Source organism: Pseudomonas sp. CFII68, assembly GCF_000416195.1.
Taxonomy (GTDB): Bacteria; Pseudomonadota; Gammaproteobacteria; order Pseudomonadales; family Pseudomonadaceae; genus Aquipseudomonas; species Aquipseudomonas kilonensis.
The window spans coordinates 1-57407 of sequence record NZ_ATLN01000041.1 but is presented as its reverse complement, the minus strand read 5'-3'; the positions used below and the strand labels follow the sequence as shown (position 1 = coordinate 57407).

Below are 57407 nucleotides of genomic sequence, written 5' to 3'. Positions count from 1 at the left end.
CTATTGTCTGCCGCGTCGTTGCGGCGAGGAAAGGTGAAGCGGATGAGTCTGAAAAATACGCTACTGGCGGTCGTAGCAGTCATTGCCTTCTCGGCGTTCTCCACAGCGTTTGCGGGCAAAGAAAATTCCGTGGTCGGGACATGGCGCATGGTCAGTGCAACCGTTGAGAGCCAGGGCAGTAGATCGGATGCTTATGGCCCCGATCCTCATGGTTGGCTCGTCTTCACGCCAGAGCTGACGTTTGTCGAAGTACTCACGGATCCACGCGTGCCGGCGTTTCGATCCAACGTTCGTGGCGAAGGCACCGATGAGGAAAACCGGGCAGCGATGGCGGGGAGCATCGGTTTTTTCGGGCGATATACCGTCGACCCGAACGGTGAGTTCACAGGCAACACTGTCGAAGGGGCTACGTTCCCGAACTGGGTGGGCGCTGTGCGCACCCGGGACGACCTGCAGTTGAAGGTCGATGGCAACCGGATGGTAGAAGATTTTCGCCGCCCGGATGGGGCGAAGGTTCACATCGTTTTTGAGCGTGTCAGGTAATTTCGAAGCGTCTTCCCGAAAAAAATCCGATGCCTGTCATGGCATCGGATTTTGCGTCACGCTCGGGCCGTGGAACTGACCCGCCACATTGTCGGCTGCTAGGCCTGGTGTGCTTCGGCCAACTCATCGATCAAGTGCCGCTGAAACGCCGCAAGCGCCTCCTTCGGTTGCTGTAGTTGTATAAATTCCAACATGGGATCGGTGACTGCTGTCCTGACGCCCGCCAGTTCTTCGATGGTCGCCAGCCCGCAAAACGGCACATACGCTTCGGAATACCCACCTTCGTGGACCAGAACGAGACGGCCCTGGCACAGGCGTTCGGCGGCTTTGCGCACCAGGCTGGTCATTTGCCGGAACGAGTCGCTGTGCAACAGCATGCGAGCCAGCGGATCGACGGCGTTGGCGTCGTAACCGCAGGCGACAATGATCAACTCGGGCTCGAAGCGCTCCAGCGCTGGGATCACGATGCGTTCCATCGTATGCAGATAAGCCTCATGACCGCAGCCGGGTGACAACGGAATATTGATGTTCGCGCCCAACCCCGCGCCGCGGCCACGCTCAGCTTCACCGCTGTAACCTGGCGGGAAACAGCCGTCCTGGTGCAGTGAGATGGTCAGCACATCAGCACGCTCTTCGAAGATGGATTGCGTGCCGTTGCCGTGGTGTACGTCCCAGTCGATCACCGCGATGTTGCCCAGGCCATGGCGGGCTTTTGCGGCTTCAATGGCGATGGCAATGTTGGCCAGGAAGCAAAAGCCCATGGCGCTGTCGGCGAGGCAGTGATGGCCCGGCGGGCGCGACAGTGCGTACGCGTTATCGACTTCCCCGACGAGCACGGCATCGACCGCGGCGATGGCCAACCCGGCAGAAAGCGTGGCTATTTCATAACTTCCAGGCCCGATGGGCGCGTGCGGCCCCAACTCACCGCCCCCGGCGTCGCTCATCGCCTTGAAGCGTTGCAGGTAACCGGGTGTATGAACCCGCAGCAGATCTTCATCGGTCGCCGCGTTGGCGCTGCGTACCTGCAAATGGCGGGTCAGGCCGGAAACGTCCAGCAGGCTCTTCAGACGGCGTTTGGTTTCCGGCGACTCAGCGTGGCCCGCAGCGGCAGGTGGTTGCACCCATCCTCCCACCGGCAAGGTCAAGGCATGCAACCCGGCGCTGTGCCAGAGGCTGAGTTCGTCGAAGAAAAATGCACTTTTTCGGCTCATCGTCTTTCCATTTTCTTTAGGGTAATAAGGCCATTCATGCGTTTGGGCGGCTGCCGAGCATCAACGCCAGGGACAGCAGGGTGATGCACGTCCCGCCGATCAGCAGCGAGTGGAAACCGCCGCTGGCTTCGATCAGCCGGCCCGCCACTGTCGGGCCGATAGCCAGGCCACCGCCGATCACCAGGTTGGAGGCGTTCATCAGTTTTCCGGAGCGGTCGAGGTCGGCCAGGCAGGCGAGGATCAACGGCAGAATGAAAGTCCAGGTGAACTTGAACAGCAGCGCTGCCACGGCAAAACGCATTATTTCGGGTTGCCCCCGCAGCAACAGCACTGAGCCGGCCATCAGTGCGTAGCCCAGCAGCAACAGCAGCAAGCGTGGCAGTCGGTCGCCGATCAGTGAGGCACAACCCGCTCCGACAATACCCATCACCGTGGCGAGCGCCAGAACCTTGCCACTGGACTCGGCGGAGATACCTGCCTGGGTGGCGATGGAGCCGATAAAGGTCCACACACCGCCCAGGCAAATGTAGAAGCTCAAGACCCCCAGAATGCCCAGTGCGGCTTTCCACAGCGAGGCGATGGCGACGTGCTCGGCGGTTGTTTCAGCCGATGGGCTGCCTTGCGGAAAATAGCGGGCCAGTGGCAAAAAGACCGTCATCAACCCGGCGAGGATCACGTAGCACGCCGATAGCCCGAAGTGTTCGAAGAGCCGAGGCAGGATGCTCAAACCGATCGCCCCGACGACCAGTTGCCCCAGCACCCATAACCCATAGACGCGGCCGGGATTGGCTGTTGACGCGGCGCTGGACAGGCAGATGATCATCAACGAACCGCCCGCCAGGGCACTGCAAAAGCGCAATGCCAGGAGTATCGAGTAGTCAGCCGCAAGCACTGATAAAAGGTTTGCTGCAATGAATACAACACCCGCCAGCAATGCGGCGCGGCGCCAGTCGCTACGTTTCAGCCACCACAGGGCGGGCAAGGTGGCCAGGCTCATGGCGCCAAGTTCGGTGGAGAACAGATCGCCGATCTGTGACGGGCTCAACTGCCATTGAGTCGCCAGTTGCGCGGCGATGGCCGGTGCGGTCATGAGAATGGTCGGGGTGATGGCGGCGAACAGCACGATGGCTGCCAGCAGCGCCCGTTGAGATGATGCGCGCACACGCTCATCCACCAGCGATTGGGTCTGGGTGTTCATGGGGAAGCTCCGGTGAATGAATTCAGAACACATGGACCAGACGCAGCAGTGCGTCAGTGCCGTGGTAGCCGTTATCGGTGGCAACGTTCTGCGAAAGGCCGAACATCACCTGGTTCTGTTTATCCAGCCAGTGGCCGACTTCGAAGCCCACTTGGGTGTAGCGCTTGTGGGTGTCATCGATGCGCTGGTCGTTGATCCGCAGTTCGCCGCCGTCGGCGTGGATCAGCCGCAAAGCACCGTAGGTGCTTTGCGTAAAGTCGTAGGAGGCGAAGGCTTGCAGGCGATACAACGGGTCCTGTTTCAGATCGCTGCCAAAGTAGTCGTCGTTCTTGCCGTAGAGCTGGGCTTCAAGGTTGGCTTCCAACACCCATTTTTCGCCGATGCCCTGGGTGTAGTTGTAAACGAAGGTGGCCCCCCAGCGATTGGCACCGGGCGATACATCTGGATTGTCGTTGTGGTACTCGCCAATCGGCAGCGTAATCAGCGTCAGCAATCCGCTGTAAGTGCGTGAAGCAGGGTCATTGATCAAGAACAGGGTGCCGCCGACCTGAGGGTCGCCAAAGCCGCTTTCCCCGGTGTGTTGGCTGGCACCCGGCAGGCGCGCGTTGATGTCGGCGAAGGGCACGATGAACTGTGGCGTACATAGCGTGCCGCAGATGTCGGTGAAAAATACCTGGCGGTAAGCCATGGCGTTGACCTTCAGGTCGGCCTTGCCGGTGCTGTCGGCCGGGCCGTGGAAGTCGTCAGCGCGGCTTGCCGGCAGATAGAGCAGGCCCAGGTTGGTGCCTGAAGGCGCGCCGATAAAATCCCGGGCGTTGAGGTCGGCGGCACTGGCGTGCAGGCTCGACAAACCGCCGATCAGGGCCAGCGCTGTATTGCGAGTGAACGTGTTGGTCATGGGCATTGCATCTCTTCTTTAAGTTGTTGTGCGGCGAATGGCTCGCCCGTAGGTGGCAGAGGGGCAAAAAAAGGGCAAAGGTGTCCCGTGGCCGTCAAAACGACAGCGAAAAAGTCAGCGCGAGTCAGCGGTGCGGATCAGTCAGGTGGGGCATGCAGCAGATGGGCGATACGGGCTTTGTCCTTGACCCCGAGCTTGCTGTAGATAGCGCGGATGTGGTGGCGCACAGTATTGGGGGACATGCCCAGGTCGCGGGCGACTTCCTTGTAGGTCTTGCCTTCGCCGAAGCCTTGGGCCACGGCGTTTTCCCGTGGGCTCAGTTGCATCAGCACCGTGCGGCTGCGGGCGGCCAGCAGGAACAGATCGCCGACCGTCGAGGCCTCGACCTGCAAGTGCTTGCCTTCATACCCGTCGGCGTCCATCGCCACCGGCAGGCAAGGACCGCTCCAGTCCGGCCATTCGCTCAACAGCAAGTCGACGAAGCCGCGCTCTGCACAGTGCAGGGTGCCGCGTCGGTCGCACACGGCTAGAGCGAGATTGCGTGGGTGAGTGAGGGCCTCGCGCATGGCCACCAGCGTGCGAATCTGATTGGCGGACACTGCCGCCACCAGGTGCAGCATGAGGTTGTTCAACAGCAGGCAGTCCTGCTCGGTAAAGCGTGCCGCGTCGGTCGCGCGATAGAGCGCGAGGTGATCGCTGAGATGGGTTTGCGGGTCGATGTACACCACGCACAGCAATTCGCCAATGGCGTAGGTCTCACCGAGCCAATTGAGCCCAGGGCCGCTGGCAGGGTTACGCATGTCGACAATGACGGCTTGCCCGGGAACATCGTGAGCCCTGGTGACGGTCACATCGATATGACGAATCGACTGCCAGTCCGACAGGTAACTACGGGGCAGTTTGTGGAGATAGGAGCTGTGTTCTTCGGGTAACCCGTCAATCAATGCTCCGCGGCCCCACCAGGCGCTGTCGAAGGGCAGCAGTTGGCTGATGCAGCTCAGTGCTGCTTCGTGGAAATGCTCGATGTCTTTGTCCTGCGCCAGGCGCTGAAGCTCCAGTGTCATTGCGCTGAAGGCCTCGAGGAGGCGGGCGTGACCATGATCATGACGGCTCATTCGTATGTACCTCTGTGCGACATTCTTATTGTTTTCGTCACGAAGTCATTGAGGGCCGGAACGTCGTTTTGACGTGGGGCAGGGCCTGGGGCGAGTATCGGCGGATTCAAGGAGGATCGCCATCCTACAGATGCATGATGATAGCGCCCGGAGGGAGCTCTTCCGCCTGTGGACGGCAGGTGTGAAAATCCGCAAGTCCAAACGGTGGCCGGTGTCAGGGGAGGAGGACGCCGCGTTCAGCCAGCCTGTTCAAGGGCGAGGAAATGAGGACAGGCTACTAGATGATAGCCTTTTGCTTTTAAGCGGATCCCGCTAGAATTCGTCCCCCTCTCTGTGAGCGGCATTAGTCAAATTACGCAAGGAAGTCGATATGCAATTTGCAAAAGCCATAGGCCTCGCCTTGGCCTTGAGCCTGAGTGGATGCGCCAGTTTCACCAAAGATGAAGTTGCCCCCGTGAATCTGCCTTCAATGGCCAGCTACTCGAACAAGCCGAACGTCTATGTCGATTTCGATTTCTATCAGGGCGACCCCGACAATGCCAAGGCCACCGAGGTGCCGCAGGCTCGCGACATGCTCAAGCCCGACCTGAAGCGAACCTTCGATGAATCAGGACTTTTTGGGCGCGTGGTCTTTGACGAATTCCAGAAGCAACCAGGCGATTACAGTCTTCGATTGAAGGTCTACAACCATGCGCCAGGCGGTGGGCAAATGGTCCTGGCGTTCATCAGTGGCTTCACGTTCACGATCATTCCTGCGTTGGCGACCGACCAGTACACCATGAGCCTGGAAACCCTGGACGAGCAGGGCCAGCCGTTGGGCAAGACCAGCAATCATGATGCGGTCAACACCTGGATGGGCATCTGGTTCCTGCCCCTGGCAGGCAATACGCCCAAGGCGGCCATCACCGACACCTTCAACCGCCAGGTCAATGCGCTGTTGAAGAACTGGGTCGACAACAACCGCATAAAATACTCCGCTGTCGACACCCGCATTCCACGGGGCTGACACCGATAGAAAAAGAGCCGCAATCGCGGCTCTTTTTTTTGATCACTTCAACGCTTGAGTGAACTGCGGGTCGTTGTACAAGCTCTTGAGCAGATCTTGCAACATCGGGTTGTAGTTGTTCGCGGCCGCCGGAATGGCGATCGGACCGAAGAAACTGCTGTCCCAATCACGCTGCACGTCTTTAGTGGTTTCGTATAAAACCTGATCACCTTTACGCAGCGTGAAGCGCGCAGCCACTTCGCCATGGCCGCTGCTCATGCCTGCGGTGAGCTGGCTCTTGACCAACTGAACCTGCAACTGCCGGTCAGCACGAGGGTCCAACAGACCCGCCTGGCGGAGCTCATCGTTGATCGCGGCCTGGATGTGCAGTGGAACGCTGCCCTCGGGCGACGAAATCGGGTTCAGGCGCACCATCAGCGACCCTTGACCTGAATCCGCATTCACCTGCGTCTCGCGCAAGAGCTGCATGGGTGCATTTTTCTTGAGCTGCTGAACGTTCTGAAAATTGGGTTCATAGCGGGTCATGGTCACGCCACAGCCTTGTAGCAGCAGCGCGCAGAACGGTAGAGCCAAGTAGAGCTTCTTCACAGCAAATCCTTATGTGCTTTTTTAGAAGGCGTGATTATCGACAGATGGCTTTAAGCTATCAAGGATGAGTTGAGGTTTATGCTGCCCCCAAACATCTCAGCCGTATTGGCTGGCAGATCCAGCAGCGGTTCTAGGCTTTCTGGAACAGGTCAACTGGTAAGCAATTGCCAACCATATGAACCACGCGGGCATAACCATCAACGCAATACGGGTGTCAGGTCTCAATGCCAGCAGACAAAGAACAAAGCCCAGGAACACTAGGGAAAACCAGGCCATTGGCACGCCGCCAGGCATTTTGTAGGCCGATTTCGCATGCAGCTCAGGCCGCTTTTTGCGGTAGGCAATATACGACGCAAGGATCGTCGACCAAGTAAAAATCACCAGGATTGCCGATACAGTGGAAACAATGGTGAAGGCGGTCATCACTTCTGGAACGATGAAAAGCAACAACACACCCACGAGCATTAACAGCGTGGTGAAGGCCAGACTCAGCAGAGGCACGCTATTGCTCGACAGACGTCGGAAAATCCCCGGGGCGTTGTCCTGGTTGGCCAGTCCGAACAGCATGCGACTAGACGAAAATACACCACTGTTGGCCGAGGAAGCGGCAGACGTCAGCACCACAAAGTTGACGATACCGGCTGCCGCGGGAAAACCTGCAACCAGGAACAGCTCGACGAAAGGGCTCTTGTTGGGCGAAACCTGTTGCCACGAAGTCACTGCAATAATGCAGGCCAGTGCCAGCACATAAAACAGGATGATTCGCAGCGGAATCGAGTTGATGGCTTTCGGTAGGGTCTTCTCGGGGTTGCGGGTTTCGGCGGCGGCGGTGCCGATCAGTTCGGTGCCGGCAAATGAGAAGATCGCCATCTGGAAACCGGCAAAGAAACCGAACAGGCCGTTGGGGAAGGCCGCTTGTTTATCCAGCAGGTGGTTCAGCGAAGCAGTAACACCGCTGGGTGAGACAAAGGAGCTGGCAATCAGCACCATGCTGACGCCAATCAGGGTGATGACGGCAATGATCTTGATGATCGCGAACCAGAACTCCACTTCACCAAAAAGCCTGACCGTCAGCACATTCAAGGCGAACAGGGTCATCAGCATACCGATGGCCGGTATCCAGGCGGGTACATCGGGGAACCAATACTGAAAAAATCCGCCGACCACGACAGCATCGCCTATCACCGCCACGCTCCAGCTCAGCCAATACGACCAGCCAAGAAAGAATGCCGCGCGCGGGCCGAGGTAGGCACCGGCAAAATCCGCGAAAGTCTTGAAGTTCAAGTTGGAGAGCAGCATTTCGCCCATGGCACGCATGACGAAATAAACGAACAGACCGATGATCATGTAGATGAGGATGATCGACGTGCCCGAGAGGGCGATGATCTTCCCGGAACCCATGAACAAACCGGTACCGATGGCGCCTCCCATGGCCATTAACTGAATGTGACGATTGCTGAGGGTGCGCTGCAGCGCAGGCTGTTCAATCAGCCCTGATGGAGTCGATTTCATTACAAAACCTCTTGATTTTATGTTTTTGAGTTTTGGCAGAAAAGTGGTGTCTTGCGTATTTGTTAGAGATGCAACGGCTACTGACGGTGGTTGTTTTTGCAGAGCGAGATTTGCCGCGTACCCACAGTGGTGCGTAGCCCCTTGGCACTTTGCTCAGGGGCATCACTTATGGTTTTTTCAACTCACTGTGCGCAGGCGTGAGGGGATGATTGCTGGCTGCTGATCCAGGATCTGGTAGAGGTCTTTTATGTTGGCAGGCCTCGGCACCAAGTGGATGTGCTCACCGATTGCATGCTCCTGCGCCAGGTCTAGCACGTAGCGCAATGACGAAAAGTCTTCGAGGGCAAAGCCCACCGAATCGAACACGGTGACCTGCGCGTCGTTCTCGCGGCCCTTGATTTCGCCCTGAACAATCCGGAAAAACTCGACGACGGGAAAGTCGGCTTCCAATTGCTGGATGTCACCTTCAATCCGGGTCTGAGGTTCAAATTCAACGATGACCCGAGCATTGCGCAAGATATCGGCGTGCAGCTCGGTTTTCCCCGGACAGTCACCCCCTACGGCATTGATATGCATGCCGGGTTCGATCATCTCGGGCGTCAGGATCGTTGCGTAGGCTTTATCTGCAGTGACCGTGGTGACGATGTCTGCGCCCTTGACCGCTTCTTGCACAGAGCCGGCCAGGGTCACCTCAAGATCCGGGAACGCGGCCAGGTTGCGCTTCAACTTAAGCGAGGCGTCACGATCGATATCGAATATGCGCAGTTCCTTGATCGATAGCATTTCGTGGAAGGCGAGGGCCTGAAATTCGCTTTGGGCGCCATTGCCGATGATTGCCATGATGCGGGCATCCGGGCGCGCCAAGGACTTCGCGACCAAGGCGGAGGTCGCCGCAGTGCGCACAGCGGTGGTCAGCGTCAGTTCACTGAGCAGGGTTGGATAGCCGCTGTGGACATCGGCCAGGACACCGAAGGCCATGACCGTCAGCAAGTTGCTTTGACCGTTGTCCGGATGGCCATTGACGTATTTGAACGAGTACTGCTGGCCATCGTCGGTCGGCATCAACTCGATCACACCCTTGGCCGAATGATTGGCGGTGCGAGGCGACTTATCAAACTGCGCCCAACGTGAATAATCAGCTTCGATGTAATCCGCCATTTCGCGGATTGCGCGACGGATGCCCACCGTGGCGAACAGGCGTGCGGCATGATCGACGTCTATGAAAAGAGTCATGTTTTTATTCTCCGGTTCAGTAGTAATAACGTTGCGGGGCAGGGGACGGCTCAGCTGCGTTTGCTCTCGAAACCATGCAGCACATTGACCGCATTGATTCCGATTTCATCGACCATGTAGCCGCCTTCCATTACGAACAGAGTGGGGCAGCCCACACCCGCTATCAGCTCGCCGATGCCGATGAAATCTTCGCTTTCCAGCAGGAAGTGGCTGATGGGGTCGTCCTTGAACGTGTCGACGCCGAGCGAAATAACCAGCACTTCAGGGGCGAATTGCTGGAGTTTCCTGCAGGCGTGGAGCAGGGCATTGCGATAGCTTTCCCAGGTGGTATTTTTCGGCAACGGGTAGTTGAGGTTGTAACCTTCGCCATGGCCGGCGCCGACTTCGTGACTGAAACCTGAGTAGTACGGATAAGACACCGCAGGTTCGCCGTGCAGCGACACGAACATGACGTCACTGCGTTCGTAGAAGATGTTCTGGGTGCCGTTGCCATGATGGAAGTCGACGTCGAGTACTGCGACACGTTTCGCGCCTTGAGTGATGGCCTGTTGTGCGGCAATGGCGGCGTTATTGAGATAGCAATAACCCCCCATGTATTCACGCGCTGCGTGATGGCCGGGCGGACGGCACAGGGCGAAGGCACTGTCGTGGCCTTCATCGATCAGCGCCAGGCCGGTGAGGGCGATGTCTGCGCTGGTCTTTACGGCGTGCCATGTGGTCGCGGTAATCGGAGAACCGGCATCCATGGCGAAGAAGCCGAGCCTTCCGTCGATGAACGTCGGGACTTGATCGTTGGACAAATCGCGCACTGGCCATACCAGCGGCAAGGCATCGTGGGTACGCCCGGTCGCACACCATTCTGACCATGCGCTTTCAAGAAAGCTGACGTAGCGCTCGCTGTGCGCATTGACGTAACACGACCGGTCAAATGCCCGTGGTTCGACGATCTGGCCAAGGCCTACCTGCTTGACTCGATCATGTACGGTATCGGCCCGGCTGGGCTGTTCGAACGACGGCTTGAGCACGCCGTCCTTCAATTCGGTGCCGTGGTGCAAACGGTGGGAATCACTGAAAACTGTAAACATTCTGCGCATCCGTTAATGTGAGCCTGTGCAAATATTCTGTTCTGGACTGGATGCGCTTTCTTTGCTTTATATTCGTGGCTTGTTAGATTTTTCGGGCGTTTTTACTCAGGATTGGCGAAATGCAGAAAAAATCATCCAAACGCATCAGCCTCGACGAGACGGACCTGGCGATACTCACATTGCTGCAAGAGGATGCGAGCATTTCCAACGCCGAGCTCAGTGAACGCCTGTCGTTAAGCCTCACGCCTTGCTGGCGCCGGCGTAAGAGAATGGAGGAAGCGGGCGTGATCAAGGGCTATCAGGCCAACCTTGATCGACGCATGCTGGGGCTGGATATCATGGCGTTCGTGCACATCCGTTTTTCCACCCACGCCGATCACGCTCCCGACGCCTTCGAGGCGGTGATTGCGCAACTGCCTGAAGTGCTGTCCTGTCACAAGATCACCGGGGATGCCGATTACGTGCTGCAAGTGTTGGCAGAGGATCTTGATAGCTACAGTGACTTTATCGAGCAGGTGCTCAGGCGCCAGGTGGGCATTGCATCCATTCAGTCGAGCCTGGCGTTGCGCGAGGTCAAGACCAGTAGCCGTATTGCGATACCCAAATCGAGCAAGGAGTGAGTGGGGTGACGATTTTCTTCTGCACAACTTTTACACTTAACGGCTCCCCACCCTCGAAGGAACGTTCCCGGTGAATGTCAACGACGCCAGTTTCGAAGAACTGCTCAACGCTTTACATGACGGCGTCTACATCACTGATGGCGACGGCAAGACGCTGAAAGTCAATCAAGCCTATGAGCGCCTGAGCGGACTCAGTGGTGGCGATCTCATCGGTCGACCTATGCAGGAGCTGGTGAAGGAGGGCGTTATCTCGCAATCGGCCACGCTGCGGGTATTGCAGGGAGGTCGGCCTGTGTCGGTGATGCAGAGCCTGAGCCAGGGCAAGAAATTGCTCGTCAGCGCCACGCCGATTCTCGACGCTGAAAACCGGATTTCATATGTTGTCAGTACCGTACGCGACATGACAGAACTGCTGCGCATGAAACACGAGCGCGATGAGTTGCAACAGCTTAAGCAACTGCGCAGCAGCACCGCCAAACTTCATGCTGGCCAACGAGACAAACTCCTGAGTTCTCCGCTTATGGCCGATCAGGAGGTTTCCGGCCGTGTCTTCTCGCTGGCCCGGCAGGTAGCCAGCAGTTCGGTGAAGGTTTTGCTCCAGGGCGAAACCGGCGTCGGGAAGACCCTCGTAGCGCAATTCATCCACAACGCCAGCCCGCGTGCCAGTGAGCCATTTCTCGCCCTCAACTGCGGTGCGCTGCCCGAGAATCTGATCGAAGCCGAGTTGTTTGGCTATGCACCCGGTGCGTTCACAGGTGCAGGTCCCAAAGGCAAGCGTGGCCTGCTGGAGCTGGCGCATCACGGAACATTGTTTCTCGATGAAATTGGTGATTTGCCGCTGCCGGTGCAGGTCAAGTTACTCAAGGTCATCGAAGAAAATCGCTTCATTCCGGTCGGGGGCCTGGAGCTGAAGGAGGTCGATGTACGCATCATCAGCGCCACCCACCACGACCTCAAAAAGCTGGTGGCAGAAGGTCGTTTTCGGGCTGATCTGTATTACCGGCTCAACGTGGTGCCGATCAACATTCCGGCACTGCGCGAGCGCCGGGAGGAGATTGCTCCGCTGCTGCATTACTACCTGGACAGATTCAATGTCCGTTATGAACGCCAGGTGCAATGGGGGCTCGAAGCCCTTGATCTGATGTGCGACTACGACTGGCCTGGCAACATCCGTGAGCTGATCAACATAGTCGAGCGCCTGGTGGTGACCAATCAGACAGGGACTATTGAGGCGCTTGATATGCCTGAGGAGATCCTTAACCTCAATCCACTGAATACCAATGACACCGGCTTGCCGCTGCGCAAGGTATTGGAAAACGCCGAGCGCAATGCGATTCGTGCCGCGCTGCGTGCGCACAAGACCACGCGCCTTGCAGCCAAGGCCTTGGGCGTGAGTCAGGCGACCGTGGTGCAGAAAATGAAACGCTGGGAACATTCTGATTAGGATTCTAATCAGCCCCGATTAAATCGATCAGAAAACTAATCGGGACTGACCGGTAAAAAACCTCCTTCTTTCGTGTGAATCGCGTAAAGGCCCACGCCACGGGGCTTTGCGGGTATTGGCACGTCTTTCGCTAACTCGTATGGCACGTCTTCCAATAAAACAACATCAACTGGACGAGCCCGATGAACATCTCTGCTTTCAAAATCGCGAACAAATTGATCACTGGACAAGGCGCTATCGAGCAGCTTTCAGCTGAACTGACTCGCCTGGATGTCCAAAACCCGCTGATCGTCACCGACGTCATTCTGTTGAAGTCCGGCACTGTTGATCTGGCGCTGGCGCAACTGGGCGGTCGCCGTTACGGCATCTTCGATCAAGTCAAACCTGAGCCGGAAATTGCCATCGTCGAGGACTGCACCCGCGCTTATCGCGAGGGCAGCCACGACGGCTTGATTGCTGTGGGCGGTGGTAGTGCTATCGATATCGCCAAGGGCGTCGCGGCGTATGCCGGTCATGGAGGTACGCTGACCGAACTGTTTGGTGTCGACCTAGTGAAACGTAAAGGCCCTGCGTTGATTGCTATCCCAACGACCGCTGGCACGGGTTCGGAGGTTACCAACGTAGCGATTTTTTCTGACAAGCAAGCGCAATTGAAGAAAGGTATTGTCAGCGACTACCTACTACCCGACGTGGCGCTGGTTTGCCCGACCATGACACTGACCTGCCCACGCAGTGTGACGGCAGCCAGTGGTGTCGACGCGCTGGTGCATGCGGTCGAGTCCTATCTTTCGCTCAACGCTTCGCTAATCACGGATGCCATCGCGTTGGGCGCTATCAAACTGATTGCCAAGGCGCTGCCGAAGGCTTATGCCAATCCATCCAACCTGCAAGCTCGGGAGGACATGGCCACTGGCAGCCTGATGGCCGGCATGGCATTTGGCAACGCAGGGGTAGGCGCAGTGCATGCGCTCGCATACCCCTTGGGCGGGCGTTTCAATATTGCCCACGGTGTCAGCAACGCCTTGCTGCTGCCGTACGTGATGGCATGGAACAAGACCGCCTGTGTCGAGCGTTTCCGTGATATCGCCGAAGCCATGGGCGTGCGTGTCGCGCACCTGAGCGACAAGGATGCCGCGGATCAGGCTGTCAAAGCCATGGCAGATCTATGCGCCACTGTGGATATTCCATCCGGTATGCGCAGTTTCAACGTGCCTGAAGATGCCATCCCGGCAATGGCCGAGGAGGCCAGCCAGATCGACCGCTTGATGCGCAACAACCCGCGCAAGCTGACAGCCGCTGATGTCGAGAAAATCTATCGCGCCGCCTATTGATCCCGATAAGCCACGACTCCCGTCCTGCGGGTCCGTGCGCCCGCCATTACAAGACCAATAAAACAGGTGAACTCAATGTCCGACACTACTGTGCAGCGGAGCGAAAGCCCGTACATCCCGCTGGGTCCTTTCAAAGTTCGGTTGCCGTTTATTCACTACAAGATAGAAATCCCGGACTACCTCCAAGGCTTGCTGATGTGTGCCGTGGATCTGGCCGCCATTCCGCTGATGACCGAATTGCTCGGCATGCCATTTGAGGTCGCGCTTGCCGTCGTGATGCTCAACGGCTTGCTTTACCTCGCGCACCATTTGCTCGGTGACCCGACCGTGCCTGGCTGGATCACCCCGGCGGTGCCGCTGTTGATGGCTTACTGCGCTCAGTTCCCAATGGGCCCGGAGCGTGTCCATGCCCTGATTGCTTTCCAATTGATGCTGGGGATCTTTTCAATTGCCCTGGGGGCGACTGGAATGGCGAAGAAGGTGGTGGAATATGTGCCCTCGGCGATCAAATCCGGGATTATCGTCGGTGCCGGCTTGAGTGCGGTGATCGCGGTGTTCCAGGTTGGCGGCAAATTCAATGTGCTGCCCTGGACCATTTCCATTGCGGTCGGCATTGCCTTCTATTTGATCTTCTCCCAGCACTTCAACGAGCTCAAGCAGCGCAACCGCTTCTGGTGGAACTTCGCCAAGCTCGGCATTTTGCCGATCATTCTTTTGGCAGTGGTGATTGCACCGTTGTTTGGTGAAGCGTCGTGGCCAACTATTCAGTGGGGCATCAGCAAACCGGATTTTTCCGGTCTGTGGAGCAACTACACCGTGTTCGGTCTGGGCATGCCGCCGCTCTCCATGTTCATCTCCGCTCTGCCGACCATGTTGGCGGCGTACATCATTGTTTTCGGCGATGTGCTCAGTGCGAAATCGCTCCTCGATGAAGCTGAAACCGTGCGCACGGATGAAGTCGTCGACTACAACGCCGATCGTGCTCACCTGATCTTCGGCGCGCGAAACGCATTCATGAGCATCTTTGGCCCGGATGTCGCCATGTGCGGCCCAAAATGGGCGGCGATGCTGGTGGTGGTGATCGAACGTTTCAAAGGTGGGCCGAAGGCGATGAAATCGATCATCGGCGGTGTCGGGTCGTTCCGTTGGGGGACCAACACCGGTCTGCTGTTGTTGCCCGTAGTGACTCTGGTGCAGCCGATTCTCGGTGTTGCTCTGTCGCTGACCTTGCTGATCCAGGGTTATGTGAGTGTGCGTCTGGGCATCCTTGAAGCGCGTAGCCAGCGCGACCTGGGTATCGCCGGCGTGATCGGCGCGGTACTGGCAATCAAAGGTGCTAGCTGGGCATTCGGAATTGGCGTTGTGTTGTGCTTGCTGATCTACGGCAAAAACTTCTTCAAGGGCGAGGTGGATGGGACATTTGCCAAGGACTTGAAGATAACGCCTACCAAACCAGCCAAAGCTGCTGGGGCGGCCACGGCTATTAATAAGCAGGGAGTAGAAGAGGTTATGGCTGATTGATCGGTCTAATCGCTCAATAGCGTGATTGCCCGTCTAAAGACGCTTGGTCATTGAGCGCGCCATTTTATTCGATATTTTGTATGTCCTGACTGATACGGATACAAGGCACATTTGTTGTGCGCCTTAATCACCACTGCAACTAAGAAAAGGAAAAATCATGAATACTGCAGTTCCTACAATGGAAGATTTATTGAAGAATACTCCTTCTAACTGGGGCAGATGGGGAGCGGAAGACGAAGTAGGCTCTCTGAATTACCTGACGGCGCAAGAAGTCATGCGTGGGGTTGCACACATTAAGACGGGAAGCGTATTTACCTTACAACGAATGATCGGTAATCCTGCAGGCGACCCAGTTTGGCCAGGCCGTACCCCAGCAGAACGTACGATGGTTCTCGATGAATCAAGTTGGGACAATGATCATGGTCCTTGTTATCCCGGGGGCCTGCACTACGCGGATGACAAGATCGACGCGTTCCTGCAAGGGTCCACGCAATATGATGCGCTTGGCCACCTCTGGTACGGCGGAAAAATATGGAACGGGTACGATGCGCGAACAACTGTGGGCGGCCTCGACAAGGCCAGTGTTGCACCTATCGGCGAACGAGGAGTAGTCGGGCGTGGAGTGTTACTGGATATGGCTCGGCATCGTGGTAAGCGCATGCTGGATAAAGGTGAGACATTCACTCATATAGATCTTGAGGCATGCGCAGAGGCTCAGGGCCATACCATCGAGCCGCACGACATTCTGATTATCAGGACTAATTTTCTTCAAGCGTTCTATGAACAGGGCGAGGCGTTTTATGACGGTTTCTGCGAACCAGGCCTTACGTATTCGGAGGAGCTTGTTGAATGGTTCCATAATAAGGAAATTCCAAATCTTGTCACCGACACCATCGCCAATGAAGTAACGACAGACCCAGTATCAGGAGTGGCGCTGCCTTTGCACTGTGCTTTGATGCGTAATCTCGGTATCGCCTTTACAGAGATTTGCGATTTGGAGAAGCTGGCTGAAAGTTGCGCCAAAGATAGGCAGTATACTTTTCTTTATGTGGCCGCACCGCTTAAAGTGCATCGCGCTACCGGATCACCGGTTAACCCAGTAGTAATCAAATAGTCATTTATGCAGGGGCAGGTTTACTCCTGCCTCAGCATAAATTAAGCACACTGCTTTAAGCCGTTTGCATCAAAGGATGCTCAGCGTAGGCGGGGAGGAGGGTAACTCCGACGAGGCACAACAATGGTTGTTGAGAGTGGCTGTTGCCTTTACGCCAAGCATTAGCCACTGGCGAAATAAACGGCTCATGGGGGCATGAAACCAAGCTGATTTCCCCGCAGTTCGGCCGCCCTTACGTCAAGGGCAACCAGCTTGGTTTCCTCTTGAAGTTCGGGGTCAGGCTACCACCTCTATCCGGCGAGCATTGTCGCCTAAGGAAACTCTGAAAAAGACTTCCATCTCTGGTGAAATACCCATTTCTACCGTTCGATTCGTGTCAGCTGGGTATACGGCGCAGGCTTCGCGCCCATTGGGGTTTGCTCAGAAACTGCTAGGATTGCGCCAGGATCAATTGATTTTCACAAGGAGTGTTTGTTGTGCATCTTCCAGATATGAATCTGCTGGTGGCCCTGGATGCGCTGCTGGACGAGGGCAGTGTGGTCGGTGCCGCCCGGCGCATGAGCTTGAGTCCCGCGGCCATGAGCCGGACCTTGACCCGGATACGTAGCGCAGTCGGTGACCCGATTCTGGTGCGCGCCGGGCGTGGCCTGGTGCCGACACCCAAGGCGCTGGCATTACGGGTTCAGGTGCGCAGCTTGGTCGAGCAAGCGGCGCAGGTGTTCCTTTCGGGTGACGAGGTCGATCTCACGACGCTGGAACGCTGCTACAACTTGCGGGCGAATGATGTATTTGTCGCAGCCTTTGGTGCGCAGTTGCTGGAAATCATGCGCAAAAAGGCCCCACGTACCGTGTTGCGCTTCGTGCCGGAAGGCGAGGGTGAGGATGACGCGTTGCGCGAAGGGCGGATCGATCTTTATATCAGTGCGACGCGCAATCTTGGGCCGGAAATCAAAGTCCAGAGCCTGTTCACCACGACCTTTGTCGGCCTGGCCCGGGTGGATCACCCAATCTTTCAGGAAGAAATCACGCCCAAACGTTTCGCCTCCTATGCGCAGGTCAGCGTGTCGCGACGCGGGCGTGCAACCGGGCCGATCGATACCGCTTTGGCCGGGATGGGCTTGCAGCGGCGTGTCGCGTTGATCACCCCGAGCTTTCACTCGGCGATGTTCGCCTTGCCCGACTCCGACCTGTTGCTGCCGCTGCCGGAGCATGTGTTGTGGAGCGTCTCGCGGCTGGGGTTGCCGTTGCGTTCGTTCCGTATCCCTATGGCGCTGGAGACGGTGGTGATCATGCAGGCCTGGCATCCACGCTTTGATAACGACTCGGCCCATCGCTGGCTGCGCCAGACGCTGAAAGAGAGCTGCGCCCAGTACTCCTCGCCACGGGTTTGAAGCAACCAAGCAGCTGCCGAAGGGCAATTTGGAGCTGGAGAGTTTCTGTGCACTGATACGTGCGTTGGGTGCAACTTAAAGCTTCCCATATGTCAGTTTTCGGAACTATTGCGTCTTCATAAACTATCCAGGTAAATCCTTTACTTGGAGTCATGACGCAATGTGCCTTGTGTTGTTTTCTATCTTTCGGGGCGCTGGCCGACGGGTGACCCCGTGAGTTCGCTTGCAGCCTCTACTGTTATGGCCCCGGCGCCGGAGGTGGCGAAACCCGCACCGGCCGCTGCGCCAGTGTTTGGCCTGCGTATTGTGATCGGGCTGGTCGGGGTGCTGATTGCCGTATTGGTGGCCGGTCTCAACGAGATGGTCGCCAAAGTGGCCATGCCTGACATTCGTGGCGCGCTGTATATCGGCGCGGATGAAGGTACCTGGTTGATCGCTACTTACGCTGCCACCTCAGTCTCGGCCATGGCGTTTGCGCCCTGGTGTTCAGTCACCTTCTCCCTGCGTCGCTTCACGCTCAGCGCGATCGGTGCGTTTACCCTGCTTGGGATTCTCTGCCCGTTCGCTCCGAACCTCGAAAGCCTGATGGTGTTACGAACTTTGCAGGGGCTGGCAGGGGGCAGTCTGCCGCCGATGCTGATGACCGTCGCGCTGCGTTTCCTCCCGCCCGGCGTCAAGCTTTACGGGCTGGCAAGTTACGCGTTGACTGCCACCTTCGGCCCGAGCCTGGGGACTCCGTTAGCCGCGTTGTGGACCGAATACGTCGGTTGGCAATGGGCGTTCTGGCAGATTGTCCCACCCTGCTTGTTGGCGATGGTCGCGGTTGCATATGGCTTGCCGCAGGACCCTATGCGCTTTGAGCGTTTCAAACAGTTTGACTGGCGTGGTCTGTTGCTCGGTTTCCCGGCGATTTGTGCGCTGGTGATTGGTCTGTCCCAGGGCAATCGTCTGGACTGGTTCGAGTCCACGCTGATTTGCTGGCTGCTTGGTGGCGGTATGGTGCTGTTGGTGTTGTTCTTCATTAATGAATGGTCGCACCCGCTACCGTTCTTCAAATTGCAGATGCTGACCAACCTGAACCTGTCGCACGCGTTGCTAACCCTCGGCGGGGTACTGATCGTATTGCTGGCGGTGATCATCATCCCTTCCAGCTACTTGGCTCAGGTGCAGGGTTATCGCCCGGTACAAACTGCGCCCGTATTGCTGATGGTGGCCTTGCCGCAGTTGCTGGCGTTACCGCTGGTGGCGGCCTTGTGCAACATCCGTCGGGTCGACTGCCGATGGGTTCTGGCTATCGGTCTTGGATTGCTGGCGCTGGCCTGTGCTGGCGGCACGCAAATCACTTCCGAGTGGATTCGTGACAACTTCTACATCTTGCAGCTGTTCCAGGTGTTTGGTCAGCCGATGGCGGTGATCCCGTTGCTGATGCTCGCTACCGGTGGCCTGGCGCCGCAAGACGGCCCGTTCGCTTCCGCCTGGTTCAACACCGTCAAAGGTTTTTCGGCAGTCCTTGCTACCGGCGTGCTGGATGTGCTGACCACGGCGCGGCTGCATTTCCACTCAACCATGCTGGTCGATCGCCTGGGCAACTCGCCTCTGGCAGACAGCGACGCTGAAGGGCTTGCCTATCGCATCCACGAACAGGCGGTCGTACTGACATCTTCGGACTTGTACTACTGCATGGCGTTGCTGGCACTGGCCTTGATTCTGTTGATCCCGTTGATGCCTTCCCGGATTTATCCACCTCGTGCGCTGGCATAGAGCTCCATTCAGAGAGAAAGTCGTTATGACTACGAGTAAAAACCAGAAAATAGCTTTGTACACGGTTGCCTTGGTTGCTCTTGGCGGGGTCATCTACCTGGCAGCGCCGCGCCTGTTTGGTTCCGGCTCGCTGCAAACCACTAACGATGCGTTTATCACGGCGGACTACACGTTGGTGGCGCCGAAGGTTTCGGGCTTTATTAGTCAGGTGCTGGTGGAGGACAACCAGCCGGTGAAGGCCGGTCAATTGCTGGTGGTAATCGATGATCGTGACTATCAGGCGGCGCTCCAGGCGGCCGAGGCACAGTCACTGGTTTCGCAGGCCCAGTTTCAAAACGCGCAAGCCACGCTGGAACGCCAGTCATCATTGATCGCTCAGGCGCAGGCCATGGTGGCTGCCGACAAAGCTGAGCAAGCATTCGCGGAGCACGAACTGACGCGTTACAACCATCTCGCAGGCCAGGGCGCCGGCACCGTGCAAAATGCTCAGCAGGCCCGCAGCCGGGTAGATCAAGCCAGCGCCCGCCTGGCCAACTCGACCGCTGCCTTGGCCGCTTCGCGCAAGCAGGTGGATATCCTCAAGGCCCAGCTCGACAGTGCCGACGGAGGCCATAAACATGCGTTGGCATCTTTGGAGCGGGCCCGTTTTGATCTGTCTTACACTCGTCTTGTGGCACCGATAGATGGTGTAGTCGGTGAACGTGCGGCGCGTGTCGGGGCCTATGTCAATCCCGGCGCGAAGATCATGGCGATTGTTCCTCTGGATCGGGCCTATGTGGTTGGCAACTTCCAGGAAACCCAGTTGACGCATGTGCAGCCAGGACAGCCCGTGAAGATCCGCGTCGACACCTTCAGTGGCGAGAGCCTCACCGGTCGGGTCGATAGTATTGCGCCGGCGACCGGGGTGACCTTTGCTTCGGTCAGACCGGACAATGCGACGGGCAACTTCACCAAAGTCGTGCAGCGGATACCGGTGAAGATTGCGCTGGATGCCGATCAACCGTTGGCGAACCGCCTGCGTGTGGGCATGTCGGTGGAAGCCAGTATCGAGACGCAGGACCCGCAGGGCAACGACGCACGTAAAGAGGTCACCCTTCGATGAGTCGGACTTTCCCTGTTCAGCCATTATTGTTGTCGAGCGTGTTGATGCTCTCGGCTTGCAGCGTTGGTCCGGACTTTCAGAAGCCTCAGGGGCCAGGCAACGCAAAGTGGTCCGTGCTGCAAGGCCAGGCTGCCGCCAGTCGCCCAGAGCCTTGGCCGGTGGAAGAACGCTGGTGGGACCTCTTTCACGACACGCAGTTGTCTGCCCTGGTTCGCCGTGTTGTCACCAGCAGCCTCGATATAAAAATCGCCAGTGCTCGTCTGCAGCAGAGTCGAGCGGCGCGGCAGACCATCGCCGCCGATCAATATCCGAGCCTTGATGCCGGTATCGGCTATGAGCGGGCACGCAATAGCAGCAAGGGTCTGAGCGATCCTTCGGACAAGGGCGTCAAGTCTGCCTTCAATCTTTGGGAGGGCGATTTCACCGCTGCCTGGGAGCTAGACTTGTGGGGTCGGGTCCAGCGCGAAGTGGAAGCGGCCGATGCATCGGTCGAGGTGGCTGAGAACGACCGGCGCATGGTCCTGCTGTCGATTCTTGCCGAGACCGCTCGCGATTACATTCAGCTGCGCGGCGTGCAGAGCACTCTAGCGGTCACTCGCGAGAACCTTGATGTTTCCCGGCACAGCCTAAAGCTGTCGCAGATGCGTTTGGCGGATGGCATCGCGACCAATCTGGATGTGGCTGAAGCCGCTGCGCAGGTCGCCGCCGTCGAAGCTCGCTTACCGTCGCTCGAACAGCGTCAGGCACAGTTGATCAATGCTTTGAGCCTGCTGTTGGCCGAGCCACCAAGAGCCTTGCAGGCCGAACTGGAACAACCGGCGCAAGTACCGCAAACCCCACAACACTTCGCAATTGGCTTGCCGTCGGAGCTAGCCGAGCGGCGCCCGGATGTTCGTCAGGCCGAAGCCCGTCTGCATGCCGCGACGGCTGGGATCGGAGTGGCCAAGGGTGATTTCTATCCGCGCATTCGTCTGTCCGGCAACGTTGGTTTCCAGTCGATGCAGCTATCGGATTTCGGATCCTGGGGCTCGCGCCAATTTGCTATCGGCCCACAGTTGAGCTTGCCGATTTTCGAGGGTGGACGTTTGCGTGGGATGGTCAAGTTGCGCGAGGCGCAGCAACAGGAAGCGGCGCTCGATTACCAACAGGTGGTATTGCGGGCCTGGCATGAAATTGATGATGTGCTGAGCGTGTACAACGCCAGCCAACTGCGACGTGACCGACTGGCCGAAGCGGTGCGGCAGAACCGGATTGCGCTGGAAACTGCGCAAAGCCAGTACGTCGAAGGGGCGGTGGATTTTCTCAACGTGCTGACGGTTCAGAGCGCCTTGTTGGCCAATCAGGAGCAACTGGTGGAAAGCTCGACCACGGTCTCGTTGGCCATGGTTGGGCTATATAAATCACTAGGTGGCGGCTGGCAGTCGATTTATCCGCTGGCAACGGCTGATGCCGGTACCACTGATTGAGGCGCCAGGCTTTTCGAATCAATTACGGCGGACCTTGAGTCCGCCTTTTATGTCGTTACATCATCCATCGGAGAAAGTAAGCATGAACATATCGTTGCATGGAAAGCGCGCGATCGTCAGTGGTTCCACGGCCGGTATTGGTCTGGCTATTGCTTTCGGTCTGGCCGAGGCGGGTGCTGAAGTGGTCATCAACGGGCGCAGCGAGGAGAGGGTGGGCAAGGCTATCGAGCACATCCTGAGGCGACTGCCGGGTGCTCGGCTGATCGGTCTTGCAGCCGATCTGGGAACAGTGGAAGGCGCGCAGGAACTGTTCTCCAAAGTCTTGAATGCCGACATCCTGGTGAACAACCTGGGGATCTTCGAGCCCAAGGGTTTCTTTGATATTACCGATGCCGACTGGCAGCGTTTTTTCGACGTCAACGTGATGAGCGCAGTGCGTCTGTCACGTCACTATGCGCCGGCCATGGCTGAACGTGGCTGGGGTCGGGTGTTGTTCCTGTCCAGTGAATCGGCGTTGCAGATTCCGGCTGAAATGGTCCATTACGGCACCACCAAGACTGCGCTGCTGGCAATCTCTCGTGGTCTGGCGGAAACGCTGGCCGGCACCGGTGTGACGGTCAACGCGGTACTGCCGGGGCCAACGCGTTCTGAAGGTGTCGGCGGTTTCTTCGCGCAGATGGCCGAAGAACAAGGCGTGCCGTCTGAGCAGCTGGAGAAGAGCTTCATCGCGCAACATCGCGCAAGCTCGCTGATCAAGCGTTTGGCGACGACCGAAGAAGTGGCGAATCTGGTGGTCTATCTGGCGTCGCTTCAAGCCAGCGCAACCACCGGTGCGGCGATGCGTGTCGATGGTGGCGTGGTTCGCTCCATCGCCTGATGCAGAGGGTGACCGTTGAAGGTCGCTGGAGGCAAGAGGGCATGGGCGGTGACCAGAGGCTGATGGATGCTGGTTTTCAAAAACCATGCTTTGGGATCAGGTTGGAATTGGGTAGAACCTGGCAGGCTCAGAGTCGAGCAGTGTGGTTTGTCCCGGAGCTGGTTGCTCATGGCACCTCCTAACAGCCTCAATTGTGAGGCCCGGAGGTCTCAAGGGAAGCGGGGCCTGAATAACGCAGTCGAAAATACAAATACGATCAGGCCGTGGGCGCTTGGGCGTTCTAACTGGCTCTTCGCTGGATCACTGCGCAGTGGTAAACGGGCGGCGGCGATCATGATCCTGAACCAGTCGGCACGCATGAGCGGGCATGATCCGTACGCGTACCTCAAGGATGTACTGACGCGGTTGCCGACGCAGAAGGCCAGTGAGATCGAACTGTTGCAGCCGCATCAGTGGATGCCGTGCTGACCTGCGTCCGTACGCTTACCAACAAAGGCCGCGCTAGGCTCATGAAAGCGAAGGATTTGCTGAGGGAAGGGGAGCTCAGCATCGAGAACATTGTCGAGGGGCTTGGGTTCAGTAATAGTGCTAGCCTGCGCTGTGCTTTTAGACGTTGGTTGGGGCATTCGCCGAAGACTCAGGAGTTAGTGGCACATACATGGATCGACCAAGACGCATCACACTGGTTCCGTAGGGAAATAGGAAGTAAGCATGACGCTGATAATTACAGTTGCATCACCACTGTTTGTTATCCAAGCTGGGGATCGTCTTTTAACGACTCAGGCTGATGGTAAGACTCAACAATTTGATGATAAGTCAAATAAGAATCTGATTTATGAAGCCAGTGATGGCATTTTAACGATTAGCTATTGTGGCGCTGCATTTATGCGGGGTAAGCCAACAGATGAGTGGATCGCAGAGCAGCTCGATACTCGTATAAGAATCCCAACGGACGGGTCTGATCCTTGGGCTATGCAACTGGGCGGCTTAGGTGAGCAAAAGCAACTTCACTTTGATGGAGTCATAAAACGGATCAAGGAGAAGTTGACTAGAATTTCTCAAGGCGAATTGTTGAGCTCAGGGTTGACGATTGTGATTGCCGGGTGGAAGCGCAAACGCGATAAGTGGAAGCGGGTGCTGATTGAAATTAGCCGGAGTCGTAGTTCTTTGAAACTTTCTAATCCTGTCGGTTTCAAAGAACGCCCTGGCATAAAGGGAAATTGCGGTATCGACATGGTTGGTTCTGGTTGCCGCCCTGAAACCGAAGCTTTTTTTGACGCCGAGTGGAAAGCAATCCACGAAAGACAAGGGCTTCCTGATCTCAGTGCTTATGAACAATATGTATCGGACGTAAGAGATGCAATGGTGGCCACTATTAAGTTTGCCTCTACTATTGAGAAAACAGTGGGGGCTAACGTACATACGGCAACCATATACGGGCCTGAATACCAGTCTCATATGTGCTGTGAAACTCATTTTTTCAGCGATATGCCCCATCCAGCAGTGATCGAAACCCCAACAAGAATTGTGTCTGTGGCTGATGCTGGTGTTACGGGATGGGTGCTGTTTCCCGATATAGTCAAAGCTCCGGCATATCTGGTTGGTACAGAGCATACTCAGGGGCGCTTTACCATATTGCGTTCTAACGGTTCACCTTCTCAGGCTGGTGTTCACCATTTTCAACAGACCGTTCCGAGGCGTAGGGCGTGAGGGGCCTGTATGACCGAGCACCTATTTGAACCCTCGACGTCGGCCAGAAGCGGACTTCTAAAATTTCAGCCAAAAAGACATGCGCTCAGGGAATGAATGCTGGAGGGCTGAAATTTGCTGAGTATGAGGCGAGAGGGCTCGCCAGATAGAGGTGTCTGATGACCAAACCTTCCGGCATACGTGCAGCCCTCGGACGCGAAATCACTTAAAGCATTGTGGTGACACGTAAACATCTCGTTTAACATAATATACATTATGTGTACTAACAGATATTCCCACGGCCCCCGTTGATGGCTGAATTTGAAGCCAGTCCCATCCTCTGAATACCGTACTGTGAAGTCGCCGATATTCTTCAACGCTCCCAAAACCCACACAACGTACTAAGGTTTAAATCGCCTGCTGAATCGGCGCGATTTCCTACGCGCAGCCACCGTGCGACAAACAAGGAAGGAACGAACAGTATGAGTGCCAGATCGGACCCTGGCGGTGACGGCATCGTCCTGACACTGGGAGCCACCGAAAGCGTCGACAGCGTGGCCTACGCTTACGGGCATGCACGCTCGACACTCTGGGATCACCCACGCAATGCCGATCTGCGCCATCAACACCCGGACGGAACGACGCTTGCGACGGGTGATTTATTGTTCGTGCCCCCGCGTACGACAGCGACCTTCGAACAGAACGCTACCGGGCGAAGGCACACTTTCCGCGTGCTGAACACGCCGGCCATGCTCAGGTTTCGTCCTTATGCACTCGCCGGCCAAGGCCTGGCGCGCCACTTCGAAGTATTGCGTGGCGACACGCTGCTGGGGCGTGGCACGGCCGAAGCGAACGGCGATATCGTCTGGCCGCTTGAGCCAACCGCCGATGACATCACCGTACGCGTAACCTTTGACGGCTTCTTGCGCGACTACCAATTGAGGCTTCGCGCGCTCGACCCGATCAGCACCCTCAAGGGCGTGCAACAACGCTTGCGTGGCCTCGGCTACTTCAACGGCGAATGCGATGGTCAGATGAATGACGCGACCCAGGTGGCCATCGGTGCGTTCAAGATGCAGGCCGGGTTGCCCGACGACGATGAGTTACTGAGCGATGCCGTACGCGCGACGCTCCACGGCTACCACGGAGAGGCCTCCCTATGATCCGGGTTCACAAAACGCCAACGGCCCCTCCCGCGCTGCAGCGCTCGCATGCGGAGATGCAAAAAGGCATCCAGCAGGCTGTCCAGGCTGGCGCCGTGGTGGTCCTCTGTACCAAAGGCACCAACACCGCCAAAACAAAAAGTGTCCCGAAAGGCGCGGTGAAGATCGTCATCGACGACGATCAGTACAAGCCGCCTCACGCCAAGGCGCTGCTGAAGGTAGACCAACATGGCAAATGTGCCTTTTGCGAGGCGCGCTTCATGAGTACCGCAGGCGGGGATGTCGAGCATTTTCGGCCGAAAAAACGCCACGACGGTTTCGTCCCCGTGGGCGCCCAGGCACTCGATAACCTCGGCTATTTTCAATACGTTTACGACTGGAGCAACCACTTGTGGTCATGCAAGGAGTGCAACGAGACCTACAAGAAGAACTACTTCGACGTGATACCGGACAACCTGACGGATCCGCCACCGAGCCTGGAAGACTTCGACACGGAGGACGAGTTCTGGCAAGCCATTGGCGAATGGGGTCGCTTGGTCCCACCGCAACACGACGCGTGGAACAACCCGAGCAACGTCGAAAAACCGGTATTGATCAATCCTGTCACCGAGAATCCGCGCGAACACATCAGCTTCGATTCAGAGACAGGAGAAGCCGTTCCCGCCCCTCTCGACGACCTTAACCAACAAATGCAGCCCACGAGCGACAGGGGTGGCAAGAACATTCTGGTCCTCGGCCTGAACCGCAAGGAGCTTGTGTTCGCCCGCATGCGGCACCTGGCGATGTTACGCGGCGTGTTCCTGGAGATGACCCGCAGCCTCGACCTGACGATCGAGTTCCTGAAATGGCAGCGTGGAGACGAGTGGTTCAAGACCCTGACGGTGCCGACATTGCGCTACCAGGTGAAGTACCACGCCGCTTACCCAGTGTCGGAGGATCAAACCCGCTCGGCCATCGAGTTTTTGTATTACTCGACGACGCCCCAGGCGCCGTTTTCGGCCTTGGCAATGGATGCCTTTGCCTGCTGGAGCCTGGAGCTGGCAAGGCACGTGATGCAGTCACGCGAGCACATCACCCAGCTGCAGGCCGCACAAAGCGGCAATGCCCCGGCCACCCGCAGCGTCCACGAACTTCCCCAGCTCGGTCTGCATGAGGTCATCCTGGCTACCTACCAGGCGGACATGGAGGCGCTGAAAGCGTTGCGCAACACCCTTGATGCGTATGCCCCATTATGGGATGCCGGCTTTGAGCAAACGCACATTGAATACGTCTGCCGTTACCGCCTGGCACAGGTCATGGCTCTGCACGCCCAATTTTACAAGGACCAAAAGGGCTTTTCCCGTTACGACCCGGTTTTTGTCGCTGCTTTTCTGAGCCACGAGCGCGATGTCCTTGATGTCTGGAATGCCCTGGAAACCTATGAGTGCGACAAGGATACATGGAGCGGCGCGATAGACACGATGAACCAAAACCTGACGAAATACGGGCCGGATCTCGCAGAAGACCTCACTGCCCATTGCAACCATATCGTCGCCAGACTCAACCAAGCGACACAAGCGTTCACCCAGAATCGAAACCTGAATCAGACAGCGCCCTGGTGCAGCGAAGTGGTCAAGATCGGTCAGGATGGTGAACTGCTTACCGCTGAGCTCGACCGTCGGTGCCAGGCCTGCGCAAACGAAGATATGAGCAACAGCACCAGCAGCATGCGCGTCACACTGACGGAAGTTGCCGAGGCCATCGACACGCTGAAAATGGGCAATACCCCCGAAACAGTGTTGCCATTTCCGCTGCCAACTCCACCGAAACCCTGGATCACGCCCAAGGCCACCGGGCTGCGCAAGCGCGCCGGCATGCCCCCAAATCTGGACGCCGCGTGGCAGCATATCCGTCTCAAGTCCAATTCATGAGCCCTTCCAGCGCTCCACCGCACGCCGATCCAATTCCGGAAACGTCACCTGACAGTCGCCCGGATCAAGCCCATCCACCCTCGCCCGTCCGAGCTCATCAAGCACACCGCTGTACTGGGTCCCGTTTGGCAGGGCAATGACATAGGACTCCCCTGCAACGGGTTGCCCCTGCATATCCACTAACTCGATCTCCACGAATGTCAGCGCCACCACCGGCTCAGGTCGACTGGCGGATTCGGATGAGGCTTTTACCGGCAGACGCTTGCGGGCTGCGGCGGACGCCGGCGCAACACCCTCTTCTACAGCGACCGAAGCCGGTAGGCGAACGGGCATCGGCCGCTGGTATGGATAAACGTAAGCACACAGCTCCCCGCTCCATAGTTTGCTGGCTACCTGGCGGCGAACTTCCTGATCGTCCAGCAGATGGACCAGAGACTCCTGGGCAGATAACAGCGCGCGCAAACGGTGTATCTGGTCAGTCCCGGCAAAATGTCGGTGAATAAAGCTGTCGGCCTGCCACGCTTCACGCATTTCGATCCTGGTCGCCCCGCTCCCCCCTTGCTGCATGGACGGACCGTCAGCAAGGCTGGATCGAGGCCCCAACTCGATGCGATCGGCGCCATCAAAAAAACATATCCGCATAGGCCGCCAGTCCTGGGCAGGAGGATGAAGGGGCAGTGTAGATGATTATCATGGAGCCCCTGCTACAGGCCACTGATAAGTCCGGTGCGAAAACTGCGACGCCAGTGACTCAATCCTGTAAATGACATCGCACACACTGCTGCTCATCCCCCAGCAAGGCCTGAGGCTTCTCGCAGCCAACGGTGCATAGATTGCACCGTTCGCGGAAGAAGCAGCCACTCGGTAGTTGGCGGTTCCCTGGTAATTCGGTAGGCGCCGCGACTTGCTCGTCGTGCAGTGGCACGCCCAGTCGTGGTACCGCCTCGAGCAACAACCGGGTATAGGGGTGACGTGGCTGATCGAGCACTTGAGCCGCGCTGCCCAGTTCAACGATTTGCCCCAGGTACATCACCGCCACCCGATTAGCCATATGACGCACCACTGATACGTTGTGAGAAATCAGGATGTAAGTCAGATTGCGGGCACTTTGCAGCTCTGCCAGCAGGTTGAGAATCTGCGCCTGAACCGAGATGTCCAGCGCTGACGTGGGCTCGTCCAGGACAATGATATCCGGGTCTGACGAAAGGGCTCGGGCGATGGCAATGCGCTGACGCTGCCCCCCGGAAAACTGGTGCGCGAAGCGGTCCAGGTACTCCGGGCGGATGCCGACTTGGGCCGCGACCCTGGCGGCCACATCGCGCATCTGCGCATGGCTGACATGACCTCGGGCGTATAACGGTTCGGTGATGATTCTCCAGATAGGCAGACGCGGATCAAGGGACGACTGTGGATCCTGGAAAACAATCTGAACGTTGCTGCGGCCTTCGCCGCTGCGATTGACCCAGTTCAGCTCCCCGCTGCTCGGCGGCACCAGGCCCATCAACAGCTGGGCCAAGGTGCTCTTGCCGCAACCTGACTCGCCGACAATACCCAGGGTCTCGCCTGCCCGCACCTGAAGATCAATCCCGTTCAAGGCGTGGGCATATCCACGCGGTCGCCCCAACCAGTCATTGCTCACGGGGAAACGAACATGAACATCGTCAAGTTGAAGAATCGTGGGAGCTTGGGTGATGGGTTGAAGGACGGCACTGTTCATCACGAAAGCTCCTTGACCGGCAACCAGCACGCGCTTTTACGTTGGTCATTACCGCTGATAGTGTTGAGATTCGGGCGTTTGCTACAAACCGGCATGGCGTATGTACACCGCTCCTGAAAAGTACAACCCACGGGCAAAGAGGCCAGGTTTGGCACTTGACCGGGAATGGTCAGCAGCGGCTGGCCCGGCTCGACCATTTCCGGCAGACCACTGAGCAAACCTTGCGTATAGGGATGTTGCGGATTTCCCATGACATCGGCCGTGCGGCCCTCCTCGACCACTGCCCCTGTGTACATGACGTAGACCCGGTCGCAGAACTGCGAAACCAATGCCATGTCATGGGTGATGAGCAAGATGGCCGTGCCCCGCTGCCTGGCTTTTTCTCGCAACAGCAACAGCACCTGGCGTTGCACGGTCACGTCGAGGGCCGTTGTCGGCTCGTCGGCGATCAGCAATTGAGGTTCGCAGGAGAACGCCAGCGCGATCATCACCCGCTGGCGCATGCCGCCAGACAGCTCGAAAGGATAGCTCTCCAATACCTGTTCCGGACTGGCGATGTGCATGTCGCGCAACAGTGCGATCGCCTTGAGACGGGCTTGGGCGGCGCTGATTTTCTGGTGATGGATGATCACATCGAGCATTTGCCTACCGATGCGCCGGGTCGGATTCAAGGCTGTCATCGGTTCCTGGAAAATCATCGCGGCATCGCGTCCACGAATCGTCAGTAACTCTTTTTCAGGCGCTGCCAGCATGTCGCGACCGAGCATGCTCAGGCTGCCGGCGGTGATGCGATAGCTGCGCTCGGGCAACAATCGCATGCTGAGCATGGCCGTGACCGACTTGCCGGATCCGGACTCGCCGACGACGCCGACGATTTCCCCGGGATTGACGTGCAGCGACACGCCGTTCAGGGCTTTGACGTTGTTTTTGTAAGCCGGGAATTCCAGGCTCAGGTTGTCGATGGACAATACTGGACTCGACGCATGCATGGTCATTTCCCCTGTTGCCGTGGGTCGAGCAGATCGCGTACGCCATCGCCCAGCAAGTTGAACCCGGTGGCCGTGATCAGAATCGCCAGGCCTGGAAAGGTCGAATACCACCAGTTATCGAGGATGTAGTTGCGCCCGGTGGCGACCATCGTGCCCCACTCGGCCGTAGGCTGCTGCGCCCCCAGGCCGATAAAACCCAAGGCCGAGGCCATGAGGATCGCGCTGCCGATATCCAGGCTCAACTGCACCAGCAATGGCGGCATTGCGTTGCGTGCCACGTGCCAGTGCACCACGTGCCAGCGCCCTGCCCCGAAGGTTTGGGCGGCCTTGACATAACCCATCTCGCGGATGCTCAAGGCTTGGCCGCGGGCTAGCCGGACATAGGAAGGAATTCGTACAAGCGTAATTGCCAGCATCGCGTTGAACAGGCTCGCGCCCAACGCAGCCGCCAAGGCCATGATCAGCACCAGCGATGGCACCGACAGCATGATGTCCATCAGGCGCATGATCAATGCGTCGAAACGGCCACCGATGACCCCGGAAAAGCACCCCAGCAACCCGCCGATAAAACAGGATGCAAAAGCCACGAACAGACCGACACCCACTGACTGCTGGCTACCGAACAGCACGCGGCTGAACAGGTCGCGGCCGACTTCGTCGGTGCCGAACCAATGGGTGCTGGATGGCGGCGCCAGGCGTTCGGCCAAGTTCAGCGCGTTGGGATCGTGACTGGCGAGCCAAGGGGCGAAGATCATGCACAGCAAGACGATACAAGTGATCGCCAGGCCCGCCATGGTCAGCGGACTGCGGCGGACGCGGTAGGTCAGATAGGCGAGTTTTTCGTTCCAGCGCGGGCGGCGCGTGGCCATCAGGGTAGCGGACATTTCAACTTACCTCGCCGATGCGCGGGTCGATCACGCGATACACAATATCGATGGCCATGTTCAGCAGCACATAGATGAACGAAACCAGAATGGCGAAACCCATCACCGCCGGGAAGTCCAGCGACTGGATCGACTTGACGACATAGGCGCCCATGCCGGGCCAGGCGAAGACCGTTTCGGTCAGCACCGCGCCGTACAGCAAATCTCCGAGGGTCAGCCCCAGGACAGTCACTGAAGGGATGAGCGCGTTAGGCAGTGCATGGCGCAGGATCACAGTCCATCGGGACAAGCCGTAGGCGCGGGCGGTGCGGATATAGTCTTCGCCGAGTTGATCAAGCATGGCTGAACGAATCTGCCGTGCGACGACGCCCAAGGTCACGAACCCCAGGGTTGCCGCCGGCAGAATCAGATGCTCCACGGCATCGAGAAACAGCCTGCCCTCACCGGCGAGCAGCGAGTCGAGCAGATAAAAACCGCTGATTGTCGGCGGCGGAGCAAGCCCTTCGGACAGCCGCCCTCCTCCCGGCAACCAGCCCAGATGCCCGTAGAACAGAACGATGGCGCCCAGGCCGAGCCAAAAGGCCGGCGTTGAAATACCGGTGACTGCAAGCGTGCGGGCGATCTGGTCAATCGCCCGATTGTGATAAACCGCTGATAGCACGCCAAGCGGCACGCCAGCCAGGATCGCAAGTACCAGCGCTACCAGCGCCAACTCCAGTGTCGCCGGGAAGAACGTCTGCAAGTCTTCCAGAACGGGACGGCTGGTGCGTATCGAGGTTCCCAGGTCTCCCTGCACCAGGTCCATCAGGTAACGACCGTATTGTTGATACAGCGGCAGATCCAATCCCAGTTGATGACGTATGCCGGCCACCAACGCATCACTGGCGCGGTCGCCAGCGATCAATCGAGCAGGATCACCCGGGATCAGGTGCGAAATTGCAAAGGTAATCAGCGAAACGCCGAACACGACCAGCAACAGGCCGAGCAGGCGCTTGCGCAACAAAGTCAGGAAGGCCATTTTGGCACCTCAGTAACACCCACGACGAAAGTCAGAAGCCGCGCCAGCCATCAATGGCCAGCGCGAGGGAGCCGGTTTATTTGCTCATGCTGCCCAAGTTGAACACCTGCTCGAGCATGGGGTTGAACACGTAACCCTTGACCGAATCACGCATCGGCAAGGTGTAGCTCTTCTGGTAGAGGTAGGCGTAGACGCTGTCCTTGAGCACCATTTTCTGCGCGGTCTGGTACAGCTCGACGCGCTTCGCGGTGTCGCTATCAGCGGCGGCTTCTCGAATCAACGTGTCGACTTGCGGGTTGCTATAGAACGAGCGGTTGCCCTGCAGGCCCTGCATCTTGGAGTCGAACCAGAAGTTCATGAACATGTACGGGTCGGCAAAGTCCGGGCTCCAGGCACCGACGGCAATGTCGTAGTCCGCCTGGCCGACGCGCTCACGCAGCGTGGCGTTGGCGAGCTTTTCCAGCTTGAGGTTAATACCCAGTGGCGCCAATGCAGCTTGCAGAGTCAGGCCGATCGGTTCCCAGTTAGGGTCCTTGTCCGAATACATGTAGCTGAGGTTGGTGATTTTCTGCGGTGTTTTGGCGAGGCTGTCCTTGGCCGCGGCCATGTCCTGCTTCATCGGCGGCAACGAGCTGTCATACGCCCACATGCCGTCCGGGATTGGCCCATTCAGGAGCTTGGCCTTGTCCCTGAGAATGCCTTTGACGATGCCGTTGTAGTCCACCGCTTCGGTGATCGCGCGACGTGCATCGACGCTGGTCAGTGGGCCCTTTTTGTTGTTCAGGTAGAGATAGGTGACCCGTAGCGACGGGAACTCCTTCACCGCCACGCCGGGCTTGCTGGCAAGAACGCCGAGCTGGTCTTCGGGCATGTCTTCGATGATGTCCAGGTCACCCCGCTCCAATTGCAGGCGACGCACGGAGGGCTCACCGATGATCTTGATGACCACGGTTTTCAGCGCAGGTTTGGGACCGGCGAAGTAGGTGTTGGGCTCCATGGTCAACGACTGGCCTTTTTGCCAGTTGCTCAAGCGGAAGGGACCGGAGCCTGCGGTATGGCTCGACAGCCAGGCATTGACGTCCGCGCTTTTATTGACCACAGCGGGGTTGATGATCGAAGCGCCATTGTGGGCCAGGGTAAACAGGAACGGCGAGAAAGGCGTCTTCAGGGTGAACCGGATGGTCTGCGGGTCGACAACCGCGACCACCATGTCCTCCGGAAATGCACCGGAAGGTCCCTGCTTGAGGGTCATCAAGCGATCAAAGGAAAACTTCACCGCGGCGGCATCTACAGGGGCGCCGTCGTCAAATTTGTTGCCAGGTTTGATTTTGAATTCCCAGACCAGATTGTCCGGAGAAACGGTCCAACTCTCGGCCAGGTCACCCTGGACTTCGGTGCTGCTTTTGTCGCCTTCGACCTTGTAGCCGACCAGGCGCTGGTACGACGGGTAGGTAATGGTCCAGTCGTTGTTATCGAAGGTCACGGCCGGGTCGAGGGTCTGGGGATCGGCGGGTTTGCCGATGACCAGGGTGTCTTGTGGTACAGCCGCTGTCGCGGCCTGCCAGGCACCAAGGCTTAATGCACTGCACAAAACACTCAGCAATAGCTTGCCGGCGCCGGGAAAGGGTTTGCTGGTCACGGTGTTCATTGGGTTCATGCCGGTTTCCTTGATCATTCGATAGAGGGAAGTACGTCAGGTTTTTTATAAAAGCTATAACCGGGCAGTTGCAGGTGAAACGTAAGTAACGCTGTCTTGTTATTGTTATCAGCCGCACTGAGCGTGGGCTGCGCGGTGCTATCTGTTGGTGAATCAGTGGTTTAAACGTCTTCCAGCAAGGGGTAATCGTCGGCATTCGGAAGTTCGTAATGCCACCACTCGGTGGCAATCGCCTGGAAGCCGGCGGCGAGCATGATCCCCACCAGCAGCAGTCGATTGCGTTGCACGTCTACTGGCAAGTCGGGATAGAACTGGTGGGACTTCTCCTCCATTGCGTCGAATTCAGTCCCCATATTCAGCGGCTCGCCATCAGTACCGACCAGCGTCAGATCCACCGCCACGCCACGGCTGTGATGGGAGCCCAAATGTGGGTCACGCACGTAGTCGTTGTTTGGCAGCGCGTCCCACAACAGGTACTGAGCGTAAGGCGGCCGATAGGCGTCATAGATGCGAAGGGTAAAGCCGGCCTGACGCGCGAGCTGACTGGCCTTGTACAAGCAGTCGGCCGCCTGGCGATGTAACAGGCAACGCGCATTTGGATAAATCACTCTTCCAGCCAGGTTGTCTGCACCGGCGTAGATCAAATCGATTTGCACCTGGTAGCGCTGGGCATCGATCTCTACAAGGGGGCTGTTGTTCACGCCAATACTCCAGTTGGGATTCGGTGGGACGATGAGGATCAGCCTTCGAACTGACCGAAAGCTTTTTGCAATTGACGGTTCTTGGCCAAGCGCTCATCGAGCCGATCCCCGTATTTCTCAGCGACGGCCGACACGATGAGATTCAACAGGCAGGCCAATGGCGCAGGTGAATCCCAGAACTGCCCGACATCGGTTTTCAGTTGCAAGAGGTCGATTGGGTAGTCTCTAGCCCAAGGGCATTGCAGGTCGGTGATCAGGGCCAATGGAAGGTTGTTGTCTATGGCCGCGTCGCAGAAAGTCTGAGTCACGCTGGAATAAGCACGGAAATCCGCAATGATTGCGTAGGGATTGGCGAAGCCGGAATTCAGGGTTTCTGCGTAAATGCCGGACAGACCATCGACGTAGTAGACCTTGGGCCGAATGTACTCAAGGTGGCTATGGAACGCTGTGAGAATCCCTCGAGTGGACTGGATGCCGAGAATGAACACTGCATCGGCTTCGTAGATGCGTTGCACGATATCGGCGAACGCGTCACTGCGCGCCAGACCGTAGACATACCGAATGGCCTCGATCTCCCGACTCAGGGAACGATCAAGAGTATCTTGCTGATTGCTTTCGGCACGAAAGGCGCCGATGCGATCAGTGATTAGCCACGACGCTGGTGTTTCAACGCGCAGGCTCTGTTTGACTTCATCGATGTTCTGGTAACCAAGGGATCGAAAAAAGCGCCCTACGGAAATCCCGGTGGTGGAGGTCTGCTGCGCGATGCTATCGGCCGACTCGAACGGAAGCTGTTCTGGGTTACCCAACAGATAACTGGCGATCCGCTTGCCCGTCGGGGTCAGGTTGGAGAACTCTCGCTCCAGCAACTGCAGGAAGCTGTTCTTTTCCATGGATTTTCAGAGCTCTCGAACGCGAAATGTTATTGTAATGTCATTAATTTAAGCTGTGTTACAACAATAACATTCGCTTTCGAAGCAATACAATGACTATTTTCAGCAGACGTCCTGCGAGGATCAGACGCGAGCACCTACGTGAGCTCCATCGCCGCTTCGTTTGGCTCGGGCAAATCAGCCTCGGTACAGAGATCCCTCCGCCGTTGTTGATGCAAGCACCTTAATGTCCAGAATTGTTGGGATAAACCAGAGAGCTCCGATAACACTGTTTGTGATACTCAAACAATAGCGATGATGACTCATCGCAAGAAACGACTGTTGCTATCAGATAAGCCCGGACTGTAACTGCCCCCCTCCTCGCCATTCGCTTACTGTCGTGGCTCATCCCTCGGAGCGATCCCCCATGCCGGATACCGCCAATCTCTACCTGTTCGTGGTTGCTGTCGTGCTTCTGCTGATCGTCCCGGGGCCCAACATGGCCTTTGTCACCAGCCATGCGTTGGCCCACGGTTGGCGTGCCGGCATTGCTGCCGCCCTCGGCATTTCCTTTTCGGACGGGCTGATGACGATGATGGTCAGCGCTGGCATTGGTGCGCTGGTGATGAGCTGGGCGCCGGCGTTCGATCTGCTACGTCTGGCCGGGGCCGGCTATTTGCTGTGGCTTGCCTGGCAAGCACTGAGAACGCCGGCAGCGACTCAGGATAGCCAGCTCCAGGCGGCTTCGCTGTGGAAAATCTTCTGCCGAGGTGCCCTCAACAGCCTCCTGAATCCCAAGGCGCTGCTGTTCTTCATGGTATTCCTGCCCCAGTTCGTCAACGTCAAGGCCGGCGGCGTGACTCTGCAGTTGATCTTCCTCGGAGCATTGCTGGCACTGATTGCCCTCGTCTTCCATACCCTGCTGGGTGTTTGCGCCGCCCTGCTCAGGGCGAAACTGGCAAGCGGCGGGATTTCAAGGCGCCTGGGTACGTATGGTTTTGCCGGGGTCATGACAGCGCTGGCGGCGCGCCTGTTGTTTCTTGACCGCCCGCTTTGACCACTGGCTTCCCTGCGCCAGCGATTGGCCTATGCTTAGCCAATCCATAGCGGAGCTGGATCAATGTCGTCCTCGGAAACCACCCTCCTCCAAAGCTGGCACCACAACGCCCAACCCTGGATCGAAGCCATCCGCACCGGCGCCATCGAAAGCCGGCTGACGGTCACGGACCAGGCCATGCTGCTGGCGGTTCAGAGCCGCCAGCCTGAGCGTGTGCTGGATCTGGGCTGCGGTGAAGGCTGGTTGTTGCGGGCGCTGGCTGAACGGGGCATCGAGGCGGTCGGTGTGGATGGCGACGCGACGCTGGTCGATGCGGCCCGCGCAGCCGGTTCCTCGCCGGTGCACCTGGCCAGCTATGAAGCGCTGGTGGAGGCGAAGGTGGACGTCGGCACCGGCTACGACCTGATCTGCGCCAACTTTGCCCTGTTGCACCAGGACATCACTCCGTTGCTCGCTGCAATGAACGCCCTGCTCGGTCCAGGCGGCGCGCTGGTGCTTCAGACGCTGCACCCATGGACCGTGGCGGCGGGCGATTATCAGGACGGTTGGCGAGAAGAAACCTTCGATGGGTTCAAAGGCCAATGGCAACCCATGCCATGGTATTTCCGCACGTTGTCCAGTTGGCTCAATGCCTTGGACATGGCCGGTTTTCGACTGGTCGGCCTGCAGGAACCGCAGCACCCACAAAGCCCGGTGCCGCAATCGTTGCTATTGGTGGCCGAGCAATCCCCGTCACGGCGTTAGCGACTCGACGGTAAAACACCCCGAGCGATAAACCCTGCGCGCCTGCATGCCGCGCTTTTGCAGGGTTTTCCTGACAGTCCTGAGAAACATACCGTGGGAGACAACGATCGTGATCTTCCCCGGTTCGCCGCAGCTGTTGTAAAGCTCATCGGCCACACCGAGCGCCCGCTGGTGTTCGGCTTTTCTGCTGGCGGCGCCCAGTGAAATCCCCAACAACCACAGAATCCTGTGCAACGCGAACCAATGCCTCACGCCCATTTTCAAGACGGGAATGCTGCTTAACCGCAGGTCGTATTCGCGTAACCGAGCATCTTTTTGAATACGCGCTACGTCGAATAACCGGCATGCCGTCGCGTAGGCTCTGTTGACGGGCGAGGAAATGATGTTGGCTTCGCTCGCCAAAAGCCCTTGGGACACGTCCGGTTGGCTCAGGAATGCTGTAATCTCAGCCTCATCGATGGATGAGGTCTGGTTGTATTCATCCAGCAGGGTCTTGGCCGAACGCGCATTACAGGGCTTGTAATCGATCAGCGGCGTAGCGTGGCGTATCAGGTAAATCACAGCAACAGCTCCTTTTTTCCCGGTAAATCCCTTTCGAAGCGCACCTGTATACAGGCAACGACGCCATTGATCGAGTGCCGATCGCTGTGCATGCAACCCCACCCCGGGCTGCATGCTGGTGACGGAGTGATGGAACAGTGATTTGCAAGCCTCGACCGAGGCTGTTTTCAACTTGAAGGGATACACGATGAACACCGCTCAGCTCTCGATTCAACAGTACATCCGTGCCAAGGACGGCAACCGCCCACACCTGCTGGACCAGGCCTTTACACCGGGCGCTATTCTGGACATGGTCGTGCGCACTGGTTCCATCGCGTTTCCCGACCACGTCGAAGGCCGAGCCGCCATTGGCGACGTGCTGGTCAGTCGCTTTGGCCAGACCTTCGAAAATGTCTACACGTTCTGCCTGGCCGCCCCACCACCGGCAAACGCCGAGGCGTTCCAGTGCAAATGGCTGGTGGCGATGTCCGACAAGAACAGCGGCGAGGCACGCGTCGGTTGTGGCTTGTATGACTGGCAGTTCGATCCAGCATCGAAACTGGTCGAGCGACTGACCATCACCATCGAACACATGAAAACCCTGCCAGCGACCGATCTGCCGATGATCATGACCTGGGCATCGAGGCTGGAGTACCCATGGTGCCGGCCTGAAGCGGCAATCGATAACGCGCCGGATTTGGGCGAGTTGCAAGAAGTAGCCCGCTACTTGGCCAATACCGGGCAGTGAAGAAAGTGAAGAAAGTGAAGCCAGCCTGACCCGGGAAGTGGTGGGTGAGTTCGTCGCACCGTTGCCGGCCGGGTACCGGCTCGATTTGAGTTAAGCCGCGAATTCATTTCGTCATCAGACTTTCACACCTGTGCCATAACGTGGGCGCCGATTGATCCATTCCACTTCAATCGGTGAGCCGCCCACGCGATGCAAAAACTTCTGAAAAACCGCACTTGCGAAGACTCGAACCTCTGGCAACAGGGGCATGACGTGCAGGGCCATGACGTGGTCCACGACAGTGAAATCAACGTTCGGTTTCTATCGCCTGCCGATATCCCCTCACTGCTTGAACTCGAACAAAAAAAATGGACAGACGATCAGCGTGCCGATGTGTCCACGCTGGCCTCCCGCATCGCCGAATTTCCTGCCCTGAGCGTCGGTGCGTTTTGCACGCGTACCGGTACCGCGCTGGCATCGTTGTTCATGAAACCGACCCGACACGAGCTGATGCGCCAGTGCCCAACCTGGGCCGACTGCGCCAGGAAACAGCACGGCGATGAATCCGCCAGAACCGGCACGCTGTTTGGCATCAGCCTGAGCAGTGTCGATCCAAAAGCTGCGAACGCCATTTTCGAGTTCTTCTGGCCCTACGCGCTGAAACACGGCTGGTCAGACGTCTACCTGGGCTCCCCCGTTCCGGGCCTGCGCGGCTGGCTGTCGAAGAACCCTGATATCAGCGTCGCCCAGTACGTGCGAAGCAAGCGCCAGGGCCTGCCGCTGGACCCGCAACTGCGCTACTACTTCAAAAAAGGCTTTCGCAAGATTGTCGCCATCAGAGACAACTATTTCCCCCATGAGCCGTCGCTGGATGTGGGCGTGTTGATCCTGGGTAAAGTGCCACTGTCCGGGCTTTCGTTCATATGGAAGAGAGTCCCGCTGCCCTGGTTGCAGCGCATGAAAAAACTGTTCTTCCTATGCCTGTGAACACCTCCCTTGCGCTAGAGAACCCGGCGCCGACGCTGGCTCGCGACAAAAACTTCCGACGCCTGCTGGCTTGTGCCGTGGCCTCGATGTTGGGTGATCAGTTCACCCTGGTCGCCTTCCCCTTGCTCATCATGGTGATATCGCCAGACCCGATGGCACTCGGCTGGGCGTTTGCCGCACTCGCCCTGCCCCGTGCCCTGTTCCTGTTGACGGGCGGCTCGCTGGTTGACCGCTTCGGTGCCCGCTCGATCTGGTCGTTCGGCTGCTACGGCAGTGCACTGGCGTTGTGCGGTCTCGCCTGGGCGGTCTATCACGGTCAGGCCACCTTATCGGTGATCTATGGGGCGGCGGCGCTGCTGGGGTTGTGCAGCGCACTCACACTGCCGGCCGGCAGCGCACTGGTGCCTGGCATCGTGAACGCGCGCGACCTGGAGCGGGCCAACGGCATTCTCCTGGCGCTCAGACAAGTGACCATTGCAGTCGGCCCGGTGGCCGCCGGGGGTGTCATCGCCAGCGCGTTCTGGCCCTTTGGCCCACGGCCGGCGGCCAACGCGACGCTGGATGGCTATGTCATCGCATTCGTCCTCGATGCGCTCACTTTCGCCTTGTCCGCGTTCGGCCTGCGTGCCTTGCCTGTCCGCTGCGCCACGGGTTCCGAAACCAGCGCCGGCACGACAACGGCAGAAGGCCTGCGTTATTTCTTTCAGGATCGACGTCTGCGCACCTACCTGACCTACATGGCCGCCATGACATTACTCATGAGCGGGCCGGTGCAGGTCGCTTTGCCGCTGCTGACCCATGAGCGCTTCACGCCCGAGGCGCCCGCGCTGGGATGGCTGTTCGGGGCGCAGGGGGCCGGCACGCTGGTGGGCATGCTGATGTTTACCGCTCGGCCGAAACTGCGGATGGTCAATCTGGGCATCACGTTGCTCGCCGTCGACGCCGCCATCGCCTTGCTGCTAATGCCATTGGGCTGGGTCTACGCCCTTTGGCAGGGGGTGGCCTTGTTGTTTGCCATCGGGCTTTGCGGCGGCTTCGTCCAGGTCATGGCGTTTACCTGGTTGCAGCGCTCATTACCGCCCAGGCTGCTTGGGCGCGGCATGAGCCTGTTCATGCTGGTGTTTTTCGGTCTTGCGCCGGTCTCGGCGGCGATTGCGGGCTGGGTTCTGCAATTCGTCTCCATCCAGGCCGTCTTCCTTGCAACCGGCGCGCTGCTCCTGGCAGCCGTATTGATGACTTACTTTGGATCGAGCCTGAGGAGGCTGTCGGATGTTTAATCCAGTTGAACCTGGGCAATCCCACGGGCAGCACGAGCGTACCGTCACGCGCGCCCAATTACTGGAGTGGGGGCGCCCTGCCCCCTTGCGCTTGCTTGCCAGCACGATTCTGGAGTGGGTGCTCATTCTGGGGGCGGCAACTCTGGCCATCCAGACCCAGACCATTTTCGCCTCGCTGCTGGCCATTGTGTTCATCGCCACCAGGCAGCATGCCTTGCTGATCCTGATGCATGAGTTCTCTCACCGGCAGTTCAGCCGGACTCGTCCTGTGCTCAACGACACATTGGGCGACTTCCTGACGGCACTGCCCTTCACCATTACCCTGTTTGGTTTTCGGCGCGACCACGCCGCCCACCACCGACATACCGCCACTGACCATGACCCCAACTGGGTGTCATGCACCGGGCAGGACCGATTCAGGTTTCCCAAATCGGCCTTCGACATGCTCGTCCTGCTGTTGAAACACTGCATCGGGCTGTACAGCATCCACGAGTTCAAAACCGCCTTGGTGACATCAAAAATGGCCTCGCAGTGCCCACCCGCCACTCAGTACAGGCAATGGATTTTCGCCGTGTTGCTTGCGGTGGTGCTCACCGGGTTTCACCTTTGGCTGGCGGCGTTGGTGTACTGGCTTATACCGATGTTCACGGTGCTGATGGCGCTGCTGTATTGGCGCGACGTGGCAGAGCATTTCGCGATGCCTCAGCCCGGTCACGGCGCGTCTCGAACCGTCATTGCCCCTGGGTGGGAACGCCTCTTGATCGCGCCCCACGGAGTCGGCTTTCATGCCGAACATCACCTTTACCCCGCCATACCAGGCTTTCGCCTGCAGCAGGTGCACGCCGCGCTCATGAAAGACAAGGCGTATGTCCAAAAAGCCCAGATCACTCATGGCTACTGCACCGGACTGATCCGCGAGATAGCCGCCACCGGCACAGCGCATTCACGCATGAAGGACTGAGCCAATGAATATTCCCCAGCAACAGGTCACCGACCGACATGGCGAAGACGACACTTTCGCCCCCTTCTGGAACGACACACCGATCAGGACCTACCTGTTCGATGCCTTTTCGGTGTTGCTTCCCGCCGGAGAACAGTTCGTGATCTCGGTGGTGGAGTCATCCGCTTTGCAGTTGCCGTCAACCTCGACGCTGGCAGACCAGTCGCGCAGCTTCGTGGCCGAGGAACGCGCCCACCAGCGAGCCCACCGCCTCTACAACCAGCAACTGGAAAAGCAGGGATTTAAGGTCCAGGAATACGAACACGGGATCGAGAAGGACCTCGATGCCCTGCGCGCCAAACTGTCACTCAAGGCGCAGCTGTCCCTGGCTGCGGCGTTCGAACATGTGACGGCCGTCACCTCGCGGATCGCCTTGCGCAGTGGCGGGCTGCTTTCTACCCGCGCCTCCGCGCAAACGCGCCTGTGGCGATGGCACTGCGCGGAAGAAGTGGCCCACCAACACGTCACCACCGACCTCCTCCAGGCGCTGGGTGTTCCCTATTGGCAGCGAATTTTCTATTTCTTGGCCGCTTCAGCGCTGATGACCTTCGATGTCCTGCGACATCTGCACGGTTTTGCGCGACTGGACATTGCCCGCGGCCGGGTCAGCGCCAGACAGCTGCGACAGGCGACGAGCCGCCTGCTGCTACGCGACAGCGCGAACCTGGTGTTGCTGGCAGCGGGATGGGCCGCCTACTTCCTTCCGCTGAAAACAAATGCGGCGTCAGGCTGTCAGTGAACTGCAATATCCCCGACTTATTCTGAGTCGAGCGCACTGCGGCGAACGCTGGTTGTGCATGTCGCTCGCTCGGAACGATCCAGGGAATCCGCCATGAAAATCAGTGTATTCGGAAGTGGCTACGTAGGTTTGGTGCAGGCCGCCGTGTTGGCCGAAGTGGGCCATGACGTGGTGTGCATGGACATCGACGAGCGCAAGGTCGACAGCCTGCGCCAAGGCCAGGTGAGCATTTACGAGCCTGGCCTGGCCGCGCTGGTGCGTGAAGGCCTGGAGGCTGGCCGTTTGCATTTCACCTGCGACGAACAGCTCGCCGTGCAGCACGGCCAGGTGCTGTTTATCGCCGTGGGCACGCCTTCCCGGGACGATGGCAGTGCCGATCTGAGCCAGGTCCTGGCCGTCGGCGAGGCCGTCGCGCGTTACCGCGAGCAACCGCTCATTGTGGTGGAGAAGTCCACCGTGCCGGTGGGCACCGGCGACGTTTTGCGGGCGCACATCGACAAATGCCTGCTCAAAGCCAGTCGCTTGCTGCAGTTCGATATCGTCTCCAACCCCGAATTCCTCAAGGAAGGCTCGGCGGTCGCCGATTGCCGGCGTCCGGACCGCATCGTGATCGGCTGCGAGCGCGATGAAGTGCGCGAAACCATGCGCGACCTGTACGCCCCGTTCAACCGCAACCACGACCGGATCCTGTTCATGGACCTGCGCAGCGCCGAACTGACCAAATACGCCGCCAACGGCATGCTGGCGACCAAGATCAGCTTCATCAACCAGATCGCCGAACTGGCCGAACACCTGGGGGCCGACATCGAGTCCGTGCGCTTGGGCATCGGCGCCGACTCGCGCATCGGCTACCACTTCATCTACCCAGGATGCGGCTACGGCGGCTCGTGCTTCCCCAAGGACATGCGCGCCCTGATCCACACCGCCGAGCAGGCCCACTGTTCCAGCGACCTGCTGCAAGCGGTGGAAGCCATCAACAGGCGGCAGAAACACAAGCTGTTCGAGCGGATCAACGCGTTCTACCAGGGCGACCTGCGCGGCAAGACCTTCGCCCTATGGGGGCTGGCCTTCAAGCCCAACACCGACGACATGCGCGACGCACCGAGCCGCACCCTGCTGGAATCGCTGTGGGCCGCGGGGGCCAGCGTCCGTGCGTTTGACCCGGAGGCGATGCAGCAAACGCAGTTGCTCTACCCCGACGAGACCCGACTCATGCTGATGGGCACGCCGGAATCGGTGTTGCCAGGGGCCGACGCGCTGGTCATCTGCACCGAATGGCAGCCCTTCAAGGCGCCGGATTTCGAGCTGATCCGGCAGAGGCTCAAGGCCCCGGTGATCTTCGACGGACGTAACCTGTTCGACCCGGAGCGCATGGCGGACAAGGGTTTCACCTATTTCCCGATGGGTCGCGGGCAGTCGCGCAACCTGCCCATTACCCAGCAAACGTGGTTCCCAGCGTCGAGAAGCGCATGAGCCGTGGCCTTACCTCAAAATTAATGCACTCAAGCAGCATTAATATGAATTTGTAAGCAAGGGGCATGAACGGCACACTGTGCAACGTTCCTCCCCCAACTGTTGGAACACTTAAAGGGCTTTCTGGGATTTTCCCGTAAGCCCCTTTTTTTGTTCGTTTTTTGGATTCTCGCTTAATGCTTTCTCGCTGGTTCCCCGCCGCTATCAATACCCGTCCCACCGAATGGAGCCGAGCCGCCATCGGCATGGCGCTGGGGACGATGTTCAGTGTCTGGCTTTGTGGGCAGGTATTTGGCCTCGAGGTGGCGCAACACCTGATCGGCCCGCTCGGCGCCTCGGCGGTGCTGTTGTTTGCGGTGTCATCGGGCGCCCTCGCCCAGCCCTGGTCGATTGTCGGCGGTTACCTGTGTGCGTCGGTCGTCGCGCTGCTGGTGGCCCATGTATTGGGCCGCACCCTGGGTAGCGCCTGCCTGGCGGCGGGCATGGCGCTGGTATTGATGTGCTGGCTGCGTTGCCTGCACCCGCCGGCAGGCGCCCTGGCGGCGACGTTGGTGCTGGCCGCCCCGTCTATCATTGCCTTGGACTGGCAAGCCGTTGGTGCGGCGATGCTGGCCGGCTCCGGGTTGCTGGCCTTTGCGCTGGCCTACAACAACCTGACGCGGGTGCGGTATCCCAAGCGTGCCAGCGAACCGGTGGCCGTCATACCGGCCGACCACCCTCCCGTCGACCGCCAGGCGATCACGGCCGAGGATCTGAAACTGGCCTTGGCGGAAATGGAAGCATTCTTTGACGTCACACCGGAAGATCTCGAGCAATTGATCCACGTCAGCGAGCGAAATGCCAAGCGCCGCAGCATCACGGAGGTTCTCTCTGGTCGCGGTTGAGCCTGTGGCTGCTATAAATATGCAGAAAGGACCTGCACGTATCCCGGTTGTGCAATGCAAATTTGCACTGGTACGATCCTGAATGGGTACGCGCGACACAATTCATAAAGAAGAATAAAAGCAGGGAGTTAGCGATGACAGCTCAGGTTTCATCACACGCTGCGGGAACCATCGAAACCGCAGCCTATGAGGTGTTGGTCGAAGTTCGCAATCACATTGGCCATTTGACCCTGAACCGCCCCGCCGGCCTCAATGCCCTCACCCTGGGCATGGTGCGCAGCTTGCAACAACAACTCGATGCCTGGGCCCTCGACCCACAGGTCCGCGCCGTGGTACTGCGTGGCGCGGGGGACAAGGCGTTTTGTGCCGGCGGCGATATCCGCTCGCTGTACGACAGCCACAAGCAGGGCGACACCCTGCATGAAGATTTCTTCGTCGAGGAATACGCCCTCGACCTGACGATCCACCACTACCGCAAACCGATCCTCGCCTTGATGGACGGCTTCGTGCTGGGCGGCGGCATGGGGCTGGCACAAGGTGCCGACCTGCGGGTGGTGACCGAGCGCAGCCGCCTGGGCATGCCGGAAGTCGGCATCGGGTATTTCCCGGACGTGGGCGGCAGTTACTTCCTGCCGCGCATTCCTGGCGAACTGGGTATTTACCTGGGCGTCAGCGGCGTGCAGATCCGTGCGTCTGACGCCTTGTATTGCGGGCTGGCCGACTGGTATCTGGACAGTCGCAAGCTTGAACAGCTCGATGCGCGCCTCGATCGCCTGGCGTGGGGTGATACGCCACTCAAGGACCTGCAAAGCTTGCTGGCCAAACTGGGTGTGCAACAGCTGCCTGCCCCGCCCCTGGCCGACTTGCGGCCGGCCATCGACCATTTCTTTGGCCTGCCCGACGTGCCGAGCATGGTCGAGCAGTTGCGCCAGGTCACCGTCGCCAACAGCCACGGATGGGCGATTAAGACCGCCGACCTGCTGGACAGCCGCTCTCCCCTGGCCATGGCCGTGACCCTGGAAATGCTGCGGCGCGGTCGGCATTTGAGCCTGGAAGACTGTTTTGCCCTGGAACTGCATCTGGATCAGCAATGGTTCGAACGCGGTGACCTGATCGAAGGCGTGCGCGCCTTGCTGATCGACAAAGACAAGAACCCGCGTTGGAACCCGCCGACCCTGGAGGCGCTGGACGCCGACCATGTGGCGAGTTTCTTCGAGGGCTTCGACGACCACGGGAACTGAGCCATGCATGACCTCGAACTGACCGAAGAACAAGTGATGATCCGCGACATGGCCCGGGACTTCGCCCGCGGTGAAATCGCCCCCCATGCCCAGGCCTGGGAAAAGGCCGGCTGGATTGACGACGGCCTGGTGGCGAAGATGGGCGAACTGGGCCTGTTGGGGATGGTGGTGCCGGAAGAATGGGGCGGCACCTACGTCGATTACGTGGCCTATGCCCTGGCGGTGGAGGAAATCTCCGCGGGTGACGGTGCCACCGGGGCGCTGATGAGCATCCACAACTCGGTGGGTTGCGGGCCGGTGCTGAATTTCGGCACCGACGAACAAAAGCAGACGTGGCTGGCTGACCTCGCCAGTGGCCAGGCCATTGGCTGCTTCTGCCTGACCGAGCCCCAGGCCGGCTCCGAAGCCCACAACCTGCGCACCCGGGCCGAACTGCGCGATGGCCAGTGGGTCATCAACGGCGCCAAGCAGTTCGTCAGCAACGGCAAACGGGCGAAACTGGCCATCGTGTTTGCCGTGACGGACCCGGAGCTGGGCAAAAAAGGCATTTCAGCGTTCCTGGTGCCCACCGATACGCCGGGTTTTATCGTTGATCGCACCGAACACAAGATGGGCATCCGCGCCTCGGACACCTGCGCGGTCACCTTGAGCAATTGCACCATCCCCGAGGCCAATCTGTTGGGGGCTCGCGGTAAAGGCCTGGCCATCGCCCTGTCCAACCTGGAAGGTGGCCGCATCGGCATTGCTGCGCAAGCCTTGGGCATCGCCCGCGCGGCGTTTGAAGCGGCACTGGCTTACGCGCGTGATCGCGTCCAGTTCGACAAGCCGATCATCGAGCACCAGAGCATCGCCAACCTGCTGGCCGACATGCACACCCGCATCAACGCCACCCGCCTGCTCATCCTCCACGCCGCCCGCCTGCGCAGCGCCGGCAAGCCGTGCCTGTCAGAAGCCTCCCAGGCCAAACTGTTCGCCTCGGAAATGGCCGAGAAAGTCTGCTCCTCGGCCATACAGATCCATGGTGGGTACGGGTATCTCGAGGATTATCCGGTAGAGCGCTACTACCGCGATGCGCGGATTACCCAGATCTATGAAGGGTCGAGCGAGATACAGCGAATGGTCATCGCCCGGGAACTCAAACATTACCTGGTGTGAGGGCCGAAAAGCATCGCGAGCAAGCTTTGCTCCCACTGAATCTGCGCTGCACACAGAATACTGTGTCAGGTCACGGCCCCTGTGGGAGCAAGGCTTGCCCGCGATGGCGGTGTATCAGTACCGCCGCCATCGCGGGCAAGCCCAGCTCCCACAGGGTTTAGCGGCGCACACAAATGCTGCGTATCCCTCCGATCCCCTGTGTGCGAGCCTGCTCGCGATGGCGGTGTATCTGTCACTGAGATGCTGAATGTTCAGGCCCGATCGCGGGCAAGCCTTGCTCCCACTGAATCTGCACCGCACACAGAATACTGTGTCAGATCACGGACCCTGTGGGAGCGAGCTTGCTCGCGATGGCGTCAGTGAGAACGCCGCATTACTTGTCCTTGAACTCCGCCGCACGCTTGGCCACGAACGCCGCCATCCCTTCCTTCTGATCCTGCGTCGCAAACGCCGCGTGGAATACCCGGCGCTCGAAACGAACGCCTTCGGACAGGCTGACCTCAAAGGCGCGGTTGACGCTTTCCTTGACCATCATGCTGATGGGCACCGACTTGGAGGCGATCAGCGCGGCGGTTTTCAGCGCGTCGTCCAGCAGCTCATCAGCCGGTACGATCCGCGCGACGATGCCGCAGCGCTCGGCTTCCACCGCGTCGATGAAGCGCCCGGTCAGGCACATTTCCATGGCCTTGGCCTTGCCCACCGCGCGGGTCAGGCGCTGGGTGCCGCCCATGCCCGGCAGCACACCGAGATTGATCTCCGGCTGGCCGAACTTGGCGTTGTCGCCGGCCAGGATGAAGTCGCACATCAACGCCAGCTCGCAGCCACCGCCCAAGGCAAAACCGTTCACCGCCGCGATGATCGGCTTGCGGCGGTTGGCCACGCGGTCGCTGTCGCTGAACAGGTCGTCCAGGTAGATCTGTGGGTAGGTCAGCTCGGCCATTTCCTTGATGTCAGCACCGGCGGCAAAGGCTTTTTTCGAGCCGGTCAGCACGATGCAGCCAATCTTCGGATCAGCCTCCAGGCTGTCCAACGCCTGGTTCAGCTCGCTGACGATCTGCGCATTCAAGGCGTTCAATGCCTGGGGACGGTTGAGGGTGATCAGGCCAACGCGGTCCTTGATCTCCAATAAAATCGTTTCGTAGCTCATGTATAACTCCTGTTAAGCGCTGTATTTGGCTCGATGCCCTGTAGGAGCTGCCGAAGGCTGCGATCTTTTCCTGCCAATTGAGTCTTGAACGAAAGAGCAAAATCAAAAGATCGCAGCCTGCGGCAGCTCCTACTCAAAGATTGCGCGAAATGACCATGCGCTGAATGTCGCTGGTGCCTTCGTAGATCTGGCAGACCCGCACGTCGCGGTAGATGCGTTCCAGCGGGAAGTCGTTGAGGTAACCGTACCCGCCCAGGGTCTGCAACGCCATGGAGCAGACTTTTTCAGCCATTTCCGAGGCAAACAGCTTGGCCATGGAGGCCTCTACCAGCGCCGGTTGGCCACTGTCTCGCAGGGCGGCGGCGTAGTGCACCATTTGCCGGGCCACGGCGATCTGGGTCGCCATGTCGGCCAGGCGGAACGCCACGGCCTGGTGCTCGATGATCGGCTTACCGAAACTGGAGCGTTCCCGGGCATAGTCCCGGGCCGCCTCGAACGCCGCGCGGGCCATGCCCACCGCTTGCGCCGCGATGCCCACGCGCCCGCCTTCCAGGTTCGCCAGGGCGATCTTGTAGCCCTCGCCCTCCTCCCCCAGACGATTGCCCACCGGCACCTTCACATCCTCGAAGAGGATCTGGCAGGTGTCGGAGGCGTGCTGGCCGAGTTTGTCTTCGACCCGGGCCACGCTGTAGCCCGGCGAATCGGTCGGCACGATGAACGCACTGATGCCACGCTTGCCGGCGCTCGGATCGGTCACCGCAAACACAATCACCACCCCGGCGTTCTGCCCGGACGTGATGAACTGCTTGCACCCGTTGAGCACGTAATGATCACCTTCCAGCCGTGCCCGTGTCTTGAGGCTGCTGGCGTCCGAACCGGCCTGGGGCTCGGTCAGGGCGAAGGCGCCAAGCATCGCGCCACTGGCCAGGGGCGTGAGGAATTTCGCCTTTTGCTCATCGTTGCCGAACTTGAGGATCGGCACGCAACCCACCGAGTTATGCACGCTCATGATGGTCGAGCACGCGCCGTCGCCAGCGGCGATTTCCTCCAGGGTCATGGCGTAGGCCAGGTAACCGGTTTCACAACCGCCCCACTGCTCCGGCACCAGCATGCCGAAGAAGCCCAGCTCGGCCATTTCACCAATGGCTTCCCGGGGAAAACGGTGCTCACGGTCCCATTCGGCGGCGAACGGTTTCAAGCGCTCCTGGGCGAACTGCCGGGCCATGTCGCGGATTTGGGTCTGTTCTTCAGTCGGGAGCATGGTGATTCCTTAATACAGGCATTCGACGGCCATGGCCGTGGCTTCGCCGCCGCCGATGCAAATGGCCGCGACGCCGCGCTTCAAGCCTTTCTGGCGCAGGGCTGACAGCAGGGTCACCAGGATTCGTGCGCCAGACGCGCCAATCGGGTGGCCCAGCGCACAGGCGCCGCCGTGGACGTTGACCTTGTCATGGGCAATCTCCAGCTTGCCCATGGTCACCAGCCCCACCACGGCAAAGGCTTCGTTGACTTCGAACAGGTCGACTTGATCCAGCGACCAACCGGTTTTTTGCATCAGTTTCTTCACGGCGCCAATCGGTGCGGTGGGAAACAGGCTCGGGGTATCGGCAAACGCCGCATGACCGTGGATCACCGCCAGGGGCTTGAGGCCACGCTGGGCAGCCTGGCTCTGGCGCATCAGCACCAGCGCTGCGGCGCCATCGGAAATGGAACTGGCGTTGGCCGCCGTCACCGTGCCGCCCTCGCGGAATGCCGGCTTGAGCGAGGCGATCTTGTCGATCCGCGCTTTCGGCGGCTGCTCGTCGTGGCGCACGGTCACTTGCTCTTTGCCGACCATGACCTGCAACGGCACGATCTCGGCGTCGAAACTGCCATCCTTGATCGCCTGCTGGGCGCGGGTGGTGGACGCAATGGCGAACGCATCCTGGGCCTCGCGACTGAAGCCATTGGCCTCGGCGCAATCTTCGGCAAAGGTGCCCATCAGCCGACCTTTGTCGTAGGCGTCCTCCAGGCCGTCGAGGAACATGTGGTCAAGCACCCGGCCGTGGCCCATCCGGTAACCGCTGCGGGCCCGATCCAACAGGTACGGCGCGTTGGACATGCTTTCCATGCCGCCGGCCACCACCACTTCGGCGCTGCCGGCGATGAGCATGTCATGGGCGAGGATCGCCGCTTCCATGCCCGAGCCGCACATCTTGTTGAGCGTGGTGCAGCGGGTCGACTTGTCGAGCCCGGCGCCCAGTGCGGCCTGACGCGCCGGTGCCTGGCCCAGGCCGGCGGCGAGTACGCAACCGAACAGCACTTCTTCAACCGCGTCGGGTGCGATGCCGGCACGCTCCACGGCGGCCTTGATGGCAGCGGCACCCAGCTGCGGGGCGCTGAGGCTTTTCAGTTCGCCCTGGAAACCGCCCATGGGCGTACGGACGGCGCTGACGATGACAATCGGATCGTTGGACATCATGAATCCTCCTGATTATTTGGCTGCCATACGCAAGGCACCGTCGAGACGGATCACCTCGCCGTTGAGCATGCTGTTCTCAATGATATGCCTGGCCAGCGCCGCGTACTCGGAAGGTTTCCCAAGGCGCGGCGGAAACGGCACGCCGGCGGCCAGGGAGTCGCGTACTTCCGGGGTCATGCCGGCCATCATCGGGGTCTCGAAAATCCCTGGCGCAATGGTCATCACCCGGATACCGAAACGCGCCAGCTCGCGGGCGGCCGGCAACGTCAGGCTGGCGATGGCGCCTTTGGATGCCGCATAAGCCGCCTGGCCGATCTGTCCATCGAAGGCCGCCACCGACGCCGTATTGATGATCACCCCGCGCTCGCCGTCGGCGTCTGCCTCGGTTTCGGCAATGGCCGCAGCCGCCAGGCGCAGCAGGTTGAAGCTGCCGATCAGGTTGACGTTGATCACCTGGCTGAAGCTGGCCAGGGCGTGGGGACCGGTCTTGCCGAGGATCTTCTCGCCGCGCACGATACCGGCGCAGTTCACCAGGCCATTGAGGCCGCCGAACGCATCGACCGTGGCCTTGACCGCCGCTTCAGCCGCCGCTTCGTTGCTGATGTCGGCCACCACGCTCTGGCAACCCAGTTTTTGCGCCTGGGCGGCCACGGCGTCGGCGTTGAGGTCCACCAGCATCACTTTGGCGCCGGCCTTGACCAGCATTTCACCGGTGGCCGCGCCGAGGCCGGAAGCACCGCCGCTGACGAGGAAAATCTTGTTGTCGATCTGCATCATGGTTTCCTTGGATTCAAGCTGAAACGTTCTGCGCCGCGGTCTCTTGAACCTTGGCGATTTCCTGGTTGCGCAAAATAAAGCGCTGCAATTTGCCGCTTGGGGTTTTCGGCAAGTCGCTGACAAATTCGATTTCACGGGGATAGGCATGGGCCGCCAGGCGCTGGCGCACGTGCAGGCGCAATTCCTCGGCCAGCTCCGGTGAGGCACGGTATTGAGTGCTGAGCACCACGAAGGCCTTCACCAACTCGGTGCGTTCCGGATCGGGTTTGCCGATCACCGCCGCTTCCACCACGGCCGGGTGTTCAATCAGCGCGCTTTCCACGTCGAACGGACCGACCCGGTAGCCGGAGGTGGTGATCACGTCGTCGCTGCGGCCGACGAAGCTGATACTGCCGTCCGGATTCAGCTCCACGGTGTCGCCGCTCAAGTAGTAGTCACCGACGAAGGCCTTGGTCGGCCCGCCTGCGTAACCGGCGAACCAGCACATGGGCGATTGGCTACGGTCCACCGCGAGAATGCCCGGCTGGCCCACGCCCAGCTCTCGCTGGTTTTCATCCAGCACCACGATCCGATGGCCCGGCGAGGCAAAACCGGCCGCGCCCAGGTGCACCGGGTGCTCCAGCCCATGGTGGTTGCACAGCACCATGCCCAGTTCGGTCTGGCCGTAATGGTCGTGGATCACCACGTTCAGGTTGTCGGCGAACCAACGGATCACCTCCGGGTTCAACGGCTCACCGGCGCTGCTGACGATGCGCAGCTTGCCCTTGATCGAGCGGGCGAACTGCTCGCCACCGGCGATCAACAGGCGATAGGCCGTGGGCGAGCCAGTCAGGTTGGTGATGCGGTATTTGTTGATGACCCGACAGGTGCTTTCCAAGGTGAACGGGCCATCGTAGAAGGTAATCGGATGCCCCATGGCCAGCGGCCCGGTCACGCCAAAATAGATGCCGTAGGCCCAACCCGGGTCGGCGACGTTCCAGAAGGCGTCTTCAGGACGCAGATCGACCGCGTCACGCATGTAGCTCTGGAACGCCACAATGGCCTTGAGCGGCACCGACAGCGCCTTGGCAGGTCCCGTTGTGCCGGAGGTGAACATCAGCAGGAACGGGTCTTCGCCGGTGAGCATCAGCGGTTCGCACTGGCTGGAATGGTTCGCCACTTCAGCCCAGAAACTGTAGTCGCCGCGCACGATGCCCTGGCCCTTTTCGCCGCCGACCGTGACGATGATGGGGCAACTGGCGACTTCGTCGAGCTTGGGACGGTTGACCGCATCGGTGACGACCACGCGCGCCCCCGAGCTGCCGAGGCGGTGCTCGATGGCCTTGGGCCCGAATGCAGTGAACAGCGGTTGATAGACCGCCCCGATGCGCCAGGTGGCGAGTACCACGATCAACAGTTCAGCGGTGCGCGGCAGCAGGCCGGCCACTTTGTCGCCTTTGCCGACGCCTTGGGCGCGCAGGAAATTGGCGAACCGCGCGGCGTTGTCCTGCAGGTCACGGTAAGTCCAGGCGGCGTCGCTGCCGTCACGGCCCTCCCAGAACAAGGCGATGCGCCCCGGCAACGCATGCCGGTCGCAACACTCGACACAGGCATTGAGCGCCTCGAGCGAGCCGTGCAGTGCGGTGTTGACAGTGTGCAGGTAATCGAACTGCGACGTGGCGGACGAATAATCGCGCATGACCAGCATCCCTCTGTGGTTTTTATTGGTTGGGGGAACCGTGAATAGCAGGCAAATACTCGCGCCGAAGGGCTGTGGCGGCAATGGTCAAAGCTTTCAAGTTGCTTGACTGGTTTGGCCATGGTTTAGGGATGTGGTGTTCTTTAGGCTCGCTCCCACAAGGTTTGAGGCGGAGCCTCGACCTTGCGACCACCTCCCCCCCCTGTGGGAGCGGTGTCGGATTCGGCGGGATTAGTCCGACTCGTTGAGAATCAGGCTGCGATAATGCCCCGGGTTGGACCCGGACCATTTGCGAAACGCCTTGTAGAAGGAGCTGGCATCGGCAAAGCCCAGGCGCGAGGCGATTTCGACGAAACTGATGGAGGGCTCCGCCAGCCAGGTGATCGCCAGATCCTTGCGCACGCTGTCCTTGAGTCCTTGGTAGGTCTGGCCCTCCTCCGCCAGACGTCGGCGCAGGGTGGACGCGGACACGCACAACTGCTGGGCCAGCGCTTCGGTTTCCGGCCACTGTTCGGCAGGCAACTGCCGCAGGTCGTGCCGGATACGGCTGGCCAGGCTTTGCGGGTTGCGGTATTTCACCAGGATGTTGGCCGGGGCCTGGGCCAGGAAGCGCTTGAGTTCATCAGCGTTGCGCCTGATCGGCAGGTCGAGGCATTCGGCGGCGAAAATCATCCGGGTACGAGGCCGGTCAAAACGCAGGTTCTGGGAAAACATCACCCGATAGTCGTCGCAGAAATCCGGCGCCGAGCAACGCAGTTCGACGGAAAGAATGGGAATGCGCCGCCCGGCCAGCCAGCAGGCCACGCCGTGGACGATCATCCAGTAGGTGAAATAGGTAAAGGCCCGACGCGGCGCCTGATCGTCTTCCAGCAGCACGATCTCCGCCAGGCTTTGCTGGCGCACCCACTGGGCTGGCAGGTGTTCGAGCATCAGCGACAGAAACCCCAGCCCCGCCGTCAAGCCGCTCGCCAGCGTGGGCTGAGCCATGGCGCACTGGCAGAGAAACGCCAGGCTGCCGGACTTGAGCTTGCGCGAGTCCATGCCAAAAAACTCGTCGTCCAGGCGCCGGGCGAGCAAACGCCAGAGCCGCGCATAGGCATGGGCCGGAACTCGCGCCTGGGCGTCGTCGAGCAACGCAGGGTCTATGCCGACCTTGCTCAGCACTTCATTGGTCGCCGCTCCGGGGGCGCAGCTTTGCAGCAGTGCCTCACGCACCAACTGGATGGAGATGGTGTCTTTTTTCGACATGGCGCGGGTGTTCACAGGATTCGGTAAAGCAGCCGTTCTATCCGCACCCGGCTGACCCGTTTCAGGAACCTGGCCACGGCCTCGGGGTAATCCGGCAGGTTTTCCAGGTCCAGGTAACCGTCGATCCGGCGCGTGTGGCGGTAGATCTGTTCAAGCTCGGCCTGGCGCGGCGCCAGCAACTCGCCCCTGGGGTCGTCCAGCAACAGCGCGTTTTCCAGGTCCAGGCGAAAGGCCCGCGGGTTGAGGTTATTACCGGTCAGCAAGGTGTAGCGCTCGTCGATCCACATGCCCTTGAGGTGATAGGTGTTGTCCCCGTCACGCCACAGGTGCAGGTTCAATTGGCCGCTGTCGATAGCGCGCTGATGGCGTTTGGCAAAGCGCCGCAAGCTGATTTCGTAGAGGTATGGCAGCGCTGCGATGATCTTGAACGGCTCGCTTGGCGGAATGTAGAAGTCATTGGCCGTCTTGTCGCCGACGATGATGTCGATCTTGACCCCACGGGCCAGGGCGCGATTGAGCTCCCGGGTTACCGCCAGGGGCAGGTTGAAATACGGGGTGCAGATGGTCAGTTGCTGGCGGCTGCTGGCGATCAGTTCACCGATCACCCGGCTCAGCGGATTGTTCTTGCCCACGCCCAGCAACGGGCTGACCGACAGGCCACTCTTGTCGAGGCTGCCAACGCTGGTGTCATAGGTCGCGTACTTGAGGCGACTGCGCAGGTCGCCAATGTCCTTGCGCAAACTGCGGGTGCTGGGCAGGTTCGGCAAGTCCAGGCGATGCACGGCGCTGGAGGCGACCAGGCCGTGCTGGATCAGATGGTGCATCGAATCGGCCAGTGCCGTGTTCTGCAGCAGGTGATAGCGGTCGTAACGGTATTTGTCGAACTTGTGCAGGTAGACGTTATTCAGGCTGGCGCCGCTGTAGAGCACACAGTCGTCAATCACGAAGCCTTTCAAGTGCAGCACGCCGAACAGCTCGCGGGTTTGCACCGGCACGCCGTAGATCGGCACTTCGCTGGCGTGGGTGCGAGTCTGTTCCTGGTACCACGCCGAGTTGCCCGGCTGCTTCTTGGCGCCGATCAGCCCGCGCTGGGCTCGCATCCAGTCCACCACCACGACCACGTCCAGTTCCGGACGCGCGGCCTTGGCGGCATGCAGGGCATCGAGGATTTCCTGGCCGGCCTCGTCCTGTTGCAGGTACAGCGCGACGATGTAGATGCGCTGGGTGGCCTGGGCGATTTTCTCCAGCAGGCAACGGCGGAATTGGGCAGCACCATCGAGGATGGTCACCGCATCGGCGGTCAGTGCAAAGCTGCGCAGCTTGGGCAGCAGGGAGCGTTTGAAAAGCGACGGCATAGGGCTCGCAAAAGGTCGATTCCGAAGAACGGATGAGCTTACACCATGGATGGGTTTGGGTCTTCCTGTCCTAAAGAAAAAACACTTGACCAAGGAGAACGATCATTCTACTTTTGTTTTATGAACGAAATTACTGGTAATGAAACACGAGACATCATCCTCGATGTCGCCGAAAAGTTGATCTATAAAAGTGGCATCGCCGCCACCGGCATGGACCTTCTGGTGAAAACCGCCGGCGTCTCCAGGAAAAGTGTCTATCGCTACTTCGCCAACAAGGACGACCTGATCGTGGCTGCCCTCAAGCGGCGGGACGAGCGCTGGATGCACTGGTTCAGCACCGAAGTGGACAAGGCGCCGACCCCGACTGCACGGCTGCTCAACCTGTTCACCGTGCTCAAGGGCTGGTTCGACAGCGAAGGTTTCCGCGGCTGCGCATTCATCAACACCAGTGGCGAAACCGGCGATCCACAGGATCCGGTCCGCCAGGTGGCGAAGCTGCACAAACAGAAGTTGCTCGATTACGTAACCCGGCTGTGCGTCGAACAAGGTGTCCAGAACCCGGACGCACTGGCCCGCCAACTCCTGATTCTGATTGACGGCGCCATTACCGTGGCGCTGGTCATGGGCGACCACAGCGCGGCTGACGACGCCCAGGACTTACTCGAAAAACTGCTACACGTCTGACCTGTTGAACCCTTGTGCAATTCGTCAATTCTCTGGAGATCCGCCATGTCTGCTTCTTCCGAAGTTCGTCCGCCGTTGCCGCCGTTCACTCGTGCGTCGGCGATCGAGAAAGTTCGCCTGGCCGAAGACGGCTGGAACTCTCGTGACCCGCAAAAAGTATCCTTGGCCTACACGCTGGATACTCAATGGCGTAACCGCGCCGAATTCGCCCATAACCGCGAGGAAGCCAAGGCGTTCCTGACCCGCAAATGGGCCAAGGAGCTGGATTATCGGCTGATCAAGGAGCTCTGGGCGTTCACCGATAACCGCATCGCCGTGCGCTACGCCTACGAATGGCACGACGACTCGGGCAACTGGTTCCGTTCCTACGGCAACGAAAACTGGGAGTTCGATGAGCACGGCCTGATGTACAACCGCTACGCCTGCATCAACGATATGCCGATCAAGGAAAGCGAGCGCAAGTTCCGCTGGCCGCTGGGCCGCCGGCCGGACGATCATCCGGGGTTGTCTGAGTTGGGGTTGTAACGCTTGCGACTGAACCACCGCTATCGCGAGCAAGCTCGCGATGGCCGCCTGACTAAGCACATATCCATTTCTGCGGTAACGGCGACTTAGGG

General features: G+C 59.1%; 53 protein-coding genes and 1 pseudogene. 30 read left to right on the top strand and 24 right to left on the bottom strand.

Features of this window, described 5'->3' with window-relative positions:
* Positions 1 to 42 precede the first annotated feature (42 nt).
* Positions 43 to 543 (top strand): lipocalin-like domain-containing protein, encoded by a 501-nt coding sequence (locus CFII68_RS19235; protein ID WP_018603992.1) that lies wholly within the window; start codon positions 43 to 45, stop codon positions 541 to 543.
* Positions 544 to 641: 98 nt separating this feature from the next.
* Here the strand turns inward: CFII68_RS19235 and CFII68_RS19240 are convergent, their stop codons facing one another.
* The 4 genes from CFII68_RS19240 to CFII68_RS19255 form a co-directional block, all read right to left on the bottom strand.
* Positions 642 to 1754 (bottom strand): class II histone deacetylase, encoded by a 1113-nt coding sequence (locus CFII68_RS19240; protein ID WP_018603991.1) that lies wholly within the window; start codon positions 1752 to 1754, stop codon positions 642 to 644.
* 34 nt (positions 1755 to 1788) lie between these two features.
* Positions 1789 to 2952 carry an MFS transporter gene (locus tag CFII68_RS19245; protein WP_018603990.1) on the bottom strand — a complete coding sequence of 388 codons (1164 nt, stop codon included), beginning with the start codon at positions 2950 to 2952 and terminating at the stop codon, positions 1789 to 1791.
* 22 nt (positions 2953 to 2974) lie between these two features.
* Positions 2975 to 3856: a transporter gene (locus tag CFII68_RS19250; protein WP_018603989.1), complete on the bottom strand. Its 882-nt coding sequence runs from the start codon at positions 3854 to 3856 to the stop codon at positions 2975 to 2977.
* A 131-nt stretch (positions 3857 to 3987) separates the two neighbouring features.
* Entirely contained in the window at positions 3988 to 4965 is a 978-nt protein-coding gene (locus CFII68_RS19255) for a helix-turn-helix transcriptional regulator (protein WP_018603988.1), read from the bottom strand.
* Between the two features lie 370 nt (positions 4966 to 5335).
* Between CFII68_RS19255 and CFII68_RS19265 the strand changes: the two genes are divergently transcribed.
* Entirely contained in the window at positions 5336 to 5971 is a 636-nt protein-coding gene (locus tag CFII68_RS19265) for a hypothetical protein (RefSeq protein WP_018603986.1), read from the top strand.
* Positions 5972 to 6013: 42 nt separating this feature from the next.
* Here the strand turns inward: CFII68_RS19265 and CFII68_RS19270 are convergent, their stop codons facing one another.
* The 4 genes from CFII68_RS19270 to CFII68_RS19285 form a co-directional block, all read right to left on the bottom strand.
* Positions 6014 to 6559, bottom strand: coding sequence for a hypothetical protein (locus CFII68_RS19270; protein ID WP_018603985.1), 546 nt, complete (start codon positions 6557 to 6559; stop codon positions 6014 to 6016).
* Positions 6560 to 6655: 96 nt separating this feature from the next.
* Positions 6656 to 8071, bottom strand: coding sequence for an amino acid permease (locus CFII68_RS19275; RefSeq protein ID WP_018603984.1), 1416 nt, complete (start codon positions 8069 to 8071; stop codon positions 6656 to 6658).
* Between the two features lie 177 nt (positions 8072 to 8248).
* Entirely contained in the window at positions 8249 to 9304 is a 1056-nt protein-coding gene (locus tag CFII68_RS19280) for an ornithine cyclodeaminase (RefSeq protein WP_018603983.1), read from the bottom strand.
* A 50-nt stretch (positions 9305 to 9354) separates the two neighbouring features.
* Complete coding sequence (locus tag CFII68_RS19285; protein WP_018603982.1) at positions 9355 to 10389, bottom strand: histone deacetylase family protein; 1035 nt, start codon at positions 10387 to 10389, stop codon at positions 9355 to 9357.
* A gap of 119 nt (positions 10390 to 10508) precedes the next feature.
* On the opposite strand from CFII68_RS19285, the gene CFII68_RS19290 reads away from it, so the two are divergent.
* The 15 genes and pseudogenes from CFII68_RS19290 (at position 10509) to CFII68_RS19345 (ending at position 27778) form a co-directional block, all read left to right on the top strand.
* The gene (locus CFII68_RS19290) at positions 10509 to 11009 is read left to right on the top strand and encodes an Lrp/AsnC family transcriptional regulator (protein WP_018603980.1); all 501 of its coding nucleotides are present in this window, start codon (positions 10509 to 10511) and stop codon (positions 11007 to 11009) included.
* 70 nt (positions 11010 to 11079) lie between these two features.
* Entirely contained in the window at positions 11080 to 12453 is a 1374-nt protein-coding gene (locus CFII68_RS19295) for a sigma-54-dependent Fis family transcriptional regulator (protein ID WP_018603978.1), read from the top strand.
* Positions 12454 to 12635: 182 nt separating this feature from the next.
* Positions 12636 to 13784, top strand: a complete 1149-nt coding sequence (locus tag CFII68_RS19300; protein ID WP_018603975.1) for an iron-containing alcohol dehydrogenase — start codon at positions 12636 to 12638, stop codon at positions 13782 to 13784.
* A gap of 75 nt (positions 13785 to 13859) precedes the next feature.
* Entirely contained in the window at positions 13860 to 15305 is a 1446-nt protein-coding gene (locus tag CFII68_RS19305; RefSeq protein ID WP_018603973.1) for a hypothetical protein, read from the top strand.
* 157 nt (positions 15306 to 15462) lie between these two features.
* Complete coding sequence (locus CFII68_RS0125875) at positions 15463 to 16419, top strand: cyclase family protein (RefSeq protein ID WP_033062519.1); 957 nt, start codon at positions 15463 to 15465, stop codon at positions 16417 to 16419.
* A 476-nt stretch (positions 16420 to 16895) separates the two neighbouring features.
* On the top strand, positions 16896 to 17810 hold the full coding sequence (locus CFII68_RS19310) for a LysR family transcriptional regulator (RefSeq protein WP_033062518.1): 915 nt from the start codon (positions 16896 to 16898) through the stop codon (positions 17808 to 17810).
* Positions 17811 to 18050: 240 nt separating this feature from the next.
* Positions 18051 to 19571, top strand: coding sequence for an MFS transporter (locus CFII68_RS19315; protein WP_018603967.1), 1521 nt, complete (start codon positions 18051 to 18053; stop codon positions 19569 to 19571).
* A gap of 25 nt (positions 19572 to 19596) precedes the next feature.
* On the top strand, positions 19597 to 20673 hold the full coding sequence (locus CFII68_RS19320) for an HlyD family secretion protein (RefSeq protein ID WP_033062516.1): 1077 nt from the start codon (positions 19597 to 19599) through the stop codon (positions 20671 to 20673).
* Positions 20670 to 22139, top strand: coding sequence for an efflux transporter outer membrane subunit (locus CFII68_RS19325; RefSeq protein WP_033062515.1), 1470 nt, complete (start codon positions 20670 to 20672; stop codon positions 22137 to 22139). The genes CFII68_RS19320 and CFII68_RS19325 overlap by 4 nt, the downstream gene beginning before the upstream one ends.
* 82 nt (positions 22140 to 22221) lie before the next feature.
* A complete protein-coding gene (locus tag CFII68_RS19330; protein ID WP_018603962.1) occupies positions 22222 to 23016 on the top strand; it encodes an SDR family NAD(P)-dependent oxidoreductase in 795 nt (264 codons plus the stop codon).
* A 228-nt stretch (positions 23017 to 23244) separates the two neighbouring features.
* Positions 23245 to 23484 (top strand): annotated as a pseudogene (locus CFII68_RS0125870) (transposase domain-containing protein); the annotation flags it as partial.
* Between the two features lie 41 nt (positions 23485 to 23525).
* Positions 23526 to 23804, top strand: coding sequence for an AraC family transcriptional regulator (locus tag CFII68_RS28145; protein WP_156886085.1), 279 nt, complete (start codon positions 23526 to 23528; stop codon positions 23802 to 23804).
* Positions 23728 to 24726, top strand: a complete 999-nt coding sequence (locus CFII68_RS19335) for a hypothetical protein (protein ID WP_018603958.1) — start codon at positions 23728 to 23730, stop codon at positions 24724 to 24726. Before CFII68_RS28145 ends, CFII68_RS19335 begins: the two co-directional genes overlap by 77 nt.
* 461 nt (positions 24727 to 25187) lie before the next feature.
* On the top strand, positions 25188 to 25868 hold the full coding sequence (locus tag CFII68_RS19340) for a peptidoglycan-binding protein (protein ID WP_018603956.1): 681 nt from the start codon (positions 25188 to 25190) through the stop codon (positions 25866 to 25868).
* Positions 25865 to 27778 (top strand): hypothetical protein, encoded by a 1914-nt coding sequence (locus tag CFII68_RS19345; protein ID WP_018603954.1) that lies wholly within the window; start codon positions 25865 to 25867, stop codon positions 27776 to 27778. Before CFII68_RS19340 ends, CFII68_RS19345 begins: the two co-directional genes overlap by 4 nt.
* Here the strand turns inward: CFII68_RS19345 and CFII68_RS26290 are convergent.
* The 8 genes from CFII68_RS26290 to CFII68_RS19380 all read right to left on the bottom strand — a co-directional run bounded on the left by CFII68_RS26290 (position 27773) and on the right by CFII68_RS19380 (position 35637).
* Entirely contained in the window at positions 27773 to 28309 is a 537-nt protein-coding gene (locus CFII68_RS26290; protein ID WP_156886084.1) for a carboxypeptidase-like regulatory domain-containing protein, read from the bottom strand. The two genes, CFII68_RS19345 and CFII68_RS26290, sit on opposite strands and share 6 nt — an antisense overlap.
* 220 nt (positions 28310 to 28529) lie before the next feature.
* Positions 28530 to 29495: an ABC transporter ATP-binding protein gene (locus CFII68_RS19350; RefSeq protein WP_018603950.1), complete on the bottom strand. Its 966-nt coding sequence runs from the start codon at positions 29493 to 29495 to the stop codon at positions 28530 to 28532.
* Positions 29495 to 30484: an ABC transporter ATP-binding protein gene (locus CFII68_RS19355; RefSeq protein ID WP_033062514.1), complete on the bottom strand. Its 990-nt coding sequence runs from the start codon at positions 30482 to 30484 to the stop codon at positions 29495 to 29497. The genes CFII68_RS19350 and CFII68_RS19355 overlap by 1 nt, the downstream gene beginning before the upstream one ends.
* A gap of 2 nt (positions 30485 to 30486) precedes the next feature.
* Positions 30487 to 31368, bottom strand: a complete 882-nt coding sequence (gene ddpC / locus CFII68_RS19360) for a D,D-dipeptide ABC transporter permease (RefSeq protein WP_018603946.1) — start codon at positions 31366 to 31368, stop codon at positions 30487 to 30489.
* Position 31369: 1 nt separating this feature from the next.
* Positions 31370 to 32386 (bottom strand): ABC transporter permease, encoded by a 1017-nt coding sequence (locus tag CFII68_RS19365; protein ID WP_018603944.1) that lies wholly within the window; start codon positions 32384 to 32386, stop codon positions 31370 to 31372.
* A 76-nt stretch (positions 32387 to 32462) separates the two neighbouring features.
* Positions 32463 to 34043, bottom strand: coding sequence for an ABC transporter substrate-binding protein (locus CFII68_RS19370; protein ID WP_018603943.1), 1581 nt, complete (start codon positions 34041 to 34043; stop codon positions 32463 to 32465).
* Positions 34044 to 34204: 161 nt separating this feature from the next.
* The gene (ddpX, locus tag CFII68_RS19375) at positions 34205 to 34744 is read right to left on the bottom strand and encodes a D-alanyl-D-alanine dipeptidase (RefSeq protein WP_018603941.1); all 540 of its coding nucleotides are present in this window, start codon (positions 34742 to 34744) and stop codon (positions 34205 to 34207) included.
* A gap of 38 nt (positions 34745 to 34782) precedes the next feature.
* Positions 34783 to 35637, bottom strand: coding sequence for a MurR/RpiR family transcriptional regulator (locus CFII68_RS19380; RefSeq protein ID WP_018603939.1), 855 nt, complete (start codon positions 35635 to 35637; stop codon positions 34783 to 34785).
* A gap of 406 nt (positions 35638 to 36043) precedes the next feature.
* Here CFII68_RS19380 and CFII68_RS19385 point away from each other — a divergent pair, with 406 nt between their 5' ends.
* Positions 36044 to 36673 carry a LysE family translocator gene (locus CFII68_RS19385; protein WP_018603937.1) on the top strand — a complete coding sequence of 210 codons (630 nt, stop codon included), beginning with the start codon at positions 36044 to 36046 and terminating at the stop codon, positions 36671 to 36673.
* Positions 36674 to 36736: 63 nt separating this feature from the next.
* Positions 36737 to 37417, top strand: coding sequence for a bifunctional 2-polyprenyl-6-hydroxyphenol methylase/3-demethylubiquinol 3-O-methyltransferase UbiG (locus CFII68_RS19390; RefSeq protein WP_018603935.1), 681 nt, complete (start codon positions 36737 to 36739; stop codon positions 37415 to 37417).
* Here CFII68_RS19390 and CFII68_RS19395 read toward each other — a convergent pair.
* On the bottom strand, positions 37406 to 38173 hold the full coding sequence (locus CFII68_RS19395) for a histidine phosphatase family protein (RefSeq protein ID WP_177325038.1): 768 nt from the start codon (positions 38171 to 38173) through the stop codon (positions 37406 to 37408). The genes CFII68_RS19390 and CFII68_RS19395 overlap by 12 nt on opposite strands.
* On the opposite strand from CFII68_RS19395, the gene CFII68_RS19400 reads away from it, so the two are divergent.
* From CFII68_RS19400 to CFII68_RS19440, 9 genes are all read left to right on the top strand, one after another.
* A complete protein-coding gene (locus CFII68_RS19400) occupies positions 38166 to 38705 on the top strand; it encodes a hypothetical protein (RefSeq protein ID WP_033062528.1) in 540 nt (179 codons plus the stop codon). The two genes, CFII68_RS19395 and CFII68_RS19400, sit on opposite strands and share 8 nt — an antisense overlap.
* Before the next feature lie 189 nt (positions 38706 to 38894).
* Complete coding sequence (locus CFII68_RS19405) at positions 38895 to 39671, top strand: hypothetical protein (RefSeq protein ID WP_018603930.1); 777 nt, start codon at positions 38895 to 38897, stop codon at positions 39669 to 39671.
* A complete protein-coding gene (locus tag CFII68_RS19410) occupies positions 39662 to 40948 on the top strand; it encodes an MFS transporter (RefSeq protein ID WP_018603929.1) in 1287 nt (428 codons plus the stop codon). The genes CFII68_RS19405 and CFII68_RS19410 overlap by 10 nt, the downstream gene beginning before the upstream one ends.
* The gene (locus CFII68_RS19415) at positions 40941 to 41909 is read left to right on the top strand and encodes a fatty acid desaturase family protein (RefSeq protein ID WP_018603927.1); all 969 of its coding nucleotides are present in this window, start codon (positions 40941 to 40943) and stop codon (positions 41907 to 41909) included. Before CFII68_RS19410 ends, CFII68_RS19415 begins: the two co-directional genes overlap by 8 nt.
* A gap of 4 nt (positions 41910 to 41913) precedes the next feature.
* On the top strand, positions 41914 to 42687 hold the full coding sequence (locus CFII68_RS19420) for a metal-dependent hydrolase (protein ID WP_018603925.1): 774 nt from the start codon (positions 41914 to 41916) through the stop codon (positions 42685 to 42687).
* Between the two features lie 93 nt (positions 42688 to 42780).
* Positions 42781 to 44160, top strand: a complete 1380-nt coding sequence (locus CFII68_RS19425; RefSeq protein ID WP_018603922.1) for a UDP-glucose/GDP-mannose dehydrogenase family protein — start codon at positions 42781 to 42783, stop codon at positions 44158 to 44160.
* Positions 44161 to 44336: 176 nt separating this feature from the next.
* Positions 44337 to 45044, top strand: a complete 708-nt coding sequence (locus CFII68_RS19430; protein ID WP_024617253.1) for an HPP family protein — start codon at positions 44337 to 44339, stop codon at positions 45042 to 45044.
* 134 nt (positions 45045 to 45178) lie between these two features.
* Positions 45179 to 46285 carry an enoyl-CoA hydratase/isomerase family protein gene (locus CFII68_RS19435; protein WP_018603919.1) on the top strand — a complete coding sequence of 369 codons (1107 nt, stop codon included), beginning with the start codon at positions 45179 to 45181 and terminating at the stop codon, positions 46283 to 46285.
* Positions 46286 to 46288: 3 nt separating this feature from the next.
* Positions 46289 to 47440, top strand: a complete 1152-nt coding sequence (locus CFII68_RS19440; RefSeq protein ID WP_003202007.1) for an acyl-CoA dehydrogenase family protein — start codon at positions 46289 to 46291, stop codon at positions 47438 to 47440.
* A 373-nt stretch (positions 47441 to 47813) separates the two neighbouring features.
* Here the strand turns inward: CFII68_RS19440 and CFII68_RS19445 are convergent, their stop codons facing one another.
* From CFII68_RS19445 to pssA, 7 genes are all read right to left on the bottom strand, one after another.
* Positions 47814 to 48587, bottom strand: a complete 774-nt coding sequence (locus CFII68_RS19445) for an enoyl-CoA hydratase (protein WP_018603916.1) — start codon at positions 48585 to 48587, stop codon at positions 47814 to 47816.
* A 133-nt stretch (positions 48588 to 48720) separates the two neighbouring features.
* A complete protein-coding gene (locus CFII68_RS19450; RefSeq protein WP_018603914.1) occupies positions 48721 to 49848 on the bottom strand; it encodes an acyl-CoA dehydrogenase in 1128 nt (375 codons plus the stop codon).
* Positions 49849 to 49857: 9 nt separating this feature from the next.
* The gene (locus CFII68_RS19455) at positions 49858 to 51048 is read right to left on the bottom strand and encodes an acetyl-CoA C-acyltransferase (RefSeq protein WP_177325037.1); all 1191 of its coding nucleotides are present in this window, start codon (positions 51046 to 51048) and stop codon (positions 49858 to 49860) included.
* Positions 51049 to 51060: 12 nt separating this feature from the next.
* Entirely contained in the window at positions 51061 to 51822 is a 762-nt protein-coding gene (locus tag CFII68_RS19460; RefSeq protein ID WP_018603910.1) for an SDR family NAD(P)-dependent oxidoreductase, read from the bottom strand.
* Between the two features lie 16 nt (positions 51823 to 51838).
* Positions 51839 to 53503, bottom strand: a complete 1665-nt coding sequence (locus CFII68_RS19465; protein WP_033062527.1) for an AMP-binding protein — start codon at positions 53501 to 53503, stop codon at positions 51839 to 51841.
* Positions 53504 to 53734: 231 nt separating this feature from the next.
* Entirely contained in the window at positions 53735 to 54751 is a 1017-nt protein-coding gene (locus CFII68_RS19470) for an AraC family transcriptional regulator (protein ID WP_033062526.1), read from the bottom strand.
* Between the two features lie 11 nt (positions 54752 to 54762).
* Positions 54763 to 56106, bottom strand: a complete 1344-nt coding sequence (gene pssA / locus CFII68_RS19475) for a CDP-diacylglycerol--serine O-phosphatidyltransferase (protein ID WP_018603904.1) — start codon at positions 56104 to 56106, stop codon at positions 54763 to 54765.
* A gap of 120 nt (positions 56107 to 56226) precedes the next feature.
* On the opposite strand from pssA, the gene CFII68_RS19480 reads away from it, so the two are divergent.
* Together CFII68_RS19480 and CFII68_RS19485 are read left to right on the top strand one after the other, a co-directional pair.
* Positions 56227 to 56790 carry a TetR/AcrR family transcriptional regulator gene (locus CFII68_RS19480; RefSeq protein ID WP_018603903.1) on the top strand — a complete coding sequence of 188 codons (564 nt, stop codon included), beginning with the start codon at positions 56227 to 56229 and terminating at the stop codon, positions 56788 to 56790.
* A gap of 45 nt (positions 56791 to 56835) precedes the next feature.
* Positions 56836 to 57315 (top strand): nuclear transport factor 2 family protein, encoded by a 480-nt coding sequence (locus CFII68_RS19485; protein WP_018603901.1) that lies wholly within the window; start codon positions 56836 to 56838, stop codon positions 57313 to 57315.
* The last annotated feature ends 92 nt before the right edge of the window (positions 57316 to 57407 follow it).

Bases quoted from the DNA above. Each gene is read 5' to 3' on its own strand.
- CFII68_RS19235 (WP_018603992.1), top strand. From the start codon at position 43: ATGAGTCTGAAAAATACGCTACTGGCGGTCGTAGCAGTCATTGCCTTC.
- CFII68_RS19355 (WP_033062514.1), bottom strand. From the start codon at position 30,484: ATGCATGCGTCGAGTCCAGTATTGTCCATCGACAACCTGAGCCTGGAA.
- CFII68_RS19325 (WP_033062515.1), top strand. From the start codon at position 20,670: ATGAGTCGGACTTTCCCTGTTCAGCCATTATTGTTGTCGAGCGTGTTG.
- CFII68_RS19480 (WP_018603903.1), top strand. From the start codon at position 56,227: ATGAACGAAATTACTGGTAATGAAACACGAGACATCATCCTCGATGTC.
- CFII68_RS19300 (WP_018603975.1), top strand. From the start codon at position 12,636: ATGAACATCTCTGCTTTCAAAATCGCGAACAAATTGATCACTGGACAA.
- CFII68_RS19450 (WP_018603914.1), bottom strand. From the start codon at position 49,848: ATGCTCCCGACTGAAGAACAGACCCAAATCCGCGACATGGCCCGGCAG.
- CFII68_RS19485 (WP_018603901.1), top strand. From the start codon at position 56,836: ATGTCTGCTTCTTCCGAAGTTCGTCCGCCGTTGCCGCCGTTCACTCGT.
- CFII68_RS19265 (WP_018603986.1), top strand. From the start codon at position 5,336: ATGCAATTTGCAAAAGCCATAGGCCTCGCCTTGGCCTTGAGCCTGAGT.
- CFII68_RS19280 (WP_018603983.1), bottom strand. From the start codon at position 9,304: ATGACTCTTTTCATAGACGTCGATCATGCCGCACGCCTGTTCGCCACG.
- CFII68_RS19425 (WP_018603922.1), top strand. From the start codon at position 42,781: ATGAAAATCAGTGTATTCGGAAGTGGCTACGTAGGTTTGGTGCAGGCC.
- CFII68_RS19410 (WP_018603929.1), top strand. From the start codon at position 39,662: ATGCCTGTGAACACCTCCCTTGCGCTAGAGAACCCGGCGCCGACGCTG.
- CFII68_RS19320 (WP_033062516.1), top strand. From the start codon at position 19,597: ATGACTACGAGTAAAAACCAGAAAATAGCTTTGTACACGGTTGCCTTG.
- CFII68_RS19330 (WP_018603962.1), top strand. From the start codon at position 22,222: ATGAACATATCGTTGCATGGAAAGCGCGCGATCGTCAGTGGTTCCACG.
- CFII68_RS19305 (WP_018603973.1), top strand. From the start codon at position 13,860: ATGTCCGACACTACTGTGCAGCGGAGCGAAAGCCCGTACATCCCGCTG.
- CFII68_RS19370 (WP_018603943.1), bottom strand. From the start codon at position 34,043: ATGAACCCAATGAACACCGTGACCAGCAAACCCTTTCCCGGCGCCGGC.
- CFII68_RS19335 (WP_018603958.1), top strand. From the start codon at position 23,728: ATGACGCTGATAATTACAGTTGCATCACCACTGTTTGTTATCCAAGCT.
- CFII68_RS19240 (WP_018603991.1), bottom strand. From the start codon at position 1,754: ATGAGCCGAAAAAGTGCATTTTTCTTCGACGAACTCAGCCTCTGGCAC.
- CFII68_RS19460 (WP_018603910.1), bottom strand. From the start codon at position 51,822: ATGCAGATCGACAACAAGATTTTCCTCGTCAGCGGCGGTGCTTCCGGC.
- CFII68_RS19245 (WP_018603990.1), bottom strand. From the start codon at position 2,952: ATGAACACCCAGACCCAATCGCTGGTGGATGAGCGTGTGCGCGCATCA.
- CFII68_RS28145 (WP_156886085.1), top strand. From the start codon at position 23,526: ATGAAAGCGAAGGATTTGCTGAGGGAAGGGGAGCTCAGCATCGAGAAC.
- CFII68_RS19435 (WP_018603919.1), top strand. From the start codon at position 45,179: ATGACAGCTCAGGTTTCATCACACGCTGCGGGAACCATCGAAACCGCA.
- CFII68_RS19440 (WP_003202007.1), top strand. From the start codon at position 46,289: ATGCATGACCTCGAACTGACCGAAGAACAAGTGATGATCCGCGACATG.
- CFII68_RS19365 (WP_018603944.1), bottom strand. From the start codon at position 32,386: ATGGCCTTCCTGACTTTGTTGCGCAAGCGCCTGCTCGGCCTGTTGCTG.
- pssA (WP_018603904.1), bottom strand. From the start codon at position 56,106: ATGCCGTCGCTTTTCAAACGCTCCCTGCTGCCCAAGCTGCGCAGCTTT.
- CFII68_RS19420 (WP_018603925.1), top strand. From the start codon at position 41,914: ATGAATATTCCCCAGCAACAGGTCACCGACCGACATGGCGAAGACGAC.
- CFII68_RS19385 (WP_018603937.1), top strand. From the start codon at position 36,044: ATGCCGGATACCGCCAATCTCTACCTGTTCGTGGTTGCTGTCGTGCTT.
- CFII68_RS19255 (WP_018603988.1), bottom strand. From the start codon at position 4,965: ATGAGCCGTCATGATCATGGTCACGCCCGCCTCCTCGAGGCCTTCAGC.
- CFII68_RS19415 (WP_018603927.1), top strand. From the start codon at position 40,941: ATGTTTAATCCAGTTGAACCTGGGCAATCCCACGGGCAGCACGAGCGT.
- CFII68_RS19340 (WP_018603956.1), top strand. From the start codon at position 25,188: ATGAGTGCCAGATCGGACCCTGGCGGTGACGGCATCGTCCTGACACTG.
- CFII68_RS19275 (WP_018603984.1), bottom strand. From the start codon at position 8,071: ATGAAATCGACTCCATCAGGGCTGATTGAACAGCCTGCGCTGCAGCGC.
- CFII68_RS19380 (WP_018603939.1), bottom strand. From the start codon at position 35,637: ATGGAAAAGAACAGCTTCCTGCAGTTGCTGGAGCGAGAGTTCTCCAAC.
- CFII68_RS19390 (WP_018603935.1), top strand. From the start codon at position 36,737: ATGTCGTCCTCGGAAACCACCCTCCTCCAAAGCTGGCACCACAACGCC.
- CFII68_RS0125875 (WP_033062519.1), top strand. From the start codon at position 15,463: ATGAATACTGCAGTTCCTACAATGGAAGATTTATTGAAGAATACTCCT.
- CFII68_RS19465 (WP_033062527.1), bottom strand. From the start codon at position 53,503: ATGCGCGATTATTCGTCCGCCACGTCGCAGTTCGATTACCTGCACACT.
- CFII68_RS19470 (WP_033062526.1), bottom strand. From the start codon at position 54,751: ATGTCGAAAAAAGACACCATCTCCATCCAGTTGGTGCGTGAGGCACTG.
- CFII68_RS19430 (WP_024617253.1), top strand. From the start codon at position 44,337: ATGCTTTCTCGCTGGTTCCCCGCCGCTATCAATACCCGTCCCACCGAA.
- CFII68_RS19250 (WP_018603989.1), bottom strand. From the start codon at position 3,856: ATGCCCATGACCAACACGTTCACTCGCAATACAGCGCTGGCCCTGATC.
- CFII68_RS19345 (WP_018603954.1), top strand. From the start codon at position 25,865: ATGATCCGGGTTCACAAAACGCCAACGGCCCCTCCCGCGCTGCAGCGC.
- CFII68_RS19445 (WP_018603916.1), bottom strand. From the start codon at position 48,587: ATGAGCTACGAAACGATTTTATTGGAGATCAAGGACCGCGTTGGCCTG.
- CFII68_RS19455 (WP_177325037.1), bottom strand. From the start codon at position 51,048: ATGATGTCCAACGATCCGATTGTCATCGTCAGCGCCGTCCGTACGCCC.
- ddpC (WP_018603946.1), bottom strand. From the start codon at position 31,368: ATGTCCGCTACCCTGATGGCCACGCGCCGCCCGCGCTGGAACGAAAAA.
- CFII68_RS19285 (WP_018603982.1), bottom strand. From the start codon at position 10,389: ATGTTTACAGTTTTCAGTGATTCCCACCGTTTGCACCACGGCACCGAA.
- CFII68_RS19405 (WP_018603930.1), top strand. From the start codon at position 38,895: ATGCAAAAACTTCTGAAAAACCGCACTTGCGAAGACTCGAACCTCTGG.
- CFII68_RS19350 (WP_018603950.1), bottom strand. From the start codon at position 29,495: ATGAACAGTGCCGTCCTTCAACCCATCACCCAAGCTCCCACGATTCTT.
- CFII68_RS26290 (WP_156886084.1), bottom strand. From the start codon at position 28,309: ATGCGTGAAGCGTGGCAGGCCGACAGCTTTATTCACCGACATTTTGCC.
- CFII68_RS19400 (WP_033062528.1), top strand. From the start codon at position 38,166: ATGAACACCGCTCAGCTCTCGATTCAACAGTACATCCGTGCCAAGGAC.
- CFII68_RS19290 (WP_018603980.1), top strand. From the start codon at position 10,509: ATGCAGAAAAAATCATCCAAACGCATCAGCCTCGACGAGACGGACCTG.
- CFII68_RS19315 (WP_018603967.1), top strand. From the start codon at position 18,051: ATGGCCCCGGCGCCGGAGGTGGCGAAACCCGCACCGGCCGCTGCGCCA.